We start from the raw sequence: 54,629 nt of genomic DNA, 5'->3' as shown, positions 1-54,629 counted from the left end.
CGAGGACGCCTTGCGCCAGGCCCAGAAAATGGAGGCGCTGGGCCAACTCACAGGCGGTATCGCCCATGATTTCAATAACCTGTTGCAGGTGATGGGTGGGTACTTGGGTCTGATTGCCAACGAAGCCGACAAGACCCAGGTCGACCTGAATCGCATCCGGCGCAGTGTGGGGCACGCGCAGACGGCGGTGGAGCGCGCCAGCACGCTGACCAAGCAATTGCTGGCCTTTGCCCGCAAGCAGAAACTGCATGGGCGCGTGCTCAACCTCAACCACCTGGTCGAAGACCTGCGGCCCATGATGGAACGGACCTTCGGCGCCGATGTGCTGGTGGAGTTCGATTTCGAGGCCAACCTGCGCAATTGTCGCATCGACCCCACGCAGGCCGAGGTGGCACTACTCAATATCTTCATGAACGCGCGCGACGCGCTGATAGGGCGCAAGCGCCCGCACGTGTTCATTGAAACCCGCAATGTGCTGGTCACCGACATCAATCATTCCTTCGACGGCCTTTTGCCCGGCAACTATGTCAGCCTGTCCGTGACCGACAATGGCATTGGCATGCCGGCCAGCATCCGTGACCGGGTCATGGACCCGTTCTTCACCACCAAGGAAGAGGGCAAGGGCTCGGGGCTGGGCCTGTCGATGGTTTACGGCTTCGCCAGGCAATCAGGTGGGGCTGCACGCATCTACACCGAGGAGGGGGAAGGCACGACCCTGCGCCTCTACTTCCCGGTCGACGATGCCAAGATCGTCCAGCAGCCCGCCGTGAAGACCGTCGAACGCAGTGGCGGCTCAGAACGTATTCTGATCGTCGAAGACCGGCCGGATGTGGCAGAGCTGGCAAAAATGGTGCTCGAGGATTACGGCTACGCTGCCGACATGGTGCTCAATGCGCGGGAAGCGTTGAAGCTCATACAGGCCGGCGAGCGCTACGACCTGCTGTTCACCGACCTGATCATGCCAGGCGGCATGAACGGCGTCATGCTTGCCCGGGAGGTGCGCCGGTTGCAACCGCAGATCAAGGTATTGCTCACGACTGGCTATGCCGAAAATTCGATCGAGCGCACCGACATCGGCGGCTCGGAGTTCGAGGTGATATCCAAGCCTTGCCAGCCCCATGACCTCGCCCGCCGGGTCCGGCAGGTGCTGGATGGGCCAACCGGCGTTACTTGAGCCGCCGCCAACGGCTGCACCCTACCAGTAATTGAATTGTTTGCAGCTGCTTGCGGTCCAACCCATTGCGTTAGCGTAATAGTCTCTGTACACCTTCATGTACAGCCTGGTCCGTGACCTGTACCCAGCGTCATATGTCGGTGAGCAGCGGCTACCGAGATTGCCAGGATTATGAGGCTCCCACAGAGGTGGATAATGAATAAAGAAGGGGTTGCCGCACAGTCGGCATTGAATGCCCGTTCTGAATTACTCTCTATTGCAGATGATTCCTCGGAAAAATTGCGGCTTGTTCTGCAGGCGGCCGCTGTAGTGGGTACTTGGGTCTGGGATATCCCCAACGACCGGGTAACGGCAGATGAGCGCTTCTCCCGGTCGTTCGGGATCTCTGCCCAGCTATGTAAGGCAGGCATTCCGCTGGCTGAAGCTTTTACGGCGATCTATCCCGATGACCGTGAACGTGTGCACCGCGATATTCAGGACGCGGTGGCCCGCGGCGGGGCATTCCGCTGTGAATATCGGGTCCGCAACGAGGAGGGTATCTACCACTGGATCGAGGCCAACGGGCATGCTGAACTGGACGCCGCCGGGCGGGCCGTACGCTTTCCGGGGGTGCTCATGGACATCGAGGCGCGCAGGGCGGCAGAGGCGGAGCGCGATCGAGTTTCGGCTTTGCTGCGTACGTTCACTGCCGCCGTGCCGGGTGTGGTGTACGCCAAGGACCTCGACGGCAGGATGCTCATCGCCAACCACGGCGCGACGCAGCTGATCGGCAAACCGCCCGAATTCTACCTGGGCAAGACCGACCTGGAATTTCTGGAAGACAAAGACCAGGCGCGTCAAGTGATGGAAACGGACCGGCAGGTCATGCGCAGCGGCAAGACTGTGCAGGTTGAAGAGCGGGTCGACATGCCTGACGGCTCGGCAACGACCTGGTTGTCGGTAAAGGCCCCGCTTGTGGATGAAGCCGGGCAGATCATCGGCCTGATCGGCTCTTCCATTGATGTATCCGCCCGCAAGCAGGCAGAGGCTGAACTGCTGGACCTTAACCGCACGCTGGAGAAGCGGGTCAGCGAAGCGGTTGCTGCGCGTGAGGCGGCACAGGAGGCACTGCGCCAGTCGCAGAAAATGGAGGCTATAGGTCAGCTCACCGGTGGCATCGCCCACGATTTCAACAACCTGCTGGCCGGCATCATTGGCAGCCTCGACCTTGCCCGGATGCGCGGCAAGGCTGGGCGGACTGCGGACGTTGAGCGGTACCTCGACGTCGCGCACCGGGCCGCGCAGAAAGCCGCTGCGTTGACGCATCGGTTACTGGCGTTCTCTCGTCGGCAGCCCCTGCTGCCGGTGCGCACCGATGTCAATGAGCTGGTCGATGGCCTGAAGGACCTTATCAGTCGCACCGTCGGCCCGTCGATTGCCCTCAAGGTCAAGCTGAACGCGCAGTCGGCCACGTGCCTGGTTGACCCGGTACAGGTCGAGAACTCCCTGTTGAACCTGTGCATCAATGCGCGGGATGCCCTTGCGCAGAAGCCTGGCAAGATCACGATCGCCACGATCAACCACACCTTGGTAGCCGGCCCTGGGCTGGATGCCGAACTGCAGCCAGGCGAATACTTGACCATCAGCGTCACCGACAACGGCACGGGCATGTCTGCAGATACGCTAGCCAAGGCGTGCGAGCCGTTCTTCACCACAAAGTCGATAGGTGAGGGCACTGGGCTGGGCTTGTCGATGGTCTATGGCTTTGCCAAGCAGTCGGGTGGCCAGGTGCGGATCAGCTCCGAGAAGGGGGTGGGGACGCGGGTTGAATTGTCGCTGCCGGCAGAAAGGGGCCAGCCGCAGTTGGCGGGCCGTGCAGCACTTGACCATAGTCTGTGTGGCCGGTGGTCTGACCGTACTGTGTTGATCGTTGATGATGAGCCTTCTGTGCGCCTGTTCGTCAGTGATGTGCTGGGCGGGTTGGGCTGTACAGTCATCGAGGCGGCTGATAGCCAGGCGGGCTTGCAGCTGCTGTCCTCGGACACGCGCATTGATTTGCTGGTGACTGACATTGGGCTGCCTGGCGGCATAGATGGCCGTGAGATGGCGGCGGCCGGCTGCCAGATTCGCCAGGGGCTGCCCGTGATTTTCATGACCGGCTACACAAACCCCACACTGTTCGAACATGAGCTGTTGCGTGACCCCTCGGCTTTATTGACCAAGCCTTTCGCCGTTGACGAGTTGATTGGCAGGGTCCATGCGATGCTTGGCGCGAAGCCTGGGGGTGAAACCGGGTCGAAGACCTAGCCGGCCGACAACCGCTGCTACCCACCCCTGGTGGATACGCTTCAGGCGCGCTCCCCTCGAAGCCAGCGTTGATGGTAGTGAGCGAGGCGGGTTAGACCGAACAAGGCCCCTTGCCGCATGACCTCGGCGCGCTCGCCGAAGAATCGTTGGGTGCGGGTAAAAACGCCCACCGGTTCGCCAGCGAAGGCCCAGGCAAAGCATAGCGTGCCTGGCGGTATCCCAGATTCGGCGCCGGGGCCTGCCACACCAGTCGTGGCGATCACGGCGTTGGCCTGGCTGTCGCGTAAGGCGCCCAAGGCCATTTCCCAGGCAACGGCTTCGCTGGTCAGGCCATAGCGCTCGATGGTTTCGGCGCTCACGCCAAGCAAGCGCTTCTTGGCGCTAGGGGAGTAGACTACATAGCCACTTTCCAGAACCTCGCCCGTGCCGGGCACAGCAGCCAACAACGCGACCATGCACCCAGCTGTGCATGACTCAGCGGTGGTGAGGATCAAGTGGTTGTCTTCAAGGTAGCCGAGCGCGGCCATCACCGGGTCTGTTGCCATGGCAGAGCGACTCATTGTGGTGTGGCAGTAGACGCACATCCAAGGCCATTGGTTCAGCGCAATGGGCCACACTGCTGTCGAAGCAGGGCTCGCCTGCTGGCGAGCCCTGTGCAGTCAAAGAATCGGTTTACCGCCAGTGACGGCATAGCGCGACCCGCTGATGTAGCTGGCTTCGTCAGACGCCAGCAGCACGTAGATCGGCGCAACCTCCACGGGTTGCCCAGGGCGCCCCATGGGGTAGCCGGAGCCGAAGTTCCTGACCGCCTCATCCGGCATGGTCGCCGGAATCAACGGGGTCCAGATGGGCCCTGGGGCTACGCTGTTCACGCGAATACCCTTTTTGCCCAGCAACTGCGCCAGGCCCGCCGTGAAGTTGGCGATGGCACCTTTGGTCGCCGCATACGGCAGCAGGCTGGGGGATGGGTCGTCGGAGTTGACCGAACTGGTATTGATGATCGAGCTGCCCTTGGGCATGGAAGGCAGCGCCGCCTTGCAGATGCGGAAAATGGCGGTGATGTTGATATCGAAGGTTTTCACCCATTCATCATCGTCAATGTCCTCCAGGGTTTCGTGGGCCATCTGGAACGCTGCATTGTTCACCAGGATATCGATGCGGCCAAACCGCTCGACGGTCTTGGCCACGATGGCCTGGCAGTGTTGCTTGTGCGCCAGGTCACCAGGCAGCAGCAGGCATTGGCGGCCTGCAGCCTCGACCCAGCGTGCGGTTTCCTGCGCATCCTCATGCTCATCGAGGTAGCCGATGGCAACGTCTGCACCTTCACGGGCATAGGCGATAGCCACAGCCCGGCCGATGCCACTGTCGGCCCCTGTGATCAGGGCGATCTTGCCTGTGAGCCGGCCATGGCCGGTATAGGACTGCTCGCCGCAATCCGGGTATGGCTCCATCTTGCGCTGCGTACCAGGAACGCTTTGCGGTTGAGACGGGAACGGCGGGGTAGGGTAGTCGCGCATGGTAAAAGCTCCTGCAGTTGAGAACGCTCATACCGGTTCGAGGAGGCTGGTACGCACGCGTTGGTTCCAATGCGCCGATCAAGCGACGAGCGGTGCCACCGCCCCGTGAAACGGGCGCTGATCGCTTCGCGCTCCGCTCAGAAGCTTTCCAGCACGATCTTGCCTCGGGCCTTGCCGCTCTCGATGACGGCGTGCGCACGCCTGAGGTTCTCGGCATTGATTGCACCGAAGTGCTCGCCCAGGGTTGTCCGCAGAACCCCCTCATCGACCAGGCTGGAGACACGTTCGAGCAGATCGTGTTGCTTGATCATGTCGTGGGTCTGGTACAGCGAGCGGGTGAACATCAGCTCCCAGTGCAACGACAGTGACTTGCGTTTGAGGGGCACGACATCCAGCTGCGCCGGATCGTCGATCAGCGCCAGCTTGCCTTGTGGGCGAAGCACCTCGATCAACTGGTCCAGGTACGCGTCGGTGTGCGTCAGGCTGATCACATAATCGACAGACTCGAGGTCATGGGTTGCAAGCTGAGGGGCAAGCGGCCGGGTGTGGTCGATGACATGGTCCGCACCCAAGTCCTCGATCCACTTTTGGCTTTCAGCCCTTGACGCGGTACCGATCACCGTCAATTGCGTAAGCTTGCTGGCAAGCTGGATCAGGATGGAGCCCACCCCGCCGGCAGCGCCGACCACCAGCAGGCTTTGCCCTTGGCCAGCCTGCTCCTCGATGCCCAGGCGGTCGAACAGCAACTCCCAAGCGGTGATGGAGGTCAGCGGCAACGCCGCAGCATCGGCGTTATCCAGGCTACGAGGCTTGTGCCCGACGATACGCTCGTCGACAACATGCAGCTCGCTGTAGCTGCCGGGGCGATCGATGGCGCCCGCGTAGAACACCTCATCCCCGGGCTTGAACAGGGTCACTTCACTGCCCACCTCGCGCACGATGCCGACGGTGTCCCAGCCAAGCACTTGTGGCTGCTCGCCACCACGGCTTGCCCGTATTTTCGTATCGACAGGGTTTACCGCAATGGCCTTGACCTCGACCAACAGGTCCCTGGCACCCGCCAGGGGAGCGGGCAATTCGGTGTCATAGAGCGACTGTGGGTTTTGAATGGGTAAACCGGGCTGGCTATAAACGACGGCTTTCATGAGCTGTATCCAGAGAGGAAAGAACATGGGTGCAGGCTATGCGTTTCAATTCACTGAAAAAATAGCCTGCATGAAACAAGACTTTATCTGCAGGAATGAAAATGGGCTGATGCCTCGCGATTGGAAAGTCGATTTGCACGTGGCCGGAGCGGAGCCGGGCAGGACTCTGCCTTTTGATGTGGGCGAATAGATAATGTGCTGATAGCGATCAAAGCGAATAATCAATCGAAAATAGCTTTCCACGGGGTGTTTTTAGGCAGCACATTTCCCCTTGCGCGCATCATTATATTGACCAGCATGTTGCCTGACCCGGGCAGCGGGCTTGAGGGCGTGAACCTCACCCCAATCGAACATCCCAAAAGGAAAGCCATCGTGCACCAAGTTAAATATGACCTGTCCGAAGCCCAGACCAGCCTTGAGTACATCCTGGAACAAGTCATCTATGGCACGGTGGTTGTCATCGTCCGCAATGGTATTGAAATTGCCCGGGTTACAGCGGTGGAAGGGTTGAGCGATCGTGCTACGCGGCTCATGGTCAGCCCGTACGAACTGTAACCACCGCGGGTGGGCGCCTGCTGTGAACAGCGCCTTACTCACCGGCCAAACAAGGGAAGTGCCGCTGCGACGCCTCGTCATGTTATGCACCGCGTCCTGTGTTTACGGCGTACAGTGACCAGTGATGATCAGCCCTGCGCTTAAGCGGTGAGTCGAGCACTGGCGCACGGAAATGGATTACGGCTATCGTAGGGAGGCGGTAAGCGAACCGCCTTCGCTATGGGTGGAGGCTGGGCGCGTTCCTGCACACTACAAAGGGAACCCTATGCAGCAGCTACCTACGGACGAAACAATCCGTGCAGCCTTGAATCGAACCCATGCACGCCTGCACCGCCAACACGAACTGGTCGTCGAATTTGGCGTGGTGTCGCTGCAAGTCACGGAGCTTGATCACTTGCTGACGCGGGCCTGTGAGGTCGTTGCCGAGGGCATGAACACACGCTATGCCAAGATCCTCCAACCTGAATTGGACGGCGATGGCTTCGTCTTGTCCCATGGGGTTGGTTGGGACCCGGCAGACATCGGCAGAGCTACCGTGGGAGGGGACGAGGCCAGCCCGGCGGGGTATGCGCTGGCAACTTACAGGCCAGTACTGTCGAATCATCTTGGCATGGAAAATCGGTTCCGCACCCCTGAGCTGCTGAAAAAATATGGTATCGAGCGAGCGATCAACGTACCAATCCGCGGTGTGCTTGGGCCATTCGGCGTACTCGAGGCCGACAGCAGCAACGGCGAGGATTTCGTTGAAAGCGACCTGGTGTTTCTGGAGGGCATTGCCACCGTCATTTCACTCGCCGCTGAACGCATTGCCGCAGGGAGCGAGGTGCATCACCCTGACCCTTATTCCGAGACAATCCTCAACGCCAGCCCTGATTGGGTGGAGATCATGTCTGCCGATGGCCACATCGAGTTCATGAACGAAGCTGGGTTGACGTTAATGAATGCCCGCGCCGCTGAGGTTGTAGACCAGCGCTGGCATGAGCTATGGCCAGAGGAATCCAGGTCACTGGTATGGGAGGCGCTCGGCAAAGTCGGCGCAGGTGAGACCATGCGGTTCGAGGCGTACTGCCCTCTATCGCCCGCTGAGCCGAAATGGTGGGATGTGACGGTGGCGCCGATCATGGCCGTGGATGGTCAGGTTGAACGGGTGATCGCCGTGTCGCGGGACATCACCGCACGTCATCAGTACGAGGCCCAACTGCTGTCACTGATCGAGGCGCAGAACACCCGGCAAGACCGCAGCGACCTCTACCTGGAGGAGATTCATCATCGGGTCAGGAACAGCCTGCATCTGGTGAACACATTATTGCTGTTGCAGGCAAACCTGGCAGCTGACGCGGCGGTCAAGCTGCAGCTCGAAACAGCGGCTGGTCGGGTAGTCACCATTGCCAGTGTTCACGAGCGGCTGTACCAGGCCGCTGAAGACCAGGGCGTGCATGCTGCAGATTACCTGAACGCATTGCTCGAGGATTTGGGCAAGGCCTTGGCAGACCGCAAAATCTTGCTGGAGGCCGATGATTTCGTTCTGCCGCCCGAACGAATGGCGCCCCTGGGCCTGGTCATCTCCGAGCTGATCACCAACGCGCTCAAGTACGGCAAAGGCACCATTGACGTGCTGGTCAAGCATGCAGGCGACCATGCATTGCTCACCGTTCGCGATGAAGGCGATGGCTTCCCGGACAACTACCCCAAGCCGACGGGCACCGGCCTGGGTATGCGCCTGGTCAAAAGCTACTCTGGTTATGGTAGCGCCGCGGTGAGCGTTGACCGCCAGGATAGCAAGAGCTGTATTCATGTCCGCTTCAAGCTTTAGCCTCGCCGGCTTGGGCAGCCTGCCTTATCGACTGCGCAAGGTGTCCAGTGCCGGCGACCAGACGCCGTGGCCACAACGTGCGCAGCAGCGCGTATCTTCAGCCTCATGGTAGGTTGGAAAGCCGCAGCCCACGCAGCTGTATAGCCCGGCCGCGGGTGGGGATCTGTATTCCGGGCGGTGTTCGGCAGGCAGCACTGACAAGCCCGGCCGGGTGTCCTCGGCAGTGTAGAAATACAGGCTGAGGTCGCCATCGGTCTCCAGCAGGCCCAAGCGGACTTGCCCCAGATGCTCTACGCCTTGTTGGCGCAGCTCCATGAACAGTTCATTGGCTGAAATGTTCAGGTTGCGCAGCGAATGGACCTCGTACATCCCGTCCTTGACCACGGTGATGGGCAGGCCATCAATCCACGCCTCGCAGGTTTTGCTTCGTTTCATGAGGTAGATGGTGCCGCGGTACAGCAGCAGCAGCGACATGAACACCAGGGCTACCGGCAGAAGCGGCACATCCTCATAAAACGTCACATCGCCCGCCGCAGACCCCAGCGTCAGAATCACTACCAGTTCAAAGCGTGACAGCTGCTTGATCCCACGGCGCCCGCTGAACTTGAGAAAATAAAAAACGGCCATGAAAGCCGCTAATACCCGGACGGCGACCTCCAACAGGAAGGTTAATGGGAATTCGCCTAGCAACATCCTGTGCAGATCAAACGCGACCATACTTGTCTTTTCCCTGCCGTTTAGCCTTTGTGTGAGCCGAATCACGCCTGGCACACGCTAAATGGCAGGTGGGGTACCCGCCATCAGGTAGCAGTGCCAGAAGTCTGTTAGCAATTCGACCGCGGGAAACATCGCAATGCTCCGCACACGGCTGCCCGACAGTTGTTGAGGCGGGTTTTTGACCTTATTCTCTGGCCCCCAGTTTCGCCCATCGGCGGTAGGCCGCTTTCAAGCTGGCAGGCAAGCTGGGTGGCTTTTTGCCGATAGGCATACGTGCAAGGTCAGTTTGCTTGATCTGCGTTAGCCACGCGATCAGCACTGGGCGTGTAGTGGGGCAAGGGCCTACTTGCTGCTCGAGAGCATCGGCGATGGGACCGAGTGATTCGATGTAGTGGTCGAGTTTGGCGAGTGGGTCATCCATGCTATTGAACCTCTATCGGTTGCGCAGCAGCGGCGCTGTTGCCATTGCACAAAGCGTAGGGCAGGTTGGCAGGCTCATGGAAATGGCGCTCAAATCAGCATGCCCAGCCACATCGCCGCCAGTATGCCGAGCTGCGCCGGCACCAGGTAACGCGCGAAGTCGTAGCCACCGTTGCTGAACGCCAACACGCATTTGCTCAGCGTGTTGCCCGTCAGTGCCATCATGCCTGGTACCTGAAGATCAGTCACCTGCAGCCGGCCCGCGACCACCAGCGCGGCCGCCGACGCTGTGGCGGCGTGGGCATCGCCCAGACCGCTGAGGAACGCTGCGATGCTCGCGCCGCTGTGGCCCAGGTGCTCCAGCAGAAAGGCCGAGAGCAACGCGATACCGGTGAGGGCAAGGGTGATGATGAGCGCTGTCCATAAACTGAAGGCACCAGCGCTGGGGCTCACAGCCGGGCTGCTGGAAATGGCCCGCCAAGGGGCCAGCAGCGTCAGGCCGTAAGCGGCGGTAACCAGGGCGCCGAGGCCGAGCGCGGGCAGAAAAGGGCCGAGCAGGTGGTGGTCGATGACGCTGAGCACCAAGGCGAACTGCGTGACTGTCGCCAGGTTGGACAAAACCGCCGCCGCCGCGATGGGCCGCACCGCTGCGCGCTGGCGCCTGGCGTCATGGGCCAGCAGGGCGATGGTCGCCGAACCGGACGCGAAGCCAGATGCGATCGCGCTCAATGGCAGGCCGTAGCGGGTGCCCACCAGGCGCATGGCGATATGGCCCATGGCGCCAACCGCCATCAGCAGGACCACCAGGGTACAGAGCGTGCGTGGGTTGAGCACGTGGTAGGGGCCCAGCAGGCGGTCCGGAGTCAGTGGCAGTACCACCAGGGCCACCGTCAGCAACGTCAGGCCATTGCGCAGTTCATGCTCACTCAGTTGCTGCAATACGAAATGATGCAACTCGCGGCGCAGGGCCAGCAAGACGGTCGAGACCACCCCTGCCGCAGCGGCAAGTTCGGGCTCGGCAACGCTTGACGCACCCAGGGCAAGCACCAGCAACAGGGCGATCTGGCCGGTGACATCTGGCGTTGCCGCGGGTGCGTTGCGCCACTGCAGGTAGAGCAGCAGCCCCAGGCCAAGGCTGCTGATCCCGACCAGCATCGGGCCGCCCAGCCGCTTGCTGATGTAACCGAGCAACGCCGTGATGGCGAAGGTCCTGAGCCCGGCGGCGGCCTGTTCCTCATCGCCACGTTTCTTGCGCTCCCGCTCCAGGCCAACCAGCATGCCGATGCCCAGCGCCACGGCGCCGTGGCCGACATTCAGCGTATCGAGCATGGCACGTTCAGGGCTCGCAGGCACTCATTGCCTGGCTCGCCTTTTTCCAGGGCCATCAGGGCCGGCATGTCGAGTATTTCCACCAGCCTGCCGTGCAGGTTGACGATACCTTGCGCGCGCAGGCGGGCGACCGCTCGGCACACCGTTTCCAGGCGCAGGCCCAGGTACGAAGCCATGTCCTCGCGCGACATGCGCAACAGGAAGCCGTGGGCAGAGTAGCCGCGGTTGACGAACCGCCTGGACAGCCCGATCAGCAAGTTGGCCAGGCGCTGCTCGGCGGTCAGGTTGCACAGCATCAACACGCGCTCATGCTCTCGGACGATCTCCCGGCTCATCAAGCGGTTCAGGCTTTGCTGCAATACCGGAAAGTCGCGTGCCAGCGTTTGCAAGCGCCGGTATGGGATGGGGCAGACTTCGCTGTCCTCCAGGGCGATGGCGTCACAGACATGGTGGTCGGTGGCGATGGCATCCAGCCCCAGCACGTCACCCGGCATCCAGAAATTGATCACCACCCCTTGCCCATCGGCGGTATTGAGGCTGGTCTTGAAACTGCCACAACGCACGGCATATAGCGTGGTGAGCGGATCATGGGCGTTGAACAACGAGGCGCCCTTGCGCATGCGCAAGCGCGGCCCGATCAGTGCGCCAAGGCAGCTGTTGTCATACAGGGGCAGGCCGGTGGGCAGGCACAGGCCGCTGACCCGGCATTCACTGCACAGCGTGGTCAATGGTTTCAGGTGAACCGGCGGGCAAGCTGGCGGTTCCAGCGGTTTACAGTTCGGTTGACCCTGCATGCTCATGCCTCCCTTGCCCATTGCTTATCCGCCTGGCCAGTGACGCCTGTATGCGCAGACCAGCTGGCGAGCATGTGCGGCGAATGGCGTGCGTTGAGGCGGGCGTTGAGCCGGTCGACGAACTGTTGGGCTTCAGCGAGCGTGCTGAAACGTACCTGCCAACTGTCCATGTGGACCCAGTAGCGGTTGTCTTCGGTGTTGGTGGCGATAAACACGTTCATAGGGGTCTCCAAAGCCTGTACTGGCAAGGAACCACTGCTGCTTGCAACTGGCCGACAAGGTCTGACGGATTAGGGCGTTGCGGTGGGGTTAGGTTGCGCCTGTCATCCGGCAACAGTTTGATCTGTGTCAAATAACCTCGGTGTGACGGATGCCGTTGGTCCGTGAGCGGGTCGGTTGACAAACGTCAAGTCTGCCAAGCACGGCTGAACGATGCTGCGAGCAAGTCACGCAACCGTTGAGGTGTGCCATGCAAACCCCGCAAAGACTGCTGTTGATAGCGTCGCCGCTGATGCGCCGAACCCCCGTCTACGACCGCGCCGCCGCGCTGGCCAAGGCCAAGGGCATGGCGCTGCATATTGTGGCGTTCGACTATGTGGAAGGCCTTGCGACCGCAGGCCTGGTCAATGAACAGGCACTGGCCGCGATGCGCGAAGGCTATGTGCAGCAGCACCGCGACTGGCTTGAAGCCCAAGCGCAACCGATGCGCCGCACCGGTCTCACCGTGACCACCGAAGTGCTGTGGGTGCAGCACCCGCTCAACGAGATTCTGGTGCACCTGCGCGAACAGCCCTTCGCCATGCTGATCAAGGCCTTCGAGCATGAGCCTTGGTGGGCACGCGCCATGTTCACTTCCCTGGATATACAACTGCTGCGCGAAACCCGCGTCCCGCTGCACCTGGTGCACAAGGCCAGCCATGCGTTGCCGCGCAGGATCCTGGCAGCTGTGGACCTGTCCAGGCCAGAGGATCAGATCGAAGGTTTCAATGACCAGATCATCAGCGAGGCGCTGAAACTGGCCTTGCAGTGCGATGCGCAAATCGAGTTGCTGTATGCCTACGATCTGGGCTCGATGTACCTGGACGCCGACGGTAGTCGGGAACACGCGTTTGTGTTCGATTCCAACTTGGCGCACACACTGCATGAAGCCCAGAGCGATGCCTTCCAGGCACTTGCCGAGCGCAACGGCATAGCGGTCGAGCACCGCCATATGCGCATTGGTGACCCTGCCAAGGCGCTGGCCCTGTTCATGGACAACCATGACACCGATGTGCTGGTGATGGGCAGTTATCACCACCGTGGTATCGGCTGGTTCATCGGCAGTACTGCCGAACGGGTACTGCACCGCTTGTCGTCCAGTGTGCTGGTGATCTCGCCCAAGCGCTCCCAGGGGTGACGTGGCAGTTGTCAAAGGGCTGCACGACAACACCTGGGGTGCGCTGGCACGGGCACTGTTCGCGACCTTCAATGGAGGCTGCCTGCCCGCAATGCCATAATGACAGCGGCTGGTGGGCGGCAGCCTCATGTTTGGGGTCGGCTGGGGGATCGCTGGCATCTGCCCGGGCCCGGCACTGGTGCTGCTGATTGGCGGCTACTGGCAGGCTTGGCTGTTCGTGGCGGCCATGCTCGTGGGCATGCTGGTATTCAGCGCCGTGGAAGCTTCACGCCGCTGAATTGACAGGCTCGCTGACGCGCCTGCGCTGGCTAGTTTGCGGGCACGAGGATCACGAAGTTCTTTTTCATGTCCTCCAGCACAGTCCACTTGCCTTTGGCGCCGGGCTCGATGATGAACGTGTCGCCAGCGGCGAGGGTGACCGGCGCACAGCCGTCGAGCTCGATCACGCAGCGCCCGCTCAACACATGGCAGAATTCCCAGACTTTGTAGTCGATACGCCACGCTCCGAGACTGGCTTCCCATTCGCCGGAAATACGACCTTGCTGTTCATCGTGGTAGTACTTGGACGTCAGCGTGTGCGGGTCGCCTTCCACCACCTCTTCAAAGAAGGGCAGGTCGCGCACCGGTTGGATATCCATCTCGCGGAACACGGTCAGTTTCTGGGTCATGGTTATTTCTCGAGCGGGTTAGGGTTAGGGCGATACATCAAATAGGCTTCGCCGGTGACGGCGAGCATCGGGTGCGGCACGATCTGGCAGGTTTTCACGATCTTGAAGCCATGGCGTTCGTAGAAGCGCCGTGCACCGTGGTTTTGCGCGTAGTCGATCAGGCACAGGCCCTGCAAGCCAAGGTCCTCAGCGCGTTGCTGGGCGTGGCGAAGGAACTGCACGCCCAGGCCCTGGCTGCGCCAGGCCTCATCCAGGGCCAGGCTTGAGATGTACAAGGTGTCGGGTATTTCCATGTCGGCGTAAGGCGCGAGTACCGGGTCGGTCTCGACCTGCCGGTCAGGGGCCGCGTGCAGTGCATAGCTGTGCATCATGCCGATGACGCGACCTTCGCACGTGGCCATCAGGCAGTTCTTGTATGAAAAATCACCCTGTTCCCTGGCATAGCGAGCTGTACCCACAGTCAGCAATGCTTCTCCCGGCGCGGCCAGCTTGCTCCATATGTAATCGGCCATGCCTTCTGATGTCAGTTGAAAGAAGCGCGCGATATCGGGCGCGTCCGAGGCCTCGGCAGGTCTGAAGTGGGTAAGCATGTCCAGGGCTTCCATGGGATCGGGTGGCGGGGTGGCGGGTTTACACCGTTGACTGGGGGAGGGTAGGTGCTTTGCAGGGCGGGCATGATGCTCCAGGCGAACACTGTCGGCACAATGCGCGACGGTATGAACATGCACTTGGGTGCATCCGCTGGTCAGGACCTTGGCCAACACGCCTTTTTTCGGCCCGAATGCTCGAGCCCCAGGCGCGTGTCATCAGGCCGGAAAAGCAGGATGGTTCACTGTTCGCGACTGCCAGGTTTGGGCACGACCGGCGCCGGGACATGAAGCTTGTCGATGATCTGCTTGGCCAGGGCATGATAGAGCGAGACGGGCGATACCCAGCCAGAGATGGCGGCGGCCATCAGTGTTGCTGCCAGCATGGGAATGGCCAGGTCCGGGCTGTGCGTCAGTTCAAGCACGATGACCGAGGCAGTGAGTGGCGAGCGCGTGACACCCGCCAGGTAGGCACCCATGCCGAGTAGTGCGCATGCTTGCGGGTCGACACTGGGGATCAAACCCAACACGGGCGCAAATGCCGCACCTATGCTGAGCGAGGGCGAAAACAGACCGCCAGGAATACCGGAGAGGTAGGAAACGACATTGGCCAAGAACTTCCACAGCAGAAAGCTTGAGTCCGTGATCGGCTGGCCTTCAAGCAAGGCGCGTGTTTCTTCGTACCCAGTGCCAAATACATGATTGCCAGACACGAGCCCAAAAGTGGCCAGCAACAGCCCACAGATTGCAGCGAAACGCACGGGGTAACGCCCGCGTGCCGCACATAGGCGGCCTAGCAACCCCTTGTCGGTTGGCAGCACAAGCTTGGCGTAAAAGCCACCCAGCAGCCCACCTAGCACTGCACAAGCCGGTACGACGCTCCAGCCCCAGCCCGTCGGCACCCGACCGCTGATTTCGCCAAAATAGGCGTAATGCCCCATCAAGCCGAGGGTAACGGCGCCGCCGATCAGCACCGCAGTGAGCACCAGCCCGCTGAATCGTTGCTCGAACGTGCGGCTCAATTCCTCGATGGCAAACACAATGCCCGCCAATGGGGTATTGAAGGCCGCTGCGATACCTGCTGCGCCGCCGGCGAGCACCAGGCCTGCGATTGTTCGCCGGCCATGCAGGCCCAGGCGCCGGCCAAAGGTATAGAGCACAGCCGCGCCGATGTGCACGGTGGGGCCTTCGCGGCCAACCGAGCCTCCGACCAGCAGCGCGCCCAAAGTCAGGCTCATGCGAGCGGCAGCCACAGGGAGCGAGAGTAATCGGGCTCGCAGCCGTCGAGAGGGTATTTCCAAGGCAGCGATGACTTGGGGAATACCACTGCCTTTGGCATTCTCAAACCAGCGTTGCGTCAGATAGGCCAGCAAGGCGAAACCCACTGGGGTTATCAGCAGGGGAGCCCAGGGTGCCCGGCCCACCAAGCGCTTGAACGAGGCGAAGACCTCGTCGGCCAGCCAAGCGAAAGCCAGCGCAACCAGCCCTACCAGCAGCGCTCCGATCCAGAACGCCAGCCGCTGACGCCATTCTCGCCAGCGTGAATGACGAAAGAGGGAAGGGACTGGACGGCTCGGTTCGGACATTGGCCACACATGGCTGAGTTGTAAAACCGTGAGTATGGCGTGTTTTCGCAGGCTGGCCTACTCAAATACGGCGCAGGGATCGGATGTGCTGTGTGGATAGCCTTGGGTTTTTCGTCGTTCAGCATCCCCTGTCGAGCCGAGGCGTTTCTCGCAAGTCAGCTTCTGTCGTCGCGCTCACTTGCTCGCAAGATTCGCCCGCGCCCACTGCTCGGCGGTGGTGACTGGAATCCCCTGCTGTTCGTTGAAGGTTCCCGCTTTTGGCCAAGCCACACCTCTGCCTTGAGCGAATACAGCACGGTACTTTTTGATGTGATGAGTAGGGTCTTTTCTCAATTCGTCCATCAGGTGCGGGACAGTCCACACGTTGGTTTTGAAAGGACGACCCAGCGCGTGCTCGAGGATGTGCGCGACTTGCCCATACGACACCGTGTCCCCTGCAAGATAGACAATCTCGTTGCGCAAGCGAGGTTCGAAGAAGACGATTTCCGCCGTGAGAGCGCCGATGTCGTCTGGGGTAGTCAGCGTCACGCTGTTCTCGAGACCGCCGAGACCGCCGAGAGCGTTAACGGTGTCATTGTCGAAATCGACGACTTCAAACACGGGCTCGAAAAGGAAGCTGGTGAACATGCCCGTCGAGATAATCACCCATTCAGTTTTATCTTGCGCGCGAAGCGCCTCGCGTACGTCGAGTTGAGCATCGAAAAGATCCTGGGGGCTGCCCCGACCGATCACTTCGAAATCCACACCAAACTGCCATGGAAAGTAGCGCTTCACGCCCGACCTCAGCGCTGCTGTTGCCAACTTCATCGGGGTTTCCCGGCCCGCGACCATGCCGGCACAGCCTATGACGGTATCGAACCCAGCGAACACGCCAGCTAGCTGTTCAACTGAATCGTTCACCAGATCCGCAGTGACCATCTGGATGCCCAGCCCCCGAAGCTCGTCGATTTCGGCCTTTTTCTCCGGCACCTGGGTGTTGATGGTCGAGCCCCGGAGAAGAACGCTAATTTGGGAGCCGGGTGCGCGTTTGGCCACTCGCGCGAGGTTGCGCAACACCGGGAGACCCAGTTCACCGGCGCCGAGAACCAGAATGGATTGAGGGGATAGTGGGGTTGTTTCGATCATGATTTCTCCTGAGGTGTGGGGCCTGTACCATGAGCGAATGCTGGCATGGCCAAGCCGTACTCGTAAGAAGGCACACGTGTGATACCTGGGAGGAATAAATGGCTAATCAGGATACTCTGAGCCAGGCAGAAGCTATCTGCCAAACGCTCCGAGAAGAGGATGATGGCGTCAGGCGGGAAGTCCTCGCTCACGCAGGTAGCCGATGGTCATTGGGCATCCTGCATGCCTTGGGTGTGTACGGCTCGATGCGCCACGCCGAGATAAAAAGGCAGATGACCGGGGTGACCCAGCGAATGCTGACCAAGACGCTACGCGCCATGCAACGGGATGGATTACTGCTTCGACGGGAGTTCGGGGACATTCCGCCGCGCGTCGAATATGAGCTGACGCCGCTGGGGATGGAACTGTTGGTACGGATGTCCCCCGTTTGGATGTGGGTTGTCGAAAACGCCGAGGAATTCCGCGCGGCGCGTCGCGCTTTCGACAGTCAAGAAGACAGAAAGCCCGCCTGGCAAAACCCCACCCCGGCACGCTTTGATCCGGAATAAGCGATTGTCTGCACCCACTCGCCAAAGCGTGCCGCTTATGCTTTGGGCTTGCCCCAGTCGCTACGCGTTGCGGTAATCAGCGGATCCCAGTCATCAGGAGGGTTGCCGCGGCCCAGCATCTTCACGAATACGGCCTAGGGATCGGATTTGCTGCCCGCAGACCGGAGGGTTTTTCGTCGTTTACCCATGCATAGACGATGAACTCGGATCTTGAGTCGTAACGAAAGAACGGCCGAAAGCGCCTGCCGATTTTTGCGCCGCCGATGTCGGTAGGCGGTGCCCAGCGTATTGCCTTGGCGGAACTCATCACGGCCGGGTCGGCAGGCACAGCCTCCATGATCAGATGGCTCAATGCCCGAAACAGCTTGACGTTAGCTTTGCTCTCAAAACCTTGCGGGTCGTTCTGCTCGGCCCGGGCGGCGGCTTCTTGCAATTTGCGTAGCTGTAAAGTCACACCGTCATGGAACAACAGTGTCCAGTCATGTCGCAGCCTCAGAGCGCGACCTCACCGTCGATATCTTCGTCCAGGTTTACGGAGTGGGTTGTGTTGGCGAGCATGGTTTGCGCCAAATCTTTCGGTAGGGTGGTGAGGTTGCGTCCGTTTCGGACATCAGCCTCCAGCAAACCCAGGAACGCACCGATGGCAGGGTCTTCGTGGGTGGTTTCTACGCGGCTGATTCGGTGCTCTCTCATGTAACAATCCACAACATATCGATTTAACGGGGACTTGTGGGAGCGGGCATGCCCGCGAACACCGGCGTAGCCGGCGCCAGCCACCGCGTTGGATTCTTCGCGGCGGTTGGACGCCTCGACACGCCCGCCCCCATACAGCCCGCGAGGCGCTTACGAATTGGGATCTCTGCGCGACAGCGCAACCCGTAGGGCTGTGTGATCGCCCAGGTTAGTGAGAACTGTGCAAGCGATGTGTCGGTTCTTGTAGTGAAGCTCAGTCATTAACCGAATCCATCGCCCCTAAAGACTGTCAGGGTCGCCAAAAAACATCTGTATCCGTGACCGCAGCCAGCGCTCCGCCGGGTCGTTATCCTGCGCGCCGCGCCAAGCCATGTGCAGCTCGAAACTACGTACCGGTATCGGCAAGTCCTCCGCCCGCAAGCCACCGGCAGCCGTCAGCGCATCGGCGGTGTAGTCCGGTACGGTCGCCACGATATCGGTACCCGCCAGCAAGCTCCCCAGCCCGTTGAATTGCGGTACCGCCAGCACGACATGGCGCTTGCGACCCAGCTCGTCCAGCGCCTCGTCGATAAAGCCCGACAAGTCCCCGGCGAATGACACCAATGCATGTGGCCGCGCGCAAAAATCGTCCAGGGTGATGCTGCCAGGCACGCTGTCGGCGCGCAGCAGTTTCGGCGCGCTGCGGCGCAGCACCTTGCGCTTGGCGTTGGCGGGCAGTTCGCTGGTGTAGCTGACGCCCACCGAGATTTCCCCTGAGGCCAGCAGGGTCGGCATCAGCAGGTAGTTCACCCGGCGCACCACCAGCACGATGCCAGGGGCCTCGGCGCGAATGCGCTTGAGCAGTTGCGGCAGCAGGGCGAACTCGGCGTCGTCCGACAGGCCGATGCGGAATACGGCATTGCTGGTGGCAGGGTCGAATTCGGCTGCGCGGCTGACCGCGGTGGAAATCGAATCCAGCGCCGGCGACAACAGCGCGAAGATTTCGTGGGCCCGCGCCGAGGGTTCCATGCTGCGGCCTGTGCGTACGAATAGCGGGTCGTCGAACAGGTTGCGCAGGCGCGACAAGGCCGCGCTGATGGCCGGCTGGCCCAGGAACAGTTTTTCCGCGGCACGGGTCACGCTGCGCTCGTGCATCAGCGTTTCGAACACAATCAGCAAGTTGAGGTCTACACGACGCAGGTCGTTTCGATTCATCGGTGCGCTTCGCCTGAAGGGGGGCAGGGGTGAATATTAAGGCCAAAGGCTGTTACCCTGCACGGCTTTACGGGAGCCAATTGCACGGAAAGCCAGGTGCCCAATCGATGACAGGCATGTCGACTATTAATGACCACTGGTGGTCTTACTGCAAAAGCCCGGATAGAGTCAGTGGTAATTAGAGGTTCACAAAGGCGAGGTGTGCGATGTCCCGCATGATCCGTTTCCACAAGTTCGGCGCTGCCGATGTGCTCCGTTGCGAGGAGCAGGCCGAACCGTCTCCCGCTGCCGACGAAGTGCAAATTCGCGTCGAGGCGGTTGGCGTCAGCTGGTATGACGTGCTCTGGCGGCAGAACCTGGCGCCGTCGCAGGCACGCCTGCCGGCCGGTATCGGCCATGAGATGGCGGGTGTGGTGACGGCGGTCGGTGAAGGGATCGCAGACATTGCCGTGGGTGACCGGGTTGCCAGTTTTCCCGCTACCAGCGCCAATGACCACCCGGTATACGGCGATGTCATCGTGCTGCCACGGACCGCGATCACACGCTATCCGCAGGTGCTTACCCCGATCGAGGCCAGCGTGCATTATACGCCGCTGCTGATTGCCTATTTCGCCTACGTTGACCTGGCACGGGCCAAGGCCGGGCAGACTGCCTTGGTCACCGACGCCAGCCACTGTGCCGGCCCCGCTTTCGTACAGTTGGGCAAGGCGCTGGGGCTTAAAGTGTTTGCTGCCACCAAGGATGCCGAGCAGCGTGACTACCTGCTGGGCCTGGGCGCCGACAAGGTGATCGTCACCGAAGAGCAGGACCTGTTGATGCAGGTTGGCAAGTACACCGATGGGCGCGGCGTGGACATGGTTCTGGACGGCATGGGCGGGCCGCAGATGTCGTTGCTTGGCGATGTGCTGGCACCGCGTGGCAGCCTGGTACTGTATGGCCTGCAAGGCGGCAACCAGACGCCGTTCCCAGCCTGCGCGGCCTTCCAGAAGAACATCCAGTTCTATGTGCACTGCATCGGTAACTTCACTGGCAAGCCGGAGCTGGGTATCAGCCAGGACCAGGTGGCGCTGCAGCGTGCCTTGCGCGACATCAACCAGTTCACCGCCGACCAGTTGCTGACCCCGCAGATCATCAAGGTGTACCCGTTCGAGCAGGTGGTGGAGGCGCATCGCTACATGGACCAGTGCCCCTGCGGTGGGCGCGTGGTGTTGGATATGGCGTCACACTGACCACTGCAGTTCACCGTGAACCCGGGCCAGCCCCGGGTTTTTTGTGCGCGGAATAAAGTAGCGTCATTGTTAAAGTGGGAATATTCCTACAATAAAAGACGAAGCGGACTACATATAATTCATTAATTAAATGCCACTGGAAACATGCCGCCAATCATTTGCGGTTGCATGTGCGTGGTTAGAGGGTCAAGGTGAATTTGGCGCTTTGCTGAATGGTTTTTTTACCGTGATCTGTATCTTCAATTCGCTTCGCATCACTCGATAATGGCGCAATGATACTTTGTGCAAAGGAGTGGGGGATGCGTACGGCTAGGCCTGAATCAGAGCATTGCAGGGGTATGTTTTTCTCCATGGCCTGGCGACAGTGAAGGCTCACGTCACTTTATTCAATTGTAGGAAGTTTCTTCTGTAAAAGCCTGGCGCAGAGTAAGCCTGAACAACTTGCTTGGATATGCGCCGGCTACTCGAAGTGGTGAGGTGATCCGTGACTGCTATTCACGACCAGGCAATGCATTATATCTACCAGCAAGTACTCGAGCGCTTGCTCGCCCATATGTCTCAGGCGCAACGGGCCTCCTTGCAGTTGTTGATACAACGTTTATTGGTAGCCGCAGGCGGGCCTGAATATATCGGCACCTTTCGCCTGCAGGTATTGCAGGGCAGTGATCGTCAGGGTGCGCGGCTACTGGCGATGTTGCGTGCTGCGCAGTTGAGCATCGCCATGCGTGCGCCGGTTACTTTCCAACTGCGCGTGCTGGTGGTGAGTTTGCCGGTGGCCGGTAGCCCTACGTTGCACGGGCTCGATCAAGGCTTCAGCGCGCTGTTCATGCAGGATGATCCGCGGGTGCAACTGCAAATGATCGAGGGGCGCGAAGTGGTACCGTTCAGTTGCCGCCCCCGTGCAGCGTCCGAGCGCTGGTTGCCGACCAGGGAAGCGCTGCTGATGTTTGGCCACCTGATCGATGCCAGGCCAGAAGCCTTGCTGGGCAGCCGCCTGCACCTGGAACTGGCGGCGGCCGTAAGCTTCGCGCTGCAGGCCCAGGCGCCCGCCGACGCGATGGTCACCGCCTTGCCCGCAGGGCAGCGCCGGCGGTACCTGGCGTGGGCGCTGCATAGCCAGCGCCTGGCGGGTCAACGTGGCCCTTACCTGGCGCACCACTGCCTGTCGACGCTGGCCGAGGGCCTGGCGCGCTTGCAAGGGGCTGTGGGGCTGGCGCCCGGCAACCCGGCGGATCAGCCTGCGGGGTCTGCGCTCAAGGGGGGGCCGGTGCGGTTGATAGCCATTGATGACCTGCTGCCGCCGTTGCTGGACGGGCAGCAGTTGGATGCCATGCTGGGCTGGCACTTCGCGGCGGACGACGAGGCCTGCTCGCCGTTGGCCGCGTTCGTCGACCCATTGGCGTTGGCTCAGTTGCAGGAGCTGCGGACCCGCAGCCTGGAGCCTCAGGCCACTCGGCCGCCCTTGAGCCTGGCTGGGGCGCCGGGCAACAGCAAGCCTGCCGCAGACCCTGTGCTGCAGTTTGGCAAGGCCTATGGCCTCAGCCAGGCCCAACTGGAATGCCTGCTCTGCAAACCGTTCGCCAGGCAGGGCAAGAACCTCGAGCGTTTTCTGCGCGCTCGCCATGCCGACATGCTGGTGGCGTTGCCATACCTGCACAGAGCAATGCAGGGCAAACCGTGCCCTGCGGCGGTCAAAGCCTGGCTGGTGAACACCAGCGGGCTGTCACTGGCGCAACTGCGGGCAGTCTATGGCGGTAAGATGCCGCTACCTGCGTGGCGCCTGCTCAGTGCGTTGGCGCGCCGCGACGCGCACTTGCGGCTGTTGCCGCGCCACGCCGCTGAACGGCGGCACAGCCCCGCGAGGCACCTTTAATGGCGCGAACAGCGGCCGGCGAGTTCGCTTATCGGCGGGTCTACCGCTACCTGGAAGCGTTGATTGGCCAGGCGGCGGCCGGTGGTCCGAACCGGCTACCGTCCTTGCGTGAGCTGTCGCGGCGGCTGCGGGTATCGCTGGCAACGGTGCAGAGCGCCTACAGCCTGCTGGAAGAGGAGGGCCGCGTGCACTGCCTGCCACGCTCGGGCTATTTCGTTCGCCTGGCTGACCTGCAGCAAGGTGGCATGCCCCGGCAGGCGCCCCAGCCCGCACAACCGTTGCTGGAGCGCGCCTTGTTCGCCCACGAGCGGCGCCTGGCCCGCCAGCGCGAGCGCGGCGCTGGCCCTTGGGAAGTGCAGGGCAGTGCGCGCCTGCGTGACGCGCTGGCGGAGCGTTACACCCGTTGCTCGCGCCAGTACTGGCGGGCCAATGAAGTCCACTTGGCCCCGGAAGTGTCGGCGTTGCTGGAAACGCTGCTCCCAGCGCTGGCCCTGCACAGGGGCACCACGGTGCTGGTACAGTCGCCCTGTTGCGGGCACGTGCTGCGTGCTTTGGCGCGCGCTGGCATGCGGGTGTTGGAGGTGCCACCCGATCCACGTGGCAACCCGGACCTGCAGGCCGTGGCCAGGCTGTTGGGCTGCGAGCCGGTACGCCTGCTGGTGATGCCGTCCTGTCTTGGCCTGCCGCAAGGGCGGTTGGTCTCCCTGCATTACCAGCAGCAGCTTGGCCTGCTGTTGAGTCAGCACAGCGTATGGCTGCTGGAGAACGACCTGGACAGCGAACTTTGCTACAACGGCCCGCCCGCGACCCGCCTGCGCGATTGGGTCGATCCACGCAGGCTGCTGATCATGGGGGCGTTCGAGGCTGCAGTAGGGCCCGAAGCGCCGTATGCCTACGTACTGAGCCTGGATGCCGCCCTGGCCAAGGCGTTCTGCGAGCGGGCGTTCCGCCTTGCGCCGCTGCGGCTGTTGGCGCTGGCCCACCTGTTGGCCAAGGGCGATATTGAAGCGCAACTGGTGGCGTTGCGCAGCAACCAGCAGCAGCGCACGCAAAACCTCGCCTGTGCGTTGCGCGCGCAGTTCGCCCAGCGGGTGGCGCTGGAGCCCCCGCAAGGCGGGCGCATGCTGTGGGTGCGCTTCGAGCAGCCGCTGGCCTGGGATGCCATTGCCACGGCCTTGGCAGGTTGCGCTTTGCATGCATTGCCGGGGGAACAGTTCAGCTTGCAGGGCCGCTACCGGCAGCACCTGGCGCTGATTTGGCTGGGCGACTGCCCAGGTGACCTGCAACAAGCCGTGCAGCGCCTGGCCCAGGCCCTGGAACTTCGCCGCAGGCGGGTGCGGCGGTTCCCCGCTGAATCATAGGGCACTGCATGCCCAAGGGCGCGTTCGCGGCCGTTCTTGCAGGGGCGAGCTGACCCACGGCACTTGCCAGGCCCATGGGTCTGTATGTATAACCAGTACCTTGTTTCCGCTACCTGACCCAGTCCGTGATTGCCCACTCCGTCGACGACCCGTTCTATTACCTGCACAACTTCCGCCAGGTACTGCTGTGGGTCGAACAGCGCTACCAGGACCTGCTCGATGAACAGGAACTGGCGTTCATCCATGCCTTCGGCCAACTGAGCGCGCCAGCCCAGGCCTTGATGGTGCGCATGGTGATGCGCAAGGGCGAATTGTTTCGCAGCGACCGCCTCGTCTATGAGGAAATAGGCGACACCGAACTGGCCCTGCAGCCGCTCAAGGCCCTGGGCTGGGTCCGCGAGCCCGAGCAACTGCAGTTGGAGCAACTGTTCGCCTTGCTGCGCAAAGACGAACTGGCGTGCTGTTTCGCCGCCCAATTGACCCGCCCGCGTGCCGCCAAGCATGACTTGCTGGCCCAGTTGCAGCCGTTGCAGCTGGCCGCCCGGTCTCTGGCCGAGTGGTACCCGGGCAGTGAGTTGCGCATCTTGCAGTGGTGCCTGCAACCGCTCTGCGACCGCATGCGGCTGCTGTTCTTCGGCAACCTCTACCAGGATTGGTCAGACTTCGTGCTTGCCGACCTGGGGCTGCTGCGCTACGAGCAGGTGCCCTTCAGCGCGGATTCGCGCGCCCTGCAGCAGCGCGCCGATATCGACCTGGCCATGGTGCTGCATGAGTGTGCCGAGCGCCTGGAGCAGGGCGAACACCCTCAGTCGATAATCACGGCAATACAGCACCTGCACTGCGACAACCCTTGGCTGGCCCGGCGCCGTGCGCGGTTGCAGTTCGCCCTGGGCCAGCAATGCGAGCGCCTGGGTGACTGGGACCAGGCCATGGCGGTTTATGCGCAGTGCAGCCATGCCCAGGCGCGTATTCGCCAGGTGCGGGTGCTTGAGCGCAGTGAACGTTGGCCGCAGGCCCATGCCCTGGCGTTGCAACTGGCAGCGGCACCGGCCAACGCACTGGAGGTCCAGGCGCTGGAGCGTATGCTGCCACGCCTGGCGCGCAAGCTCGGTGGCCCGCCACAGCGCCGCCAGCGCGTGGCGCCGCTGGCACTGATCGAACTGGAATTGCCCCGCGAGCACGCCGCGCTAGGCGTTGAAGAGGCTGTGCGGCAGCATTTGGCCGCCGAGGGTGGGCAGGCCCACTATGTGGAGAACACGCTGTTCAACAGCCTGTTTGGCCTGCTGTGCTGGGAGGCGATCTTCGCCCCTGTGCCTGGCGCTTTTTTCAACCCGTTCCAGGCCGCGCCGCAGGACCTGCACGACAGCGACTTCCAGCAGCGCCGTAGTGCCCTGTTCGAGCAATGCCTGGCGCGGCTCGACGATGGTAGCCACCACCAGGCGATCCTGGATTGCTATGCGGCCAAACACGGGCTGCAGTCACCCTTCGTGTACTGGTCGATGCTCAACGAAGCGCTACTGCAGCAGGCCTTGACCTGCCTGCCGGCTGCGCAACTCAAGCACTGCTTCGTGCGCCTGCTGCAGGACATTCGCAGCAACCGTGCGGGCATGCCCGACCTGATCCAGTTCTGGCCCGAGCAGGGGGGTTATCGCATGGTCGAGGTCAAAGGCCCCGGTGACCGCCTGCAGGACAATCAGTTGCGCTGGCTGGCGTTCTGCCAGGAGCACGGCCTGCCTGTCGCGGTCTGCCATGTGCGCTGGAGTGACGCCGCTTGAGCTACAGCGTGGCGGTGCGTGCCTTGTGCGAGTTCAGTGCCAAGGTCGGCGACCTCGACCTGCGCTTCACGCCGTCGCCCACCGCTCAGGAGGGCATCGAGGGCCACCAGCGGGTAGTGGCCAGGCGTGCGGCCGGCTACGAGTCGGAAATTACCCTCGAGGGCCAGTTCGAAGGCCTTCGGGTGCGGGGGCGTGCCGACGGTTACGACCCTGCCTGCAACCGGCTGGAAGAGATCAAGACCCACCGTGGCGACCTGGCCCGGCAACCGGCCAACCACCGCCAGCTGCACTGGGCGCAGGCAAAGGTGTACGGCTGGCTGATGTGCCAGGCCCGGCAACTGGCGAGCATCGAGGTTGCCTTGGTGTACCTGGACGTCGACAGCGACAGCCAGACCCTGTTCAGTGAGCACTGCACGGCCGCTGAGTTGCAGGCATTCTTCCAGGTCCAGTGCCAGCGCTTTCTGGGCTGGGCCCAGTTCCAGCAGCAGCGCCTTTGCGAACGTGACCACGGCCTTCAGGCGCTGCGCTTTCCCTACCCAGCGTTCCGCCAAGGCCAACGGCAACTGGCAGAAACCCTGTACAAGGCGGTGAGCACGGGCCGTTGCCTGATGGCCCAGGCCAGCACCGGCATCGGCAAGACCCTGGGTACCTTGTTTCCGTTGCTCAAAGCCATGGTGCCCCAGCAACTGGACAAACTGTTCTTCCTCACGGCCAAGACCCCGGGCCGGGCGCTGGCCCTGGATGCCATGCGCCAGATCACCACGGGCGATACCCAGCCTGGGTTACGCACCCTGGAACTGATCGCTCGCGACAAAGCCTGCGAGTACCCGGACAAAGCCTGCCATGGCGAGTCCTGCCCGCTGGCGGCCGGCTTCTACGACCGCTTGCCAGCCGCGCGCAAGGCCGCTGCGGCCGTGCCGCTGCTGGACCGTACCCACCTGCGCGAAGTGGCCTTGGCCCATCAGGTGTGCCCGTACTACCTGGGCCAGGAGATGGCCCGCTGGGCCGACGTACTGGTTGCCGATTACAACTATTACTTCGACGCCCACGCTTTGTTGTTCGGGCTGACACAGCTCAATCAGTGGCGGGTCGCGGTTCTGGTCGACGAGGCTCACAACCTGGTCGAGCGTGGGCGGGGCATGTACAGCGCCAGCCTCGATCAGGGGCAGTTGTTGGCGTTGCGCCAGAGCAAACCCCATGGGCTGGGCAGTGCGCTGGACCGCCTGAACCGCCAGTGGAACGCTCTGTACAAAGAGCAACGGGCACCGTACCAGGCCAGCGAAGCGCTGCCGCATGACCTTTTGCGCACCCTGCAGCAGTGCATCGGGTTGATCCAGGAGCAGATGAACCAGGCGCCCACGCACATCGACCCGCAGGTGCTGCAGTTCTTCTACCAGGCCTTGCAGTTCAGCCGGGTAGCCGAACTGTTCGACGAGCATTTCCTGTTCGATATCAGCCAGCGCCAAGGGCCGCGCAAGCGCCGGCTGGCGACCTTGTGCCTGCGCAATGTGACCCCGGCACGGCTGCTGGCACCGCGCATGCGCGCAGCGCGCAGCGTCACCCTGTTCTCTGCCACGCTGAGCCCGCGGCAGTTCTACAGCGACCTGTTGGGCATGCCGGCCGATACAGCGTGGCTGGAGGTGGCAGCGCCGTTTCGTGCCGAACAACTGCAGGTGCGCATTGCCAGCCAGGTGTCTACCCGCTACCAGCAGCGCCAGGCTTCGCTGGCGCCGATCGTCGAATTGATTGCCCGGCAGTATGAGCGCCAGCCGGGTAACTACCTGGCGTTCTTCAGCAGTTTCGAGTACCTGCAGCAGGTCGCCGGGCTGCTGGCCGAGCGCCACGCGCAGATCCCATTGTGGGCCCAGGCCCCGGGCATGGACGAGGCGGCCCGGCAGGCGTTCCTCGACCGCTTTGTCGCCGACGGCCAGGGCATCGGCTTTGCCGTGCTGGGTGGTGCGTTCGGTGAAGGGGTGGACTTGCCGGGCACCCGCCTGATCGGCGCCTTCGTCGCCACGCTCGGGCTGCCCCAGGTCAACCCGGTCAACGAGCAGTTCAAGCAGCGCCTGGGTCGGCAATTTGGCGCGGGTTTCGATTATGCCTATCTCTACCCCGGCGTGCGCAAAGTGATCCAGGCAGCGGGGAGGGTGATTCGGGGGGACCAGGACCGTGGTGTGCTGGTGTTGATCGATGAGCGTTTCGCCGAGCCGAGGGTGCAGCAGATGTTCCCGGGCTGGTGGCCGCAAGGCGAGCAGTGTACCTGACCGCTGCGTTCAGCACCTGGCACTGCGCCGGCAGGCCCAAGGTCGTTCAGGGGGCTCGATTGGGGTAAGATCACCTCCATGCCTGATGCAAAGTCCTTGTATATCAAGGTGATGGCACTTTCTCGGGCCAGAATGGCCTGACCGTTAGTTTGTCAAGCAGACTCGCTGGCATGCCGTTTTGATCTGCTCCAGCGTCGGCCCGCTGTGCTGCCGGCCAACGCCCCGCTACAGGATTCACGTTTTGTCCGACCTCTCGAAAAATCCGCTGCTGCAGTACATGGCCCGCCTGGCCCCATCCAGCCAGCAAACCATGCGCTACATCCTTCAGGACGCCGCCGACCGCTTGGGGTTCGTCGACTGCAATATCGTCGACGTGCCCTGGCATCGGCTCGAGCCCGGCCATGTGATCGCTCTGGTGGCCGCCCTGCGGGCCGATGGTTACGCGCCCAACAGCTCTTCGCTGTACGTCAACGCCATCCGTGGGGTGATGAACGAGGCCTGGCGCCAGGGCCTGATCGACCACGAGCAGTTGTTACGCATCCGCGAGGTCAAGCCGGCAACCGGCACCCGCCTGCCGCCCGGGCGCAACCTGCGGCGTAGCCTGATTCGCGAACTGATGGAGGTGTGCGCTGCCGACCCGCGGCCGCAAGGGGTGCGCGATGCGGCGATCATTGCCTTGCTGTATGGCACAGGCATGCGCAAGTCGGAATCGGTCGACATCGACCTTGCCCAGGTTGATTTCGCCGCGCGCAGCCTGCAAGTGGTGGGCAAGGGCAACCACCAGTTGATCAAGTACGCGCCGCCCTGGGCGTTCGAGAAGCTGCAGGCGTGGCTCGACCTGCGCCGCCAGGACCTGCCGGCCGGTGTCGAAGACGACCCGTTCCTGTTCAACCGCATCCGCCGCGGCAATCACATCACCCGGGCGCGTATCACCAAGCATGCCATTTACTACATCGCCCGCCAGCGCGGGGCGCAGGTGGGAGTAAAGATCATGCCGCATGACTTCCGCCGCGCGTTCATCACCCGGGTGATCGAGGAGCACGACCTGTCCATTGCACAAAAGCTGGCACACCATGCCAACATCCAGACCACGGCGATCTACGACCGGCGTGACGACAACGAACGCCGCCGTGCGGTAGACCGTTTCGACTACTGAGCGCCGACCAGCGTAGGCCTCGCCAGCACCGAAACGGGGCCTGGGCACGCCCCCGCTTTGTGCGGCCCACGCGGCGGTGCCCGATGGCAGAGCGACCGGTAAAAATAATTCATCTGCCTTCACCTGCGGAGTTGGCCCGCAACCTGCTATATCCAGCCTGCGAATTTGATCGAGTGGTCAGGCCGTGCGCCCTAACCGGCGCCCGCCGCTGACCCTCTTACCGGCCAGCAGGCCACGGATTTCAGGGGCCGCAGGATGTCGCTCGCGGAGCAGATCGAACACCACCCAGACGACGCAGGCTGGAGCGCCCACCTGCAGTTGCGCTTTGTCCAGCGTGCGGGCACGACCCGCCTTGGTGCATGGAAACATTTCGGACCTCTTTTGGTGCAGCGCCCCTTCTACCCGGAAGGTGCACCCTGCCATGTGTATGTACTGCACCCGCCGGGTGGCATCGTTGCCGGCGATCGCCTGGAGCTCGACATTCAGCTGGAAACTGGCAGCCACGCCCTGCTGACCATGCCCGGTGCCAGCAAGTTTTACCGCAGCATCGGCCCGACCGCACGTCTGACCCAGCGCTTCCACCTGGCCGCTGGCAGCACCCTTGAATGGTTGCCCCAGGACAGCATTTTCTTCTCCGGTGCCCGTGCCAGGCTCGCCAGCCACTTTACCCTAGAGCCCGGCGCCCGGTTGCTGGCCTGGGAAACGTTGTGCCTGGGCCGCCCGGTGATGCTCGAGCGGTTCGACCAGGGCGCCCTCGACAGCCTGTTGCACATCACCCTGGCCGGCGAAACGGGCCTGCATGAGCGCCTGCGTATCGAAGGCGGGCAGCTGGGCAAGCTCGGCGGCCACCCACTGTTAGCCACCTTCTGTGCCGCGCCGGCCGATCAGGCATTGCTGGAGCAGGTAAGGCTCATGCTCGATGAGCTGGGCACCCCTGCCGGCGCGACGCTGCTTGGTTCGCTGCTGGTGATCCGCCTGCTCGACCATGACAACCAACATTTGCAACGCACCCTGCAACGCCTGTGGCATGTGCTGCGTCCGGCCGTGCTCGGCCTGCCAGCCTGCCCGCCACGTATCTGGGCCACCTGAGAGAGCGCCATGGAGCTGACCCCAAGAGAGAAAGACAAACTGCTGCTGTTCACTGCCGCCTTGTTGGCAGAACGGCGCCTGGCCCGTGGCCTGAAACTCAACTACCCGGAGGCCGTAGCGCTGATCAGCGCCGCCGTGCTGGAAGGGGCCCGTGATGGGCGCACCGTCGCTGAGCTGATGAGCATGGGCCGCGAGGTGTTGAGCCGTGACCAGGTCATGCCTGGCATCGCCGAGATGCTGCACGACGTACAGGTCGAAGCGACCTTTCCGGATGGCACCAAGTTGGTGACCGTGCATGACCCGATCGTCTGAACCTGCCGAGGAACGCCGCATGATCCCAGGTGAAATCCAGGTCGCCGCTGGCGACATCGAATTGAACAGTGGCCGCGTCACGGTCAGCGTCAGCGTAGCCAACCATGGCGACCGCCCGGTGCAGGTCGGCTCGCATTACCACTTCTACGAAGTCAACGAGGCGCTGGTGTTCGAGCGTGGGCCAACCCTGGGCTTTCGCCTGGATATCCCGGCCGGCACTGCCGTGCGCTTCGAGCCGGGCCAGGCCCGTACCGTGCAACTGGTGGCTTACGCTGGCAAGCGCGAGGTCTACGGCTTTCAGGGCAAGGTGATGGGCGCACTGGAGGGCAGGGCATGAGCCGTATTTCCCGCCAGGCCTATGCCGACATGTTCGGCCCTACCGTGGGTGACCGTGTGCGCTTGGCCGACACGGCGTTGTGGGTCGAAGTAGAGAAGGACTACACCGTTTACGGCGAAGAAGTGAAGTTCGGCGGCGGCAAGGTCATCCGCGATGGCATGGGTCAGGGCCAGATGCTGGCCGCCGAGGCCATGGACCTGGTGTTGACCAATGCGTTGATCATCGACCACTGGGGCATCGTCAAGGCCGATATCGGCATCAAGCACGGGCGTATCGCCGTGATCGGCAAGGCCGGCAACCCCGACGTGCAACCAGGCGTCAACATACCCGTAGGGCCAGGCACCGAAGTGATCGCCGCCGAGGGCAAGATCGTCACTGCCGGGGGGGTCGACTCGCACATCCATTTCATCTGCCCGCAGCAGGTGGACGAGGCGCTCAACAGCGGTGTCACCACCTTCATCGGTGGCGGCACTGGCCCGGCTACCGGAACCAACGCCACCACCTGCACCCCAGGCCCGTGGTACCTGGCGCGCATGCTGCAGGCTGCCGACAGCCTGCCGATCAACATCGGCTTGCTGGGCAAAGGCAACGCCTCGCGCCCTGAAGCGTTGCGCGAGCAGATCGCTGCCGGGGCGGTCGGGCTCAAGCTGCACGAGGACTGGGGCTCGACACCGGCGGCCATTGACTGTTGCCTGGGCGTAGCCGAAGAAATGGATATCCAGGTGGCCATCCATACCGACACGCTCAACGAATCGGGCTGTATCGAAGACACGCTGGCGGCGATCGGTGACCGCACCATCCACACCTTCCACACCGAAGGTGCCGGTGGCGGCCATGCCCCCGACATCATCCGTGCGGCCGGGCAGGCCAACGTGCTGCCGTCCTCGACCAACCCGACGCTGCCGTACACCATCAACACGGTGGACGAGCACCTGGACATGCTCATGGTCTGCCACCACCTGGACCCAAGCATTGCCGAGGACGTGGCGTTTGCCGAGTCGCGCATCCGCCGTGAAACCATCGCTGCCGAGGACATCCTCCACGACATGGGCGCTTTTGCCATGACCTCGTCCGACTCCCAGGCCATGGGCCGGGTGGGCGAGGTGGTGCTGCGCACCTGGCAGGTGGCGCACCAGATGAAGCTGCGCCGTGGCCCACTGGCACCGGATACCCGCTACAGCGACAACTTCCGGGTCAAGCGCTACATCGCCAAGTACACCATCAACCCGGCGCTCACCCATGGCATCGGCCACGAGGTGGGCTCGGTCGAAGTGGGCAAGCTGGCCGACCTGGTGCTGTGGTCGCCGGCATTTTTCGCGGTCAAGCCCGCCTTGGTACTGAAGGGCGGCATGATCGTCACCGCGCCCATGGGCGATATCAACGGGTCCATCCCCACGCCCCAGCCGGTGCATTACCGCCCGATGTTCGGCGCGTTGGGCGCAGCCCGCCATGCCACGCGCATGACCTTCCTGCCCAAGGCCGCCATGGACCGTGGCCTGGTCGAGCAATTGAACCTGCGCAGCCTGATCGGCGTGGTGGACGGGTGCCGCCGGGTGCGCAAACCGGACATGGTCCACAACACCCTGCAACCGCTGATCGAGGTCGACGCGCAAACCTACCAGGTGCGCGCCGATGGCGAGCTGCTGGTCTGCGAACCGGCCAGTGAACTGCCGCTGGCCCAGCGCTATTTCCTGTTCTGAAGGAGCACCGATGATTGTCTTGACCCAGCGGATTACCGAACCCGGCACATGTGCTGTCACGGGTACCGTCACCCTCGATGTGGACAGCCGCATCAAGAGCCGCCTGCGGGTGACGCTGGACGATGGTCGCGAAGCCGGCCTGATGCTGGAGCGTGGCCACCTGCTGCGTGGCGGCGAACTGTTGGCCGATGCCGAGGGCACCCAGCTGATCCGCGTGCTGGCAGCGCCCGAGGCGGTGTCCACCGTGCGCTGTGCCGACCCGCACCTGCTGGCGCGCGCGGCCTACCACCTGGGCAACCGCCATGTCCCGCTGCAGATCGAGCCCGGCCTGTTGCGCTTCCAGCATGACCATGTGCTGGACGAGATGCTGCGTGGCCTGGGCCTGACTGTCGAGGCCGAGCAGGCCCCGTTCGAGCCCGAAGCGGGTGCTTACCAAAGTGCGCCACACAGCCACAGCCACGCTCACGCCCACGATCACCCGTTCGTGCGCTTGCCTGCCCATTCCTGAACTGCCCTGGAGCAACCGATGAAAAAGACTTTCGCCCTGTTTCTGCTGATGCTGGCCGTGCCGGCTTTCGCCCACCCCGGGCATGACAGCAACCCCTTGCATGACGGCCTTCTGCACCCGCTGACCGGGCTCGACCACCTGCTGATGCTGCTGGGGACCGGCGTACTGGCGGCGCTGACCCGGCGCAACCTGACCTTGCCACTGGCGACCCTGGCCGCGATGTTCGGCGGGGCGATATGTGGGCATCTGTTCGGGGACGTGCTGGGCATGGAAACGCTGATCGCTGTGTCGCTGCTGGTGGCCGCAGGTGCCGTGCTGCTGCCTGGCCGGCAACGACTGCTGGCCTTGGCGATGCCGGTGTTCGCGCTGTTCCATGGCTGGGCGCATGGCGTCGAGGCCACGCCAAGCGCGTTCTGGCAGTTCAGCGCCGGCTTTGTCACGGTCAGCGGGCTGTTGCTGGCCGCCGGCTTTGCGGTCGGTTGCCTGCTGCGCCGCCATGCTGGCCTGCAAAAAGCTTTCGGCGGTGGCCTGCTGGCCGGCGCCGCGCTGGTACTGGCCGGCTGATGAACAGCGATCTGGCGTTGCTGCGCCTGCTGCAACTGGCCAGCCCAGGCCTGCCGGTAGGTGGCTTCACCTATTCGCAGGGCCTGGAGTGGGCCGTGGAGGCGGGCTGGGTAAGGGATGTGCACGGCTTCACTGCGTGGCAGCGTGAGCAGTTGCACGACACGCTGGTCGGCCTGGACTGGCCGGTGCTCGCCCGCTTGTACCAGGCCTGCCAGGCCGAGGATGCGCAGGCCTTTGCTCATTGGAGCCGGTTTTTGCTGGCCAACCGTGAAACCGCCGAGTTGCGCCTGGAAGAACAGCAGCGCGGGGCGGCCCTGGCACGGCTACTCGACGGTTGGCAGTTGGGCCAGGCGCCGGCGTGGCGGACCAGCCTCGAGCTGACCCAGTTGGGCGGCATGGCCTGGTTGGCTGTGCACTGGGCCATCCCCTTGCGCCAACTGGCCCTGGGGCATGGCTTTGCCTGGTTGGAGGGCGCGGTCATGGCCGGTGTCAAGTTGGTGCCGTTCGGCCAGCAGGCGGCCCAGACCCTGCTGCGTGACCTGGCCACCGATTTGCCCGCAGCCATCGACCAGGCCCTGACCCTGGGCGACGACCAGCTCGGGGGTGGCCTGCCGTTGCTGGCCATTGCCTCATCGCGTCACGAAACCCAATACACCCGTTTGTTCCGTTCCTGAGGACTGCCTGCATGCATAGCTATCAACAACCCCTGCGCGTCGGTGTCGGCGGCCCTGTCGGTTCCGGCAAGACCGCACTGCTCGAAGCCCTGTGCAAAGCCATGCGCGATCACTACCAGATTGCCGTGGTCACCAACGACATCTACACCAAGGAAGACCAGCGCATCCTCACCGAAGCCGGCGCGCTGGAGCCGGAGCGCATCGTCGGGGTGGAAACCGGCGGTTGCCCGCACACGGCGATTCGCGAAGACGCGTCCATGAACCTGGCGGCGGTCGAGGCGCTGGCGCGCAAGTTCGGCAACCTCGAAGTCATTTTCGTGGAAAGCGGCGGTGACAACCTCAGCGCCACATTCAGCCCGGAGCTGGCCGACCTGACCATCTACGTGATCGACGTAGCCGAGGGCGAGAAGATTCCGCGCAAGGGTGGCCCGGGCATCACCAAGTCCGACTTCCTGGTGATCAACAAGACCGACCTGGCACCGTATGTGGGGGCTTCGCTGGAGGTGATGGAGCGCGATACCCAGCGCATGCGCCCACAGCGCCCATGGACTTTCAGCAACCTGAAGAAAGGAGAGGGGCTGCAGGCAGTGATCGATTTCATTGTGGAACGCGGAATGCTGGGTGTGCGCGGTTAAACGGCCGCGCACACCGGCGTGGGCGGTGCCCTGCACCGCTGAGCTGTCGCCTGTTCAGCCAGAATGGGCGATAGGCTCGTCACCCAGTTCCTCGGCTGCCTCTTCATCGCCAGGCAGCGCGGTGATCACGCTGAAGTCGCTGACTTCCACCTGGCCGCCGCCATACCCCAGCAAGTGGAAGGAAAACGCCTTGCGATCGGTCGGGTTGTCGAAGCGGAAGTCCATCTCCAGTGGTTGATCGGTGGTGACTTGCACCTCGGCAGGCAGACCCAGCGGTACGTCCTGTTCCAGTTGCTTGGCCTTGAGCTGGATATAGGCCACGTGCCTTGGGTCCAGCGAGCGGACCTTGATGCGGACCCGGGTACGCGAGCCCCCCGGCATTTCCAGGTACTGGGCACCGATCAGGTTATCGGCCCAATCATCCTGGATGCGCTTGCGCAACCTGATCGGCGCAGGGCCGCCAAACTGGTAGCGCAGGTTCAGCGGCGTCTGCAGCAGCGACTGGTCGAGCACGCCGGCCAGGGCACCGATCTGCTGCCCGAGCAGGTTATCGCCGCTGCCAAGGTAGCGGGCCTGCCCGGCGATGAAGCCCTCACTGGCGTAACGCCGGCAACGTTGTTGAAAATCGCACTCGGTAAACACCCCTTGGCCGTTGTGGTAGCGCAGCATGCCGTTGGTGTAGGCGATCATTTCGCGGCCGGTGGCGTAGTCGCGGTACAGCGAGCGGCCGCCCAGGGCCATGGGGATCGGCAGCGAGAAGTAGTCGAGCAGTGAAGCGGCAAGGTCGATGTGGCCATAAGTCCCTTGCTTGAGCCTTGGCAATTGCGCCTGCTCCGGGGCCAGGGTCAGGTTGAAACCCCAGGAGGACGCCAGGCGCACACCGTCGATGCCATGCGACTCGTCGGAGGTCAGCACCACCAGCGTGTCCTTGAGTACCCCCTGGCGTTCGAGGCTGTCGAGGAACGCCGCAACCGCGTCGTCCAGGTAGGCCACTGCCGCCTGTTTCGGCGTGTCGAACCGTTCGAGGTACTCGGCCGGCGCGGAATAGGGCTGGTGGGTACCGACGGTCAGCAACGTGAGCATCCAGGGTTTGTCCTGCTGCTGTAAATGGCTCACGTAGCTCAATGCGCCCTCGAAGAACGCGCGGTCATCCTTGCCCCAGGGGAAGTCCAGGTAGTTCTTGTTGGCAAACCACTCCAGGCCATGTACAGCCTCGAAACCAATATGGGGCATGATGCGGTCCTTGGCCATGAAACGCAGGCCCGCACCTTGCAGGTAATGGGTGGTGAACCCGGCCTGGCGCAACTGCGCCGGCAGGCAGGCCTGGTTACGTTCGTTCTGGGTCAGCAGTTCCACGCCCTTGGGGGTGCCGTTGGCCAGCTTGTCGTAGTCGCCACACAGCATGGCGTACAGCCCACGAATGGTCTGGTGGGTGTGCAGTACGTAGTCCGGGGTATTCATGCCGCGCTCGGCCCACCTGCTGAGCTTGGGCATGAGCTCTTCATCGAAGGGGCTGTTCAACGCCTGACGGTTGGGCCGCAGGTAAGCGCCGGGGATGCCTTCCAGGGTGATCACCAGCAAATTGCGCGCACGGCCCGGGCCGTACAGCAGTCGTTGCCCGTGCAGGTCGGATTGCGTCAGGCCAATGCTGGGCAGGGGGGTGAAGGGCTGGGAAGTGCCCAGCCACTCATCGGCCTGGCGCTGTACCTGGCCCACGCCGGCAGACAGCAACTGATGGCCCAGGTTGTATTGCCGCCACTGGTCGGCATCGGAAGGTGCCAGTTGCTGGCTGCCCCAGTGGGCGCCGAACAGCACGACCGGGATGGCCCAGGCCTTGCGCGGCAGCGCCCGGCCGCGCTGTGTACGGCTGCGCCAGGCAAGCACCAGCCAGGCCAGCAGGCCGCCACCCATCAGCCAGGGCAGCCAGGCATGGGCCAGGCCGCCGCCGGTGGAGTTTTCCATGAACTGCGGGTCGGCCAGGTAGGCCAGGTCGGCGCTGGTTGGCAAACGGCCCACCGCGCTGACAAGTTCGGCCGAGGCGACCCACAGGGCCGCCCAGGCCAGCAACACCGGCAGCGCCAGCCACCACGGCCGGCGCTGCAGCAGTAACAGCAGCAGGCTGCCGAGGGCGAGGTCTGACAGGTAACCCAGGGGGTTGGACCAACCCAGCATGGCGCGCGCACCCAGTGGGATCACCAACAGCAGGCCTGCCAGAGCGGCAAGCCGGGCACGTGGGTGGTCGGACAGGTTCTTCACAAAAACTTCCCTTTTGCCATTGAATCGTCATCAAACTGTGCTGAATGATAACAGGCGAGCGGGCGGGAAGGCGGGCGCTACAAGGGTGGTTACCAAAAGCCGGGCCCGTAGTCGCGGGCCCGGCTGATGCGAGGTTCAGAAGTAGTAGGGGAATTTCAGGCTGAAGGAAAAGTCCGGGGCGTCGTCGGTCAGGCCAATGGACAAGTTGGGCACGATGGTCAGGTTGTTGCTGGCGGCGAAGGTCAGGCCGATGTTGAAATTGGCCGCGTTGTAGTCACTGTTGGAAATCGACTGCCAGTCACCGCCATCCGGTTTGATCTTGCTCTTGCGGGCAAACTGGTCCGACACCGAGAACGACATGCTCATCTTCTCGTTGAGCGCGAACGCGATGCCCCCGCCGATTTGCCAGGAGTCGCCAAGCTTGACGTCGCCCGGCACCTTGCTGTTGACCTGCGGGCTGATGTCGCTGAACGAGTCCTGCATGTTGTAGGTGTAGGACAGGCTGCCGAACAGCACGGCCGGGTCAAAGGTCTTGACCAGCGAGATGCCTGGGGTGATCGACCACACGCCATTGCCCGTCGGCAGGCTGTCCGGTACCGCCAGGTTGTTGTTGCCGTCCACCTCGCGCAGCTTGATGCCGTACGGGTCCTTGCCGGTCGGCGCCTTGACCCGCAGGGTGGCCACGGCATCCGGCCAGGTTTCGTCTTCGTCGAGGAACTTGTAGGCCACGCCAACATTGATATCGCCGATTTCCGGGTCGCGCGTGACGGTGGCATCGGAGGTGGCCGCGCCCGAGCCGCCGGCACCGCCGGACGAGTAGGTGGATTCGCGATACACCACCGGCACGTTGATGTCGAACTGCCAACGTTGCGCCAGGTTGTAGCGCGCGGTCATGTCCAAGGTCCAGTTGTCGGCCTTGATGCGGTCGAGGTTGATGCTGCCCAGGAAAATCGAGTCCAGCGCCAGGAACCCGTTGAGGGTCAGTGCACGGGTGTCGTAGTGGGTATAGGTCAGGCCGGTCTCGAAGCTGAACTTGCCGCCACCGAAGAAGCCGCTGGCCTCGTCATACAGGTTGGACACGCTCTGCGCCGGCTCCGAGTCGGCAGCCAGGGCCTGGCCATAGGAACTGCCAGTGGTGCCAGGGGCGCCGGAAGCTACCGTCTGGCCACCCTTCACGCCTTCGGCAGGCGACTTGACCAGGCGTTTGGGTGGGGCCGCCGCCGGGGCTTCTTCAACCTGGCGCACGCGTTGTTCCAGCACCATCAACGCTTGCTGCTGGGCCTCATACCGGCGCTTGAGTTCGGTCAGTTCCTGCTTCAGTGCCTCGACCTGCGGGTCGGCAGCGGCATACAGCAATGTGGCCGGGGCCAGGGTAGTCAGACACACAAAAGCCTTGAGCGTAAAAGATCGGTACATGGAGTTGCCGTCCCTTCCAACTACTTTTGATGAGACTGAGCGTAGATCAGTATCCGAAAGTGCGAAGGCCTTTGAGCTGATCGAGGCTGCCATTGAGTGAAGCCGCTGTCGGCACGCTCTCGCGCATGACCACATTGAGGGAGGTGACGTTGCTGACCAGGTTGCCGTTGCCCAGCAGCGTGGTGTTCTGCATCAGGCCGCCCTGGGCCAGGCGTTGCATGCTGCTGCCCTGGTTGTTGCTGGCGTTGATGTTCAGCTGCACGCCCACGCCGCTGGCCGAGACACTCAGCGAACCGGCGCCGTTTTCTGCGTTCAGGGTCTGACCGGCGGCCAGCGCCTGGCCCTGCTGTTGCACCACCGGTGCCTGGTTGGCCTTGGTGACGTTGATGTCGACGTTGTTGTATGCGCCGTTGTTATCACCGGCGGCGCGCACTACCTGGGTGACGCCCTCGCTGGTGGCCAGCCCGGCACCGCCGGTCACGCTGCCGGTACCGGGCGCAGTGGCTGCCCCAGCCGCGCTGCCGGTGCCTTTTTCATTGATCGTCGACACGTAGAATTGTGGCTTGATTGTCGACGCTTGCACCTGCAGGCTGCTGCTGGCGCCAATCACGTCGCCTTTGGCATTTTGCCAGGTGCTGCTCATGACGATGCCGAAGCTTACGATGCGCCCCGGCATCACGTATCGACCACGCAAATTTGCCAGTTCCTGGTCCTTCAATTCGATCGGTTTGAACGTTTCTGCATGAACCGGCAGGCTGGCAGCCAGGCAGGCCAAGGCCAGCAGGAAGGGGTTGTTCATGGCGGGCTCCCGGGAGCGTCATGCTCCTTATCATTGGACGAATCGTTAGAAGAAGTCGCTTTTGATGAAGCCAAAGTCCAGCAGCTCTGCGTCCTGCACCGGGGTGAAATTGTTCACTCGACCCTTGGCGGTCAGCGGCAGAGGCGGGTCGAGCAAGACATTGTTCTTGTCATAACCCTGGCCGATTACGGCGAAGATGATGCCGTTCCAGCCCTTGAGGAAGTCGTCAACCTTGTAGCGCCTGTGGCCCAGCACCGGGTCACCGACATACACCCAGCCCTTGTCGACTTTCTGCATGACCACGAAGTGCTTGTAGCCACGCACATCCATCAACACCACCACCGGTATGCGCACGCTGTGCAGGGTATCGGGCGCTACACGGTAGCCGCGGGCACGCATGCCCAGGCTTTCCACGTAGCGTTTCATGTCGAGCATCGAAAAGCCCTGGGTGCGCACCAGGTCCTGGTCGGCGTGGGCCAGCATGCCTTCGATGATTTGATGTTCGTCCACATCCAGCCAGTAGGCCTGGCGCAGGATGGTCGCCAGGGCAGCCGCACCGCAGCTGAAGTCGGTTTTCTGTTGCACCAGGTCGGCGAACTTGCGCTCGCGCACGCTTTGCAGGGGTTTGAATACCACGGCGCCGCCGGGCATCACTGCCAGCGGCATTTGTGCAGCTTCGCTCACGCTGGCCAGGCACAGTAAAAACGCCAAGGCGATAATGCGCATGATCGGATGCCTTCTTGTTCTGTTGAAGAAAGGCCCCCCGAAGGGGGCCTTGATTGCAGCGTTAGAACGAGGTGTTGGAGATGGCCAGCGAGTTGCTCTGCTGGTTGCCTACACCGGCGGCCACGTTCACGCCCAGGTTGCCGCTGCCACCGTTGACCGAACCGCTAAGGGTTGCAGTGTTGGTAACAGGGTTGGCCCAGCCGGTCGGGGTCAGCACTTGGAAGGACACGGTATTGCTCAAGTCGTAAGCACTGCTTTCGCTGTAGCTCTTGGCGACGTCGTTGGAGGACTGATGCGATTGCTCGCCAGACTTGGAGAAGTCAGAGGCGGAAGCATTTTCGTACGAGGACTCATGAGACTTGGTGTACGAAGAATCGCGCGACTTGTCGTAGGAGGACTGGTGCGACTTGTCGTAGTTTGAGTCGAATGCCTTCTCGAAGGACGAGTCATAGGCACTTTCGTGCGACTTGTCGATCGAGGCGTTCAGCGAGGCGTTCAGCGAACCATCGAAGCTGCTGGTGCGCGAGCGTTCGCGGCGGCCGTCGTCGGTGGTGACCGTGCGGGTCGCGTCGGCTGCTGCAGCCAGGCTGGCGTTCAGGCTGGCACTGCTGGACGAGCTGTTGGAACCGCTGGCCGAACCGTTCATGCCCCAGCTGTTGGAACCGCTGGCGCTGGCACTGTTGGAGCCACTGGCGTTGGCGCTGCTCGAACCACTGGAGTTCCAGCCGCTGGAGCCGCTGTTGCTGGCGCTTTGCGAGCCGGCCACGCTGAAGCTCGACGACGCGCTGCGGTCATCGGTCGAGTTGAAGGTGCCGTCACGCGAGCTCGACCCGCTGGCCGACGTGGTGAAGGTCAGCGTGTCTACCCGGTAGGTGCGGTCGGCGCTGTTGTTCACCGTCAGGCCTGGGCCTGACTGGTTGGCGGAGGCGGTCGCCGTGGCGTTGCCCAATGGGGCGCCGGTGTTGGCGATGGCCATGGTGTTTTTCTGCTGGTTGAGGTCGCCACCGGCCACGTTGATGCCGATATTGCCTTCAGCCCCGCTGGCCGAACCACTCATCAGCGCCGACGATTGCGTCGAGTAGTTGTCTACCCGGTTGCTGCGGCTGGTTTGCACAACGTCGGCTGTGGCGTTGGCCATGCCGAACACGAAGCTGTTGTCCAGGCTCGATTCGGAGCCGGCGTTGGCGATGGCTGCAGCGTTGTCCTGCTGGTTGCCGTTACCGGCCGCGACGTTGATGCCGACGTTGCCGCTGGAGCCGGTGCCCGAGTCGCTCATCTCGGCTTCGTTGATGGTGCCTTGGTTGGTGATGCGATTGTTGGTACTGGATTGAGTGTCCCAGGCATTGGCGGTTGCATACACCGGGATCTTGGTGGCAGGAGGCGTGTGCTGGCCATTGTTGTTGCCATTATGGTGGTCACCGCGCCGGTCGTTTTGCCCAGCTTGTACAGCAACAGCCATGACCGCAGCAATTGCGAAAACCAGAGGCTTGATTGCCATCGAGGGTTTCATGGTGATTCTCCGTACTCTAGTAGGTTAAGTGTCGTTCTTAACTGAAAGGGTCAGTCCGCGACCCGGATGCTCAAGGTGTTGGCCATGCGGTTTCCCACCCCGGCACTCTGGTTCAACTGGATCACCCCACGGCTACCGGTGAAGGCCTGGTCACTGGTGGTGACCTGGCGATAGCCGGCTGGGATGTCCGTTGCTCCGGAGTTGTTGAGCAGCGTCACGTTCTGTTGCATGAGGACGCTGTCGTCGATGCTTTGCGGTTGTGCGCCAATGCTGATGCGCATGGCATTGGCTTGTTGAGTGTTGGCGCCTGCACTCTGGTTCACCCCCAGGGCGCCGCTGCCGTTACTGAAAGCGTTGCCCTGAATGGTCGCGCGGGCGTCCATCCTCGGGTCGGCGGGGGTGTTGAGCTGTTGGCGGATCTGAGTGCTGGCGTTTGCCTCGGGACCAACGGCGATGGCGCGGGCATTGGCCTGCTGCTGCTGGTCCCCGGCGGCCTGGTTGACGCTGAGGTTGCCTTGGTAGCGGCTGCCGGAACTGTCGATGTCAGCGTTGTTGATGACCGGAACGGGGGACTGGGCGAAGGCGGGCGCACTGCACACCGCAGCCAGCATCAGCAGCATGTACTTCATCTCACTTGCCCCCGCCGGTCAGGATTTGCAGCGGCGCCAGGCCACGTTGCACGCTGGAGTTGACCATGTTGGCGATGCCGTTACCGGAACCACCGGTACCGCGGCCGCCGGCCAGGTTGGGCAACTGGTTCTGGTTGCCGAGGTTGCCGCCCAGGTTGTTGGTCTGCTGGGTGATCATGTTGCTGATGCCAGCGCCGCTGCTGATGGCGGCGAAGTCGCCGTCGCTCAGCTCGTTGGTCTGCTTGAGCACATAGGCAGAGGGGTTGGCGTTGACGGTGGTCGGATTGGGATCGGGCTGCAATGGTGGGATGGTGGCGTTACGCACCTGCACGTCGCGGGTGATGGTGATGATCCCTTTGTCGGCCTGCGCCGTCAGGCTCAGTGACCCCAGTACGCAGCCCATCAGCAAGGCGTGATAAAGGTGGTTGGCTGTTTTCCTCACGACGGCACTTCCTTCTTTGAGCGCTGGGCCTGATCAGCGATGCGAAGGACAGAGCAGAAGGTGTGCCGCTTTTTGAATTGGTATGAAAATCAGGCGCTTGGCGATGACAGCTAAGACGCACGTGGGGTGTGGTGTGTCAGCCGTGAAACAGTTGCACATCGGCATGGCCGGGCGGGCCTGCTGTGGCGTCGCCGGAAGGGGGATTTCGCAGCGGTGTTTCACCCGCTTGACACTCACCCCGCGAGTGGGGGCAGCCGCCTGATTTCGGGGGTTGTGCCGCAGGGGCCTGTGTCAGTGGCTTAACACTCGGTGGGGCAGGCTGGCGTATCGCTATCAACGACTCTAGCAACCGCTTGCAGGGCCAACAACTGGCGCTGTGGCCAACTGCCTTCAATTATTTGGTACACCTGCCCATGCTGCTGCAACCAGGCCCGGCTGTCTTCGAAAAAGCGTTGCCGATCGCGCACGTCCGGCTGGCTGCGCTGGCCGTCGGCGACCCATTCCACGCCGTGTGGGCTTAGCAAAAGATGCAGGTCGTAATGCCGGGCGAGCAGGGCCTGTTCCAGCCAGGCCGGGCAGTCGCCGAACAGCGTTTGGCTCCAGAGCATGTTGCTGAGCAGGTGGGTGTCGAGGACCAGCAAGGGGGGCGCCTGCTCGCGGGCCTGGTCTTCCCACGCCAGTTGGCCACGGGCAATGCTGGGGATATCGGCATAGCAGGTATCGCGGCGCTCCTGCTCGATGAAGTGACGCACGTACTCGGCCACCACCAAACCGCCAAAATGCGCCTGGATCACCCCGCTGAGCCAGCTTTTGCCGCTGGACTCGGGGCCGCACAGCACCAGTACTTTCGTCGCCTGCACCGCGCTCATGGCTGCACCAATGCCGGGTCGCGTTGCCATTCCAGCCAGCCGCGTACGGCTATGAGGGTCAAAACCGCGAACAAACCTGCTGTGAAGTACAGCTGCTGGTGCAGGTACAGGCCGACATAGAGGGTGTCGACCACTACCCAGAGGGCCCAGCATTGCAGGCGCTTTTGCGCCATCCACAGTTGTGCCACCAGGCTGAAGCCGGTCAGGGTCGCGTCCAGCCAGGGCATTGCGGCGTCGGTCCAATGGGCCATGGCCGCGCCCAGCGCGGCACTGAGCAGCACCCCGACGGCCAGGCCGGCAAATAGCGCCGGGCCATGCAAGCGCGAGACCTGGCGGGCGTCTTCAGTGTGGTCGGGGCGTTGCCATTGCCACCAGCCGTACAGTTGCAGGAGGGCGTAGGCCAGTTGCAGCAACATGCCCGAATACAGCTTCACCTCATAGAACAGCCAGCCATAGATCAGCACCATGACCAGGCCGATCGGCCAGCACCAGGCGTTCTGCTTGACCGTGAGCCAGACAGCGATGACGCCGAGGACGGCGGCGATGAGTTCAAGGCCGGACATCGGCGATCCTTGGCTGCGGGGAAGGGGCGCGATTGTAGCTGGTCGGCGGGCGAAGGTGTAGCCGCGCCCGCCGGCAGCCCTTACTACACGCGGAACTGGCGCAGTAACTGCTCCAGCTCTTCGCTCAACTGGCCCAGGGCCACCCGGCATCGCTGGACTGGCGCGCCGCATCGGCGGTTTGCTGGGACAACCCGGCAGTGTCCAGCACGTTGCGGTTGATCTCTTCGACCACATGCGCCTGCTGCAGGGTTGCACTGGCAATGGACGCATTCAAGGCGGTGAGGTTGTTCAGCGCCTTATTGATGGCGTCCAGGCTGGCGCCGGCCTCGCGGGCCTGTTCGACGGTCTGGCGCGAGGCCTCGCTGCTGGTGTCGATTGCCCGCACAGCGGCGTCCGACTGGCTTTGCAGGTGCTCGATCATGGTATGGATCTCGGCCGTGGACTGCGCGGTGCGCTGTGCCAGCAGGCGCACCTCGTCGGCGACCACGGCAAAGCCGCGGCCTTGCTCCCCAGCCCGGGCCGCCTCGATGGCCGCGTTCAGCGCCAGCAGGTTGGTTTGCTCGGCAATCGAACGGATCACGTCGAGCACGCCGCCGATGCGCGTGCTGTGCTCGGCCAGGTCGCGGATCACCTGCACAGCCTGTTCGATGGTCAGCGACAGCCGGTCGATCTGCGCCAGGCTGCCGTGGATGGCTTGCTGGCCCTGGGTGACCTGCAGTTGGGCGCTGTGCATTTCCCCAGCAGCCTGTTCGGCCGTCTTGGCCACGTCCTGCACGGCGTAGGTCACTTCGTTCACGGCGGTAGCCACCTGGTCCATCTGCAGCGACTGCTGGGCACTGCGCTGCTCGGCGGCACCGGCGTTGTCACCCACGTGCCCGGCCGACTGGGCCAGCGCATGGGCGGCCCCTTGCAATTGGCCGACCACGGCCTGCAGCTTGCCATTGAAACGGTTGAAGTGTTCACCAAGGCGGGTGATTTCGTCGCGACCATGGGTGTCCAGGCGCCGGGTCAGGTCACTTTCACCACTGGCGATATTGCCCATGGCCTGCACCGCTTCCTGAAGGGGGCGGGCAATGCTGCGGGCGATCAGCATCACCACCAGCGCCATCAGCAGGGCAATGCCCAGGCCAACCAGCGAGGCATCGCGCAACTGGCGGGCGAATTCGGCCTGCACGTCATCGACGTACACGCCGGACCCGATGATCCAACCCCACGGCTTGAACAGTTGGATGTAGGAGGTCTTGGCCACCGGTTCGCTCGCCCCGGGCTTGGGCCAGCGGTAGTTGACCGGGCCCGCGTCGTGCTGGCGCGCCAGGGCGACCATTTCATTGAACACGGCAAAGCCGTCGGGGTCGCGGATAGCAGACAGGTCCTGGCCGTCGAGCTTGGGGTTGGTCGGATGCATGATCATCTTCGGCCCCAGGTCGTTGATCCAGAAATAATCGTCGTGGTCGTAGCGCAGGCCCCGGACAACTTGCAGCGCTTGCTGCTGGGCGGCTTCACGGCTGAGCGTGCCGGCTGCCTCCAGGCCCTGATAATACGCCAGTACCCCAGCGGCGGTTTCCACCACGTGGTGGGTCTTTTCGGCTTTGGCCTGGTACAGGTCGCCGTGGATCTGGCGCAGCATCAGCAGCCCCAGCACCACCAGCATGGCCACCGCCACCACCAGGATCAGCCACAGGCGTTGGCTGATCGACATTGATCTCAAAGTGTTCATCCAGCCGCTCCCACATTGTTCTTTTTATTCATCTGCATCCAAGCACGGTTTGCAGCCATGCCCCACTCGACTAATGGCTAAGTGCTATCCTTGTCTCAGTCTGCAGACGGTTGCGTAACGGATTTGCAAAGGTGCTCTGACAGGATTTCGGCCGCGCAAGATGAAACCTTTAGCCGCCGTGAACTTTTCCACTGGCGCTGGTCCCAACAGTCGCTGTAAAAAGCCGGTCCGCGTGCGGCAATCGTCAACAGATCAAGAACAAGGGGCCTGCTGCGAGCAGCGCTCCACCGGGGGAATGATGGATTTTTGGACTGCCTTCCAGGCAATCATCTTGGGCGTAGTAGAGGGGCTGACGGAGTTCCTGCCGATTTCCAGTACCGGCCACCAGATCATCGTCGCCGACGTGATCGGTTTTGGCGGTGAACGGGCCATGGCTTTCAACATCATCATCCAGCTGGCGGCGATCCTGGCCGTGATGTGGGAGTTTCGCAGCAGGATTTGCGAGGTGGTTTTGGGCTTGCGCAGCCAACCCAAGGCACGGCGCTTTAGCGGCAACCTGTTGTTGGCATTCCTGCCTGCGGTCGTACTGGGCGTACTGTTCGCCGACCTGATCCACGAGTACCTGTTCAACCCGGTCACCGTGGCGGCAGCGCTGGTGGTGGGTGGGGTGATCATGTTGTGGGCCGAGCGGCGCACGCATCGGGTAGAGGTTGACCATGTCGACGACATGCGTTGGAGCCATGCGCTGAAAATAGGTTTCGTGCAGTGCTTGGCCATGATCCCCGGCACATCGCGTTCAGGTTCGACCATCATCGGCGGGCTGCTGTTCGGTCTGTCGCGCAAAGCGGCCACAGAGTTCTCGTTCTTTCTCGCCATGCCGACCATGGTCGGCGCGGCTGTGTATTCGGGCTACAAGTACCGCCACCTGTTCCAGCCGGATGACTTGCCGGTGTTCGCCATCGGTTTCGTCACCTCGTTCATTTTCGCCATGATCGCCGTGCGTGCGCTGCTCAAGTTCATCGCCAACCACAGCTATGCCGCGTTTGCCTGGTATCGCATCGTGTTCGGCCTGTTCATTCTGGCTACCTGGCAGTTCGGCTGGGTCAACTGGACCTCGGTGCATGGCTGAGGGGCGTCGTGCCGCGCCGCTGGACGGTGTACGCAACCTGCGCCTGAAGCTGCTGGTGCTGGCCGTGTTGTGCGTGCTGCCAGGGCTGGGCGCGTCACGCATGGCCTGGCTTGACCAGGCCTGGTGGCCATTGGCGCTGTACCCAGCGATGAGCCTGGTCAGCGTCATGCTGTACTGGCAGGACAAACACCAGGCACGTCAGCAGGCCTGGCGCACGCCCGAAAAAGTGCTGCATGCCAGCGAGCTGCTGGGTGGCTGGCCGGGTGCGTTGCTGGCGCAGCAGCTGTTCCGGCATAAGACCCGCAAGGTTTCTTACCAGTTGCTGTTCTGGGCAATCGTACTGTTGCACCAGGTGTTCTGGGCAGACTGGCTGTTTTTCGGCGGGCGCTTTCTGCCTTTAGGGTGATGGGTGGCACCGAAGCGGGGCAGCCGGTCTCACAGCAGTAAACCCACCTGTAACCGCTTCGGCAACCGTTGCACCACCAGCTGGTGCGAGCGCTGCAGTAAGTCACACAGTTCGTCCCGGCCCATGGGGTAGGGCGGCGCCATGCTGATCCAGCGTGCCCGTGCCAGGTAAGGCGCAGGTCGCACCCCAGGGCGGTCGCAATAGCCGAGAAACAAATCGTCGGCCACCTTGAACGACAGCCCTGCGCCGGCCAGGTCGAGTACCGCGAACATCTTGTTGCCGGCCACCGAGAACACCCGGATACCCCCCCACTTGTAGTCTTCCTGGGCACCCGGCAGGTCCAGGCAGAACGCCGCTACTTCAGCTTCGCTCATGTTCGCGTTCATACGTATCGTTCTCCACACGCCTCGAACGACGCCGCCAGATGGTCGATCCACACCCGTACAGCCGGTAACAGGCCGCGCCGGTGCGGGTAAACCGCCTGCAGGTAGCCACCTGGCAGCGACCACTCAGGCAGCAGGCGTACCAGCTCGCCGCGTTCCAGTTCCGCCTCGCAAAACATGCTGGGTAGTGCAGTAAAGCCCAGGCCAGCTCGTACAGCGGCATTACGTACTACGAAATCGTCGATCGCCAGGCGCGGCTCCAGGGCCAGGTCCTGTTGCTTGCCGTTGGGGCCGAGCAGCCGAAAGTGCACCAGCCGGTCTGCCTCGGCGGCGCCCAGTACCGGCAACGTCGCCAGTTCGGCAGGGTCGCGAATGTGGTCGGCGAAGCCTGGGGCGGCAACCAGCTGCATTTGCGCCTGGCGCAGGCGGCGGGTGACCAAGGCCGGGTCTTCATCGCCCAGGTCGCGCACGCGCAGGGCAACGTCAATACCTTCGGAAATCAGGTCGACCCGGCGGTTGAGCAGTACCATGTCCAACTGCACCAGTGGGTACTGTTCGAGAAAGCGGCTGATCACCTGCGGCAGAAACGCGTGGGCCAGCGCCACGGGGCAGGACACACGCAAGCGCCCGCGTGGTTCGCTGCTCATGCTGGCCACCGTCTCATCGGCAGCTTCGGCCTCCAGCAGCATGGCCTGGCAGTGATGCAGGTAGCGCTCGCCGACTGCGGTGAGTTTCAACTGCCGGGTAGTGCGCTGCAGCAGGCGGGTGCCCAGGCGCTCTTCGAGTTCGGCAATGCGCCGGGACAAGCGTGACTTGGGAATGCCCAGCTGGCGCCCCGCTGCCGCAAAACCGCCGGCTTCCACTACGCGGGCAAAATAGAAAAGGTCATTGAGGTCTTGCATGAACAGCTCTCATTGTTCCACTCATGAGACAAACTAGCGCATTTTATGTAACTTATCAGTGATTAATCACTCAGGTAGGATTCTCTCCATCGTGATCGCTTACTGATGCGGTCTTCATTCACAGGAGAGTCCCATGAAACTGTTGCACATCGATTCGAGCATCCTGGGTGACAATTCCGCATCGCGCCAGTTGAGCCGCGAGGTGGTCGAAGCCTGGAAAGCCGCAGACCCCAGCGTTGAAGTGGTGTACCGCGACCTGGCTGCCGATGCCATTGCACACTTCTCTGCTGCCACGCTGGTAGCCGCTGGTACCCCGGAAGACGTACGCGATGCCGCCCAGGCATTCGAGGCCAAGCTCAGCGCCCAGACCCTGGAAGAATTCCTGGCCGCCGATGCCGTGGTGATAGGCGCGCCGATGTACAACTTCAGCGTGCCGACCCAGCTCAAGGCCTGGATCGACCGCGTTGCGGTGGCCGGCAAGACCTTCCGCTACACCGAGGCGGGCCCTGAGGGGCTGTGCGGTAACAAGAAGGTCGTGCTGGTTTCGACCGCGGGTGGCCTGCACGCTGGCCAGCCAACGGGTGCTGGGCATGAAGACTTCCTGAAGGTGTTCCTGGGCTTCATTGGTGTCACCGACCTGGAAATCGTGCGCGCTCACGGCTTGGCCTACGGCCCGGAGCAGCGTACACAGGCGCTTGACGCCGCACAGGCGCAGATCGCCAGTGAGCTGTTTGCGGCGGCTTGATGCACAGCGATAAGGCTTGCAAGGCTCAGGTGCCGGCAAGTCCGCGCTGCTGATCGTGCCCTGCTCAAGGGCACTGGAAACCCGTGAGTACGCAGTGTTCGCGGGTTTTCTGCGTTATGCATCAACGTTACAGGTTGACGCAACAGTCAGACTGTTGCGCCAGCCTAGGCCACAACTGTGCTGGTCCTCTTCAGAGTTATAGCCTTATGCTGTAACGAAATATGTCTAGAACGCCTGAAGAAGGAATCTGCCGTGCCGCTCAAGGACCTGCTCATCGCCCTGGTGGTGATTGTTGCCTGGGGAGTCAACTTTGTAGTCATCAAGGTTGGCCTCGACGGCTTGCCACCGATGCTGTTGGGGGCACTGCGCTTTTTGCTGGTGGCGTTTCCCGCGGTCTTGCTGGTCAGGCGACCCAAATTGCCCTGGCGCTGGCTCATCGCCTACGGCGCAACCATCTCTCTGGGCCAGTTCGCCTTTCTCTTCCAGGCCATGTACAGCGGCATGCCTCCAGGGCTGGCTTCGCTGATTCTGCAATCGCAGGCATTCTTTACGCTCGGCTTCGCCGCGCTGTTCCTCGGTGAACGGCTGCGCCTGGCCAGTGTGCTGGGACTACTGGTGGCGGCCAGTGGCCTGGCCCTGATCGGCAGCGAAGACGGTGGCCACGTGCCGATGGTGGCGCTGCTGCTGACATTGTGCGGCGGTGCCATGTGGGGGCTTGGCAACATCATTACCCGGCGCTTTGGCTCGGTCGACCTGGTGGCCCTGGTGATCTGGGGTGGGTTGATCCCGCCGTTGCCGTTCCTGGCGTTGTCCTGGTGGCTGGAAGGCCCAGAGCGTATTGGCCATGCGCTTGCCAACATCAGCCTCAGCTCGGTGCTGGCGCTGGCGTACCTGGCTTTTGTCGCCACCATGATCGGCTACAGCCTGTGGAGCAAGCTGTTGTCGCGCCACCCGGCCGGTAAGGTCGCGCCTTTTTCGCTGCTGGTGCCGGTGATCGGCTTGAGTTCGTCGGCATTGCTGCTGGGCGAACGACTGACCGCAATTCAGGGCTGGGGCGCATTGTTGGTGATGGCCGGGCTGCTGGTAAACGTATTCGGCGCGCGGATCGGCCGGCGCTTGCGTGCGGCCAGCGCCTGACGCGAGGGTGGCTGAAGCGTTGACCGGGTGGTATGGCTCCATTCCCAATTGCCAAAGTGAGGCTCTGTTAGAATCGGCCTCATTGTACGAGACCAGGCCAACGGAGCGCTTGCATGATCATTTCCACTACCAGCCAACTTGAAGGCCGCCCGATCGCCGAATACCTGGGCGTGGTCAGCGCCGAATCGGTACAGGGCATCAATTTCGTCCGGGATTTCTTCACGCGGGTTCGCGACGTACTGGGGGGCCGTTCACAAACCCTGGAAAGCGCACTGCGCGAGGCCCGCGAGCAGGCCACCGAAGAGCTCAAGGCGCGCGCCCAGCAGTTGCAAGCCGATGCGGTAGTCGGTGTGGATTACGAGATCAGCATGCCTTCGGTACAAGGCGGCATGGTCGTCGTGTTTGTCACCGGCACCGCAGTGCGGCTGCGGTGAAGGCCGGTTTGCCACTGGTCGGCTGTCTCGGCTTTGCCGCACTGGTCTGTAAATGACCGGCTAGTCTCATTTTTACAGGCCGCGTCACTTGGCAGCTTTTCTGGTTGCCGGCGCGTTGCCGCTGAAGGGAGACAGGGCATGAGCGAATCTTTTTTCGAAGATCTTAACGATGCGTTTCCGATCAACAGCCAGGTGCGTTGCGGCCAGGCGGCATTCCGGCTGGGGTTCGCCCACATGACCCTGGATGATTCCGAGCAGCTGCAGCCTGCCCATCTGCAGCGCAGCAAAAAGGGCCGCTTCATGCCCCGGGTGCCGCTGAAGAAGTAACCCCGCGCTTTCCGACGGCGGATTTTTTCTGGCCATTCGTTGACCCGCCTCATGAAATGATTGGGTAACACTCGCCGGCCCGCCAAGACTGTGCTTTGCTGACGCCACATTCGAGCAACGGAGGATTGGATGCTCATGCGCGTCAGGGAACAGACTTATTGGCAATGGGCGGACGCCCACCTACACAGCCGCAGCCACGACGAAGCGCTCAGCGATGGCACCACACTGGATGTGCAGGTGCGCTTGTCGCGCCTGGGCGCAACGCAATTGTTCCTGGGGTTGTATGCCGGGGATGGGCGGGCGTTGGTGGAGGAGTACTACCCCGCGCGGCCGGGCGAGACCATGACCCGTGCCATGGTTTGGGGTGTCGACCGCGCCAGGGCCATGGCGACAGGGGCATTGCCGTTGCCGCCAGCCCGCCGCCAGCGGCGCCAGGCATGAAAAAGCCCGGCCTGTTCAGGCCGGGCTCTGCTAACGGTGGCAACCTCAATTGAGCGGTTCGATCACCTTGACCGCCTGCTGCTCACGGGCAGCGGGCCACTCCTGTTGCAGGGTCTGCAGCACACGGCCAACGAACTCGGTGTCGGCGGCGGCCTTCTTGCCAACGTAGCCTTGGCCACGACGGTAAACCTTGAAGCGGGCACGCATGCTGGGCAGGTGCTCTTCAAATTCAGCTTCGACGGTATTCGGTGGCAGGCGATCGAGACGCACTTCACCGGTTTGGCTGACCCACAGCAGGTGGTCGTCCAGGCTGTCTTTGCGGCCGGCGAACAGCTGGGCCAATTGGTCGATTGTCGGATTGTTGTTCAAGTTCATCATAAAGCCCCCATTACCCATTCGTAGGTGATTTTCACAGTTGGCGCTACCACGGTGTAGCGCACTACCAACGCTGCTACAGCAGCATCGCAACAGGGGCTTTCTCACGCTGCCTTTTGGACAGTTTCCCGCTCCACGAACGGCCTGCGTTACCGCGCAGGCCGTTTGGAATACCCTTGCCACCGCCCCCGATCAGGGAGACAGCTTCATCATGCACAAGGGCGATGAACGGCGTCAACCATTTTGTAGTGAATATTTTTTCTCACTACATAGTGTCGATTTGTTCGACAATCCGCGGCGTTTCTACAGGTCGGAAAGGATCGCAACGGCAGCACGTACCCGAGCCTCATTGGGGTAATTGCGGTTGGCCAGCAACACCACCGCCAGCTGTTCGGCGGGCACGAACGCAGCGTAGGCACCAAAGCCATTGGTAGAGCCGGTCTTGTTGTACCAGGCCGCAGGCAGCGCTGGGAGGGCTGGCTGCAAGCGCGTGACTGGCTGCGGTTCACGGATCAGCCTTGGGCTGTTGCCATCGACCAGCGTGTCCAGTGCGACCGGGTAGGGGTAGCGTTCCCAACCCAGGCCCTGGGTCATGGCGCCGACCTGAAAGTAGCCTTGGCGGGTAATGCTCAAGGCTTGCTGCAGCGCCGGTGGCAGGCCCTGCGGCTGCAGGTGCAGGCGCACATAGCGCAGCAGGTCGCGGGCGCTGGTCTTGATCCCGTAGGCTTCGTCGGCGTAGGGGCCGGGGCTGACGCGTACCGGCTTGTCGGCGGCATCGTAACCTTGTGCGTACAGGCCCTGGGCGCTGGCAGGCACTTGCAGATAGGTGGCGCGCAGGCCCATCGGTACCAACAGCCCTTCGCTCATCAGTGTCGAAAACGAATGCTGTTGTGCGCGGGCGGCCAGGTCGCCGAACAGGCCCAGGCTAGGGTTGGAGTAGCAGCGCTGGGTGCCGGGTTTGGCGCGTGGTTGCCAGTGCCGGAAGAAATCTACGACCTGCTGCGGCGTGTGGACGTCATCCGGAAACTGCAGCGGCAGGCAGTCTGCGCTGTAGGCGCCGAGATCGCGAACGACCGCCTCGCCCATAGGGGCGCCTGCCAACGCCGGGTGGTAACGCTTGGCCGGCGCCGACAGGTCCAGCTTGCCCTGTGCGCTGGCCAGCGCGGCCAAGGTGGCGGTATAGGTCTTGCTCAACGAGCCGATCTCGAACAGCGTGTCACGGCTTACCGGCACGTCGTCGGCCTTGCTGGCCACGCCGTAACTGAAATAGTGCGCACGGCCGTGGGCATAAATGGCCACGGCCATGCCGCTGATGCCCTGCTCCAGCATCAGCGGGCGGACGACCTGGTCGACCTTGGCCTGCAACGGGCCGTGAGCCTGGGCGGTGGTAGGGCCCAAGGCAAGCGTGATGGTGGTGGCAAGCAAAGCATTGCGCAAGCGCGGCATGGGCGGTTCCTTGTGTGCATGGTGTCCGTTGAGCGATACCCCAGGGGGTTCCGGCGTTAGCGCTGAAAAGCCGGAAACCTTATCGTCTGCCCTTGCACAATGACAAGACGGGAGCCGTGATGAAGTATTTGCGCATGCTGTTCGACAATTTCACCCTGGCCTTGCTCGGGGTGGTATGCATTGCCACTGTATTGCCTTGTTCAGGCGACGGGGCGGTGTACTTCGGCTGGCTGACCAACCTTGCCATCGGCCTGCTGTTCTTCCTGCACGGTGCCAAGCTGTCGCGTGAGGCGATCATCGCTGGCGCCGGGCATTGGCGCCTGCACCTGCTGGTGTTCTCCTGCACGTTCGTGCTGTTCCCGCTGCTGGGGTTGGCGTTCAAGCCGCTGTTCGTGCCACTTGTAGGCACTGAGCTGTACCTGGGTGTGCTGTACCTGTGCGCCTTGCCCGCAACCGTGCAGTCGGCCATTGCCTTCACTTCGCTGGCCCGCGGCAACGTGCCGGCGACCATCTGCAGTGCGGCGGCGTCCAGCCTGCTGGGTATCTTCCTCACCCCATTGCTGGTGATGATGTTGCTGGGCGCCAGTGGCGATACTGGCTCCGGCCTGGATGCGGTACTCAAGATCACCTTGCAACTGCTGGTGCCCTTCGTGGCCGGGCAGATCGCGCGGCGCTGGATTGGCGCTTGGGTCAAGCGCAATGCCCGCTGGTTGAAGGTGGTCGACCAGGGTTCGATTCTGCTGGTGGTGTATACCGCCTTCAGCGAGGCAGTGGTGACCGGTCTGTGGCACACGGTTTCGCCACAGCACCTGGCCGGGTTGTTCGCGGTATGCGGCATTCTGCTGACGGTGGTGTTGTTCGCTACCCGTTTGTTGGGCAAAACGCTGGGCTTCGACCTCGAGGACCGTATCACCATCCTGTTCGCCGGCTCGAAGAAAAGCCTCGCCACGGGC

General features: G+C 62.7%; 55 protein-coding genes and 3 pseudogenes (2 of these 58 only partly in view). 30 read left to right on the top strand and 28 right to left on the bottom strand.

The features are described from left to right. Both GEV39_RS13115 and GEV39_RS13110 read left to right on the top strand, forming a co-directional pair. Positions 1–1,174 carry the 3' portion of a histidine kinase famiy protein gene (locus GEV39_RS13115; protein WP_173889543.1) on the top strand. 425 nt of this gene lie to the left of the window's left edge, so only the last 1,174 of its 1,599 coding nucleotides appear in the window; the start codon falls outside the window, past its left edge; its stop codon occupies positions 1,172–1,174. A 195-nt stretch (positions 1,175–1,369) separates the two neighbouring features. Next, complete coding sequence (locus GEV39_RS13110; protein WP_173889541.1) at positions 1,370–3,460, top strand: hybrid sensor histidine kinase/response regulator; 2,091 nt, start codon at positions 1,370–1,372, stop codon at positions 3,458–3,460. Between the two features lie 41 nt (positions 3,461–3,501). Here GEV39_RS13110 and GEV39_RS13105 read toward each other — a convergent pair whose 3' ends face one another. From GEV39_RS13105 to GEV39_RS13095, 3 genes are all read right to left on the bottom strand, one after another. Then, on the bottom strand, positions 3,502–4,005 hold the full coding sequence (locus GEV39_RS13105) for a CinA family protein (protein WP_173889539.1): 504 nt from the start codon (positions 4,003–4,005) through the stop codon (positions 3,502–3,504). Between the two features lie 114 nt (positions 4,006–4,119). Then, positions 4,120–4,977, bottom strand: a complete 858-nt coding sequence (locus GEV39_RS13100; protein ID WP_173889537.1) for an SDR family oxidoreductase — start codon at positions 4,975–4,977, stop codon at positions 4,120–4,122. 137 nt (positions 4,978–5,114) lie between these two features. Continuing rightward, entirely contained in the window at positions 5,115–6,122 is a 1,008-nt protein-coding gene (locus tag GEV39_RS13095) for a zinc-binding alcohol dehydrogenase family protein (protein WP_173889535.1), read from the bottom strand. Positions 6,123–6,147: 25 nt separating this feature from the next. On the opposite strand from GEV39_RS13095, the gene GEV39_RS13090 reads away from it, so the two are divergent. The 3 genes from GEV39_RS13090 to GEV39_RS13080 all read left to right on the top strand — a co-directional run bounded on the left by GEV39_RS13090 (position 6,148) and on the right by GEV39_RS13080 (position 8,490). Further along, positions 6,148–6,312: a hypothetical protein gene (locus tag GEV39_RS13090; RefSeq protein ID WP_173889533.1), complete on the top strand. Its 165-nt coding sequence runs from the start codon at positions 6,148–6,150 to the stop codon at positions 6,310–6,312. Positions 6,313–6,317: 5 nt separating this feature from the next. Continuing rightward, positions 6,318–6,677: a hypothetical protein gene (locus GEV39_RS13085; RefSeq protein WP_173889532.1), complete on the top strand. Its 360-nt coding sequence runs from the start codon at positions 6,318–6,320 to the stop codon at positions 6,675–6,677. Between the two features lie 265 nt (positions 6,678–6,942). Continuing rightward, on the top strand, positions 6,943–8,490 hold the full coding sequence (locus tag GEV39_RS13080) for a sensor histidine kinase (RefSeq protein ID WP_173891706.1): 1,548 nt from the start codon (positions 6,943–6,945) through the stop codon (positions 8,488–8,490). A 24-nt stretch (positions 8,491–8,514) separates the two neighbouring features. On the opposite strand, the gene GEV39_RS13075 is transcribed toward GEV39_RS13080, so the two are convergent. From GEV39_RS13075 to GEV39_RS13060, 4 genes are all read right to left on the bottom strand, one after another. Next, entirely contained in the window at positions 8,515–9,207 is a 693-nt protein-coding gene (locus GEV39_RS13075; RefSeq protein ID WP_173889530.1) for a DUF421 domain-containing protein, read from the bottom strand. A gap of 510 nt (positions 9,208–9,717) precedes the next feature. Further along, on the bottom strand, positions 9,718–10,956 hold the full coding sequence (locus tag GEV39_RS13070) for an MgtC/SapB family protein (RefSeq protein ID WP_173889528.1): 1,239 nt from the start codon (positions 10,954–10,956) through the stop codon (positions 9,718–9,720). Then, a complete protein-coding gene (locus GEV39_RS13065; protein ID WP_249414273.1) occupies positions 10,941–11,750 on the bottom strand; it encodes a helix-turn-helix domain-containing protein in 810 nt (269 codons plus the stop codon). Before GEV39_RS13065 ends, GEV39_RS13070 begins: the two co-directional genes overlap by 16 nt. Before the next feature lie 2 nt (positions 11,751–11,752). Beyond that, positions 11,753–11,971, bottom strand: a complete 219-nt coding sequence (locus GEV39_RS13060) for a hypothetical protein (RefSeq protein WP_173889524.1) — start codon at positions 11,969–11,971, stop codon at positions 11,753–11,755. A gap of 248 nt (positions 11,972–12,219) precedes the next feature. Here GEV39_RS13060 and GEV39_RS13055 point away from each other — a divergent pair, with 248 nt between their 5' ends. After that, positions 12,220–13,146 carry a universal stress protein gene (locus GEV39_RS13055; protein WP_173889522.1) on the top strand — a complete coding sequence of 309 codons (927 nt, stop codon included), beginning with the start codon at positions 12,220–12,222 and terminating at the stop codon, positions 13,144–13,146. Between the two features lie 103 nt (positions 13,147–13,249). Further along, positions 13,250–13,423, top strand: a pseudogene (locus GEV39_RS13050) (DUF6691 family protein); the annotation flags it as partial. A 31-nt stretch (positions 13,424–13,454) separates the two neighbouring features. On the opposite strand, the gene GEV39_RS13045 reads toward GEV39_RS13050, so the two are convergent. The 4 genes from GEV39_RS13045 to GEV39_RS13030 form a co-directional block, all read right to left on the bottom strand. Further along, positions 13,455–13,814: a cupin domain-containing protein gene (locus GEV39_RS13045; protein ID WP_173889520.1), complete on the bottom strand. Its 360-nt coding sequence runs from the start codon at positions 13,812–13,814 to the stop codon at positions 13,455–13,457. A 2-nt stretch (positions 13,815–13,816) separates the two neighbouring features. Next, complete coding sequence (locus GEV39_RS13040; RefSeq protein WP_173889518.1) at positions 13,817–14,404, bottom strand: GNAT family N-acetyltransferase; 588 nt, start codon at positions 14,402–14,404, stop codon at positions 13,817–13,819. Positions 14,405–14,643: 239 nt separating this feature from the next. Then, the gene (locus GEV39_RS13035) at positions 14,644–15,987 is read right to left on the bottom strand and encodes a chloride channel protein (RefSeq protein ID WP_249414272.1); all 1,344 of its coding nucleotides are present in this window, start codon (positions 15,985–15,987) and stop codon (positions 14,644–14,646) included. 174 nt (positions 15,988–16,161) lie between these two features. Further along, the gene (locus tag GEV39_RS13030; RefSeq protein ID WP_173889516.1) at positions 16,162–17,112 is read right to left on the bottom strand and encodes an aromatic alcohol reductase; all 951 of its coding nucleotides are present in this window, start codon (positions 17,110–17,112) and stop codon (positions 16,162–16,164) included. A 98-nt stretch (positions 17,113–17,210) separates the two neighbouring features. Between GEV39_RS13030 and GEV39_RS13025 the strand changes: the two genes are divergently transcribed. Beyond that, positions 17,211–17,660: a winged helix-turn-helix transcriptional regulator gene (locus GEV39_RS13025; protein ID WP_173889514.1), complete on the top strand. Its 450-nt coding sequence runs from the start codon at positions 17,211–17,213 to the stop codon at positions 17,658–17,660. A 121-nt stretch (positions 17,661–17,781) separates the two neighbouring features. Here GEV39_RS13025 and GEV39_RS13020 read toward each other — a convergent pair whose 3' ends face one another. The 3 genes and pseudogenes from GEV39_RS13020 to GEV39_RS13010 form a co-directional block, all read right to left on the bottom strand. Next, positions 17,782–18,129 carry a type II toxin-antitoxin system YhaV family toxin gene (locus GEV39_RS13020; protein ID WP_173889512.1) on the bottom strand — a complete coding sequence of 116 codons (348 nt, stop codon included), beginning with the start codon at positions 18,127–18,129 and terminating at the stop codon, positions 17,782–17,784. Positions 18,130–18,152: 23 nt separating this feature from the next. Then, a pseudogene (locus GEV39_RS13015) lies at positions 18,153–18,338 on the bottom strand (AbrB/MazE/SpoVT family DNA-binding domain-containing protein); the annotation flags it as partial. Between the two features lie 294 nt (positions 18,339–18,632). After that, positions 18,633–19,547, bottom strand: coding sequence for a LysR family transcriptional regulator (locus tag GEV39_RS13010; RefSeq protein ID WP_029884809.1), 915 nt, complete (start codon positions 19,545–19,547; stop codon positions 18,633–18,635). 206 nt (positions 19,548–19,753) lie between these two features. Between GEV39_RS13010 and GEV39_RS13005 the strand changes: the two genes are divergently transcribed. The 14 genes from GEV39_RS13005 (at position 19,754) to ureG (ending at position 35,024) form a co-directional block, all read left to right on the top strand. Then, complete coding sequence (locus tag GEV39_RS13005) at positions 19,754–20,776, top strand: zinc-dependent alcohol dehydrogenase family protein (RefSeq protein ID WP_173889510.1); 1,023 nt, start codon at positions 19,754–19,756, stop codon at positions 20,774–20,776. 484 nt (positions 20,777–21,260) lie between these two features. Then, positions 21,261–22,649, top strand: a complete 1,389-nt coding sequence (locus GEV39_RS13000) for a hypothetical protein (RefSeq protein ID WP_173889508.1) — start codon at positions 21,261–21,263, stop codon at positions 22,647–22,649. Next, the gene (locus tag GEV39_RS12995) at positions 22,649–24,010 is read left to right on the top strand and encodes an aminotransferase class I/II-fold pyridoxal phosphate-dependent enzyme (protein WP_173889506.1); all 1,362 of its coding nucleotides are present in this window, start codon (positions 22,649–22,651) and stop codon (positions 24,008–24,010) included. Before GEV39_RS13000 ends, GEV39_RS12995 begins: the two co-directional genes overlap by 1 nt. A gap of 125 nt (positions 24,011–24,135) precedes the next feature. Then, complete coding sequence (locus GEV39_RS12990; RefSeq protein ID WP_173889504.1) at positions 24,136–25,785, top strand: VRR-NUC domain-containing protein; 1,650 nt, start codon at positions 24,136–24,138, stop codon at positions 25,783–25,785. Beyond that, complete coding sequence (locus GEV39_RS12985; RefSeq protein ID WP_173889502.1) at positions 25,782–28,049, top strand: ATP-dependent DNA helicase; 2,268 nt, start codon at positions 25,782–25,784, stop codon at positions 28,047–28,049. Before GEV39_RS12990 ends, GEV39_RS12985 begins: the two co-directional genes overlap by 4 nt. A 241-nt stretch (positions 28,050–28,290) precedes the next feature. Beyond that, a complete protein-coding gene (locus GEV39_RS12980; RefSeq protein WP_173889500.1) occupies positions 28,291–29,205 on the top strand; it encodes a site-specific integrase in 915 nt (304 codons plus the stop codon). Between the two features lie 255 nt (positions 29,206–29,460). After that, complete coding sequence (locus GEV39_RS12975) at positions 29,461–30,294, top strand: urease accessory protein UreD (RefSeq protein WP_173889498.1); 834 nt, start codon at positions 29,461–29,463, stop codon at positions 30,292–30,294. Between the two features lie 9 nt (positions 30,295–30,303). Further along, the gene (locus GEV39_RS12970; RefSeq protein ID WP_009685463.1) at positions 30,304–30,606 is read left to right on the top strand and encodes an urease subunit gamma; all 303 of its coding nucleotides are present in this window, start codon (positions 30,304–30,306) and stop codon (positions 30,604–30,606) included. A 19-nt stretch (positions 30,607–30,625) separates the two neighbouring features. Further along, the gene (locus GEV39_RS12965) at positions 30,626–30,943 is read left to right on the top strand and encodes an urease subunit beta (RefSeq protein ID WP_173891704.1); all 318 of its coding nucleotides are present in this window, start codon (positions 30,626–30,628) and stop codon (positions 30,941–30,943) included. Beyond that, positions 30,940–32,643, top strand: a complete 1,704-nt coding sequence (gene ureC, locus GEV39_RS12960; protein ID WP_173889496.1) for an urease subunit alpha — start codon at positions 30,940–30,942, stop codon at positions 32,641–32,643. Before GEV39_RS12965 ends, ureC begins: the two co-directional genes overlap by 4 nt. Before the next feature lie 10 nt (positions 32,644–32,653). After that, complete coding sequence (gene ureE / locus GEV39_RS12955) at positions 32,654–33,151, top strand: urease accessory protein UreE (RefSeq protein ID WP_173889494.1); 498 nt, start codon at positions 32,654–32,656, stop codon at positions 33,149–33,151. Between the two features lie 18 nt (positions 33,152–33,169). Then, a complete protein-coding gene (locus tag GEV39_RS12950; RefSeq protein ID WP_173889492.1) occupies positions 33,170–33,715 on the top strand; it encodes a HupE/UreJ family protein in 546 nt (181 codons plus the stop codon). After that, the gene (locus tag GEV39_RS12945; RefSeq protein WP_009685458.1) at positions 33,715–34,389 is read left to right on the top strand and encodes an urease accessory protein UreF; all 675 of its coding nucleotides are present in this window, start codon (positions 33,715–33,717) and stop codon (positions 34,387–34,389) included. The genes GEV39_RS12950 and GEV39_RS12945 overlap by 1 nt, the downstream gene beginning before the upstream one ends. Positions 34,390–34,400: 11 nt before the next feature. After that, the gene (gene ureG, locus GEV39_RS12940; RefSeq protein WP_009685457.1) at positions 34,401–35,024 is read left to right on the top strand and encodes an urease accessory protein UreG; all 624 of its coding nucleotides are present in this window, start codon (positions 34,401–34,403) and stop codon (positions 35,022–35,024) included. 54 nt (positions 35,025–35,078) lie between these two features. Here ureG and GEV39_RS12935 read toward each other — a convergent pair whose 3' ends face one another. From GEV39_RS12935 to mcpP, 10 genes and pseudogenes are all read right to left on the bottom strand, one after another. Continuing rightward, positions 35,079–37,280: an LTA synthase family protein gene (locus GEV39_RS12935; protein ID WP_173889490.1), complete on the bottom strand. Its 2,202-nt coding sequence runs from the start codon at positions 37,278–37,280 to the stop codon at positions 35,079–35,081. A gap of 135 nt (positions 37,281–37,415) precedes the next feature. Next, positions 37,416–38,696, bottom strand: a complete 1,281-nt coding sequence (fapF, locus tag GEV39_RS12930) for a fibril amyloid transporter FapF (RefSeq protein WP_173889489.1) — start codon at positions 38,694–38,696, stop codon at positions 37,416–37,418. Positions 38,697–38,742: 46 nt separating this feature from the next. Continuing rightward, positions 38,743–39,495, bottom strand: coding sequence for a fibril amyloid subunit FapE (fapE, locus tag GEV39_RS12925; protein WP_173889487.1), 753 nt, complete (start codon positions 39,493–39,495; stop codon positions 38,743–38,745). Positions 39,496–39,540: 45 nt separating this feature from the next. Further along, a complete protein-coding gene (fapD, locus tag GEV39_RS12920; RefSeq protein WP_173889485.1) occupies positions 39,541–40,221 on the bottom strand; it encodes a fibril amyloid maturation endopeptidase FapD in 681 nt (226 codons plus the stop codon). A gap of 61 nt (positions 40,222–40,282) precedes the next feature. Continuing rightward, on the bottom strand, positions 40,283–41,731 hold the full coding sequence (gene fapC / locus GEV39_RS12915) for an amyloid-like fimbrin subunit FapC (protein WP_173889483.1): 1,449 nt from the start codon (positions 41,729–41,731) through the stop codon (positions 40,283–40,285). 50 nt (positions 41,732–41,781) lie between these two features. Then, on the bottom strand, positions 41,782–42,360 hold the full coding sequence (fapB, locus tag GEV39_RS12910) for a fibril amyloid subunit FapB (RefSeq protein ID WP_110675939.1): 579 nt from the start codon (positions 42,358–42,360) through the stop codon (positions 41,782–41,784). 1 nt (position 42,361) lies between these two features. Next, entirely contained in the window at positions 42,362–42,802 is a 441-nt protein-coding gene (gene fapA / locus GEV39_RS12905; protein WP_249414271.1) for a functional amyloid chaperone FapA, read from the bottom strand. A 299-nt stretch (positions 42,803–43,101) separates the two neighbouring features. Continuing rightward, positions 43,102–43,671: an AAA family ATPase gene (locus GEV39_RS12900; RefSeq protein ID WP_173891702.1), complete on the bottom strand. Its 570-nt coding sequence runs from the start codon at positions 43,669–43,671 to the stop codon at positions 43,102–43,104. Further along, entirely contained in the window at positions 43,668–44,234 is a 567-nt protein-coding gene (pnuC, locus tag GEV39_RS12895; RefSeq protein ID WP_173889481.1) for a nicotinamide riboside transporter PnuC, read from the bottom strand. Before pnuC ends, GEV39_RS12900 begins: the two co-directional genes overlap by 4 nt. Positions 44,235–44,317: 83 nt before the next feature. Then, positions 44,318–45,951 (bottom strand): annotated as a pseudogene (mcpP, locus tag GEV39_RS12890) (methyl-accepting chemotaxis protein McpP). A 298-nt stretch (positions 45,952–46,249) separates the two neighbouring features. Here mcpP and GEV39_RS12885 point away from each other — a divergent pair. Both GEV39_RS12885 and GEV39_RS12880 read left to right on the top strand, forming a co-directional pair. Next, the gene (locus tag GEV39_RS12885) at positions 46,250–47,080 is read left to right on the top strand and encodes an undecaprenyl-diphosphate phosphatase (RefSeq protein ID WP_173889480.1); all 831 of its coding nucleotides are present in this window, start codon (positions 46,250–46,252) and stop codon (positions 47,078–47,080) included. Beyond that, on the top strand, positions 47,073–47,486 hold the full coding sequence (locus GEV39_RS12880; RefSeq protein WP_173889478.1) for a DUF1294 domain-containing protein: 414 nt from the start codon (positions 47,073–47,075) through the stop codon (positions 47,484–47,486). Before GEV39_RS12885 ends, GEV39_RS12880 begins: the two co-directional genes overlap by 8 nt. A gap of 29 nt (positions 47,487–47,515) precedes the next feature. Here GEV39_RS12880 and GEV39_RS12875 read toward each other — a convergent pair whose 3' ends face one another. Together GEV39_RS12875 and GEV39_RS12870 are read right to left on the bottom strand one after the other, a co-directional pair. Then, positions 47,516–47,860, bottom strand: a complete 345-nt coding sequence (locus tag GEV39_RS12875) for an MmcQ/YjbR family DNA-binding protein (RefSeq protein ID WP_173889476.1) — start codon at positions 47,858–47,860, stop codon at positions 47,516–47,518. Positions 47,861–47,868: 8 nt separating this feature from the next. After that, positions 47,869–48,771: a LysR substrate-binding domain-containing protein gene (locus tag GEV39_RS12870; protein WP_009685443.1), complete on the bottom strand. Its 903-nt coding sequence runs from the start codon at positions 48,769–48,771 to the stop codon at positions 47,869–47,871. A gap of 133 nt (positions 48,772–48,904) precedes the next feature. Here GEV39_RS12870 and GEV39_RS12865 point away from each other — a divergent pair, with 133 nt between their 5' ends. The 5 genes from GEV39_RS12865 to GEV39_RS12845 all read left to right on the top strand — a co-directional run bounded on the left by GEV39_RS12865 (position 48,905) and on the right by GEV39_RS12845 (position 51,855). Then, positions 48,905–49,516, top strand: a complete 612-nt coding sequence (locus GEV39_RS12865; RefSeq protein WP_173889474.1) for an FMN-dependent NADH-azoreductase — start codon at positions 48,905–48,907, stop codon at positions 49,514–49,516. Positions 49,517–49,768: 252 nt separating this feature from the next. Then, positions 49,769–50,653: an EamA family transporter gene (locus GEV39_RS12860; RefSeq protein ID WP_173889472.1), complete on the top strand. Its 885-nt coding sequence runs from the start codon at positions 49,769–49,771 to the stop codon at positions 50,651–50,653. Between the two features lie 113 nt (positions 50,654–50,766). After that, positions 50,767–51,087, top strand: coding sequence for a YbjQ family protein (locus GEV39_RS12855; protein ID WP_173889470.1), 321 nt, complete (start codon positions 50,767–50,769; stop codon positions 51,085–51,087). Positions 51,088–51,225: 138 nt separating this feature from the next. Then, positions 51,226–51,414 carry a hypothetical protein gene (locus GEV39_RS12850; RefSeq protein ID WP_003253897.1) on the top strand — a complete coding sequence of 63 codons (189 nt, stop codon included), beginning with the start codon at positions 51,226–51,228 and terminating at the stop codon, positions 51,412–51,414. A gap of 129 nt (positions 51,415–51,543) precedes the next feature. After that, positions 51,544–51,855, top strand: coding sequence for a hypothetical protein (locus GEV39_RS12845; RefSeq protein ID WP_173889468.1), 312 nt, complete (start codon positions 51,544–51,546; stop codon positions 51,853–51,855). Positions 51,856–51,900: 45 nt separating this feature from the next. On the opposite strand, the gene GEV39_RS12840 is transcribed toward GEV39_RS12845, so the two are convergent. Beyond that, positions 51,901–52,233, bottom strand: a complete 333-nt coding sequence (locus tag GEV39_RS12840; protein WP_029884829.1) for a hypothetical protein — start codon at positions 52,231–52,233, stop codon at positions 51,901–51,903. 300 nt (positions 52,234–52,533) lie between these two features. Next, entirely contained in the window at positions 52,534–53,676 is a 1,143-nt protein-coding gene (gene ampC / locus GEV39_RS12835) for a class C beta-lactamase (RefSeq protein WP_173889466.1), read from the bottom strand. A 119-nt stretch (positions 53,677–53,795) separates the two neighbouring features. Between ampC and GEV39_RS12830 the strand changes: the two genes are divergently transcribed. After that, a protein-coding gene (locus GEV39_RS12830; RefSeq protein ID WP_173889464.1) for a bile acid:sodium symporter family protein crosses the window boundary here: on the top strand, positions 53,796–54,629 show its 5' portion. It continues 201 nt past the right edge of the window; only the first 834 of its 1,035 coding nucleotides appear in the window; it begins with the start codon at positions 53,796–53,798; its stop codon lies off the right edge, out of view.

The organism is Pseudomonas sp. NY5710, from assembly GCF_013305665.1.
GTDB classification, from domain to species: Bacteria; Pseudomonadota; Gammaproteobacteria; order Pseudomonadales; family Pseudomonadaceae; genus Aquipseudomonas; species Aquipseudomonas juntendi.
Note: the sequence above shows the minus strand (reverse complement) of the source record. Positions and strands in the feature narration are given on the sequence as shown.

What these genes read in the sequence shown, in the direction of transcription:
- GEV39_RS13030 (WP_173889516.1), bottom strand. Translation starts at nt 17,112, where the DNA reads ATGATCGAAACAACCCCACTATCCCCTCAATCCATTCTGGTTCTCGGC.
- fapE (WP_173889487.1), bottom strand. Translation starts at nt 39,495, where the DNA reads ATGAACAACCCCTTCCTGCTGGCCTTGGCCTGCCTGGCTGCCAGCCTG.
- GEV39_RS13060 (WP_173889524.1), bottom strand. Translation starts at nt 11,971, where the DNA reads ATGAACGTGTTTATCGCCACCAACACCGAAGACAACCGCTACTGGGTC.
- GEV39_RS12965 (WP_173891704.1), top strand. Translation starts at nt 30,626, where the DNA reads ATGATCCCAGGTGAAATCCAGGTCGCCGCTGGCGACATCGAATTGAAC.
- fapB (WP_110675939.1), bottom strand. Translation starts at nt 42,360, where the DNA reads ATGAAGTACATGCTGCTGATGCTGGCTGCGGTGTGCAGTGCGCCCGCC.
- fapC (WP_173889483.1), bottom strand. Translation starts at nt 41,731, where the DNA reads ATGAAACCCTCGATGGCAATCAAGCCTCTGGTTTTCGCAATTGCTGCG.
- ampC (WP_173889466.1), bottom strand. Translation starts at nt 53,676, where the DNA reads ATGCCGCGCTTGCGCAATGCTTTGCTTGCCACCACCATCACGCTTGCC.
- GEV39_RS12845 (WP_173889468.1), top strand. Translation starts at nt 51,544, where the DNA reads ATGCTCATGCGCGTCAGGGAACAGACTTATTGGCAATGGGCGGACGCC.
- GEV39_RS12975 (WP_173889498.1), top strand. Translation starts at nt 29,461, where the DNA reads ATGTCGCTCGCGGAGCAGATCGAACACCACCCAGACGACGCAGGCTGG.
- GEV39_RS12970 (WP_009685463.1), top strand. Translation starts at nt 30,304, where the DNA reads ATGGAGCTGACCCCAAGAGAGAAAGACAAACTGCTGCTGTTCACTGCC.
- GEV39_RS12995 (WP_173889506.1), top strand. Translation starts at nt 22,649, where the DNA reads ATGGCGCGAACAGCGGCCGGCGAGTTCGCTTATCGGCGGGTCTACCGC.
- pnuC (WP_173889481.1), bottom strand. Translation starts at nt 44,234, where the DNA reads ATGTCCGGCCTTGAACTCATCGCCGCCGTCCTCGGCGTCATCGCTGTC.
- GEV39_RS13095 (WP_173889535.1), bottom strand. Translation starts at nt 6,122, where the DNA reads ATGAAAGCCGTCGTTTATAGCCAGCCCGGTTTACCCATTCAAAACCCA.
- ureE (WP_173889494.1), top strand. Translation starts at nt 32,654, where the DNA reads ATGATTGTCTTGACCCAGCGGATTACCGAACCCGGCACATGTGCTGTC.
- GEV39_RS13005 (WP_173889510.1), top strand. Translation starts at nt 19,754, where the DNA reads ATGTCCCGCATGATCCGTTTCCACAAGTTCGGCGCTGCCGATGTGCTC.
- GEV39_RS12880 (WP_173889478.1), top strand. Translation starts at nt 47,073, where the DNA reads ATGGCTGAGGGGCGTCGTGCCGCGCCGCTGGACGGTGTACGCAACCTG.
- ureG (WP_009685457.1), top strand. Translation starts at nt 34,401, where the DNA reads ATGCATAGCTATCAACAACCCCTGCGCGTCGGTGTCGGCGGCCCTGTC.
- GEV39_RS13100 (WP_173889537.1), bottom strand. Translation starts at nt 4,977, where the DNA reads ATGCGCGACTACCCTACCCCGCCGTTCCCGTCTCAACCGCAAAGCGTT.
- GEV39_RS13090 (WP_173889533.1), top strand. Translation starts at nt 6,148, where the DNA reads ATGGGTGCAGGCTATGCGTTTCAATTCACTGAAAAAATAGCCTGCATG.
- GEV39_RS13075 (WP_173889530.1), bottom strand. Translation starts at nt 9,207, where the DNA reads ATGGTCGCGTTTGATCTGCACAGGATGTTGCTAGGCGAATTCCCATTA.
- GEV39_RS13045 (WP_173889520.1), bottom strand. Translation starts at nt 13,814, where the DNA reads ATGACCCAGAAACTGACCGTGTTCCGCGAGATGGATATCCAACCGGTG.
- GEV39_RS13010 (WP_029884809.1), bottom strand. Translation starts at nt 19,547, where the DNA reads ATGAATCGAAACGACCTGCGTCGTGTAGACCTCAACTTGCTGATTGTG.
- GEV39_RS12870 (WP_009685443.1), bottom strand. Translation starts at nt 48,771, where the DNA reads ATGCAAGACCTCAATGACCTTTTCTATTTTGCCCGCGTAGTGGAAGCC.
- GEV39_RS13070 (WP_173889528.1), bottom strand. Translation starts at nt 10,956, where the DNA reads ATGCTCGATACGCTGAATGTCGGCCACGGCGCCGTGGCGCTGGGCATC.
- GEV39_RS13080 (WP_173891706.1), top strand. Translation starts at nt 6,943, where the DNA reads ATGCAGCAGCTACCTACGGACGAAACAATCCGTGCAGCCTTGAATCGA.
- GEV39_RS12875 (WP_173889476.1), bottom strand. Translation starts at nt 47,860, where the DNA reads ATGAGCGAAGCTGAAGTAGCGGCGTTCTGCCTGGACCTGCCGGGTGCC.
- GEV39_RS12900 (WP_173891702.1), bottom strand. Translation starts at nt 43,671, where the DNA reads ATGAGCGCGGTGCAGGCGACGAAAGTACTGGTGCTGTGCGGCCCCGAG.
- GEV39_RS12855 (WP_173889470.1), top strand. Translation starts at nt 50,767, where the DNA reads ATGATCATTTCCACTACCAGCCAACTTGAAGGCCGCCCGATCGCCGAA.
- GEV39_RS13065 (WP_249414273.1), bottom strand. Translation starts at nt 11,750, where the DNA reads ATGCAGGGTCAACCGAACTGTAAACCGCTGGAACCGCCAGCTTGCCCG.
- ureC (WP_173889496.1), top strand. Translation starts at nt 30,940, where the DNA reads ATGAGCCGTATTTCCCGCCAGGCCTATGCCGACATGTTCGGCCCTACC.
- GEV39_RS12840 (WP_029884829.1), bottom strand. Translation starts at nt 52,233, where the DNA reads ATGATGAACTTGAACAACAATCCGACAATCGACCAATTGGCCCAGCTG.
- GEV39_RS13035 (WP_249414272.1), bottom strand. Translation starts at nt 15,987, where the DNA reads ATGTCCGAACCGAGCCGTCCAGTCCCTTCCCTCTTTCGTCATTCACGC.
- GEV39_RS13055 (WP_173889522.1), top strand. Translation starts at nt 12,220, where the DNA reads ATGCAAACCCCGCAAAGACTGCTGTTGATAGCGTCGCCGCTGATGCGC.
- GEV39_RS13110 (WP_173889541.1), top strand. Translation starts at nt 1,370, where the DNA reads ATGAATAAAGAAGGGGTTGCCGCACAGTCGGCATTGAATGCCCGTTCT.
- GEV39_RS12850 (WP_003253897.1), top strand. Translation starts at nt 51,226, where the DNA reads ATGAGCGAATCTTTTTTCGAAGATCTTAACGATGCGTTTCCGATCAAC.
- GEV39_RS12865 (WP_173889474.1), top strand. Translation starts at nt 48,905, where the DNA reads ATGAAACTGTTGCACATCGATTCGAGCATCCTGGGTGACAATTCCGCA.
- GEV39_RS12950 (WP_173889492.1), top strand. Translation starts at nt 33,170, where the DNA reads ATGAAAAAGACTTTCGCCCTGTTTCTGCTGATGCTGGCCGTGCCGGCT.
- GEV39_RS13025 (WP_173889514.1), top strand. Translation starts at nt 17,211, where the DNA reads ATGGCTAATCAGGATACTCTGAGCCAGGCAGAAGCTATCTGCCAAACG.
- GEV39_RS13040 (WP_173889518.1), bottom strand. Translation starts at nt 14,404, where the DNA reads ATGCTTACCCACTTCAGACCTGCCGAGGCCTCGGACGCGCCCGATATC.
- GEV39_RS12885 (WP_173889480.1), top strand. Translation starts at nt 46,250, where the DNA reads ATGGATTTTTGGACTGCCTTCCAGGCAATCATCTTGGGCGTAGTAGAG.
- fapD (WP_173889485.1), bottom strand. Translation starts at nt 40,221, where the DNA reads ATGCGCATTATCGCCTTGGCGTTTTTACTGTGCCTGGCCAGCGTGAGC.
- fapF (WP_173889489.1), bottom strand. Translation starts at nt 38,696, where the DNA reads ATGTACCGATCTTTTACGCTCAAGGCTTTTGTGTGTCTGACTACCCTG.
- GEV39_RS13105 (WP_173889539.1), bottom strand. Translation starts at nt 4,005, where the DNA reads ATGGCAACAGACCCGGTGATGGCCGCGCTCGGCTACCTTGAAGACAAC.
- GEV39_RS12945 (WP_009685458.1), top strand. Translation starts at nt 33,715, where the DNA reads ATGAACAGCGATCTGGCGTTGCTGCGCCTGCTGCAACTGGCCAGCCCA.